The organism is Streptomyces polyasparticus (assembly GCF_014493765.1).
Taxonomy (GTDB): domain Bacteria; phylum Actinomycetota; class Actinomycetes; order Streptomycetales; family Streptomycetaceae; genus Streptomyces; species Streptomyces polyasparticus.
Genome location: NZ_JACTVJ010000007.1, coordinates 1 through 55,055 on the forward strand (window position 1 = coordinate 1; position 55,055 = coordinate 55,055).

At 71.5% G+C, this 55,055-nt stretch carries 54 protein-coding genes, 1 tRNA gene and 1 pseudogene (1 of these 56 running past the window's edge); 28 read left to right on the forward strand and 28 right to left on the reverse strand.

The window, feature by feature from the left end; all coding sequences use genetic code 11:
• Both H9Y04_RS46730 and H9Y04_RS15545 read right to left on the reverse strand, forming a co-directional pair.
• Positions 1–101 (reverse strand): annotated as a pseudogene (locus H9Y04_RS46730) (pyridoxamine 5'-phosphate oxidase family protein); the annotation flags it as partial.
• 138 nt (positions 102–239) lie between these two features.
• On the reverse strand, positions 240–3,125 hold the full coding sequence (locus H9Y04_RS15545) for a helix-turn-helix transcriptional regulator (RefSeq protein WP_187814476.1): 2,886 nt from the start codon (positions 3,123–3,125) through the stop codon (positions 240–242).
• Between the two features lie 268 nt (positions 3,126–3,393).
• On the opposite strand from H9Y04_RS15545, the gene H9Y04_RS15550 reads away from it, so the two are divergent.
• Both H9Y04_RS15550 and H9Y04_RS15555 read left to right on the forward strand, forming a co-directional pair.
• Complete coding sequence (locus H9Y04_RS15550; protein WP_187814477.1) at positions 3,394–4,134, forward strand: ABC transporter ATP-binding protein; 741 nt, start codon at positions 3,394–3,396, stop codon at positions 4,132–4,134.
• Entirely contained in the window at positions 4,128–6,641 is a 2,514-nt protein-coding gene (locus H9Y04_RS15555) for an FtsX-like permease family protein (RefSeq protein ID WP_187814478.1), read from the forward strand. The genes H9Y04_RS15550 and H9Y04_RS15555 overlap by 7 nt, the downstream gene beginning before the upstream one ends.
• 5 nt (positions 6,642–6,646) lie before the next feature.
• Here the strand turns inward: H9Y04_RS15555 and H9Y04_RS15560 are convergent, their stop codons facing one another.
• From H9Y04_RS15560 to H9Y04_RS15590, 7 genes are all read right to left on the reverse strand, one after another.
• Positions 6,647–8,059 (reverse strand): sensor histidine kinase, encoded by a 1,413-nt coding sequence (locus H9Y04_RS15560; RefSeq protein ID WP_187814479.1) that lies wholly within the window; start codon positions 8,057–8,059, stop codon positions 6,647–6,649.
• Positions 8,056–8,760: a response regulator transcription factor gene (locus tag H9Y04_RS15565; RefSeq protein ID WP_187814480.1), complete on the reverse strand. Its 705-nt coding sequence runs from the start codon at positions 8,758–8,760 to the stop codon at positions 8,056–8,058. Before H9Y04_RS15565 ends, H9Y04_RS15560 begins: the two co-directional genes overlap by 4 nt.
• Positions 8,761–8,831: 71 nt before the next feature.
• Entirely contained in the window at positions 8,832–9,665 is an 834-nt protein-coding gene (locus H9Y04_RS15570) for a PepSY domain-containing protein (protein ID WP_187814481.1), read from the reverse strand.
• A 116-nt stretch (positions 9,666–9,781) separates the two neighbouring features.
• On the reverse strand, positions 9,782–11,320 hold the full coding sequence (locus H9Y04_RS15575; RefSeq protein WP_187814482.1) for an FAD-dependent oxidoreductase: 1,539 nt from the start codon (positions 11,318–11,320) through the stop codon (positions 9,782–9,784).
• 36 nt (positions 11,321–11,356) lie between these two features.
• A complete protein-coding gene (locus tag H9Y04_RS15580; RefSeq protein WP_187814483.1) occupies positions 11,357–11,512 on the reverse strand; it encodes a DUF6131 family protein in 156 nt (51 codons plus the stop codon).
• A 155-nt stretch (positions 11,513–11,667) separates the two neighbouring features.
• Positions 11,668–12,204 carry a cysteine hydrolase family protein gene (locus H9Y04_RS15585; RefSeq protein WP_187814484.1) on the reverse strand — a complete coding sequence of 179 codons (537 nt, stop codon included), beginning with the start codon at positions 12,202–12,204 and terminating at the stop codon, positions 11,668–11,670.
• Between the two features lie 67 nt (positions 12,205–12,271).
• A complete protein-coding gene (locus H9Y04_RS15590; RefSeq protein WP_187814485.1) occupies positions 12,272–13,183 on the reverse strand; it encodes an alpha/beta fold hydrolase in 912 nt (303 codons plus the stop codon).
• 117 nt (positions 13,184–13,300) lie between these two features.
• Between H9Y04_RS15590 and H9Y04_RS15595 the strand changes: the two genes are divergently transcribed.
• Positions 13,301–13,900, forward strand: coding sequence for a CGNR zinc finger domain-containing protein (locus H9Y04_RS15595; protein WP_187814486.1), 600 nt, complete (start codon positions 13,301–13,303; stop codon positions 13,898–13,900).
• A 7-nt stretch (positions 13,901–13,907) separates the two neighbouring features.
• Here H9Y04_RS15595 and H9Y04_RS15600 read toward each other — a convergent pair whose 3' ends face one another.
• Positions 13,908–14,810, reverse strand: a complete 903-nt coding sequence (locus H9Y04_RS15600) for a LysR family transcriptional regulator (protein WP_187814487.1) — start codon at positions 14,808–14,810, stop codon at positions 13,908–13,910.
• Positions 14,811–14,909: 99 nt separating this feature from the next.
• On the opposite strand from H9Y04_RS15600, the gene H9Y04_RS15605 reads away from it, so the two are divergent.
• Positions 14,910–15,266, forward strand: coding sequence for a DoxX family protein (locus tag H9Y04_RS15605; protein ID WP_187814488.1), 357 nt, complete (start codon positions 14,910–14,912; stop codon positions 15,264–15,266).
• Between the two features lie 46 nt (positions 15,267–15,312).
• Complete coding sequence (locus H9Y04_RS15610) at positions 15,313–15,900, forward strand: hypothetical protein (RefSeq protein WP_187814489.1); 588 nt, start codon at positions 15,313–15,315, stop codon at positions 15,898–15,900.
• Positions 15,901–15,906: 6 nt separating this feature from the next.
• Here the strand turns inward: H9Y04_RS15610 and H9Y04_RS15615 are convergent, their stop codons facing one another.
• From H9Y04_RS15615 to H9Y04_RS15625, 3 genes are all read right to left on the reverse strand, one after another.
• A complete protein-coding gene (locus tag H9Y04_RS15615) occupies positions 15,907–16,734 on the reverse strand; it encodes an alpha/beta fold hydrolase (protein WP_187814490.1) in 828 nt (275 codons plus the stop codon).
• Positions 16,735–16,770: 36 nt separating this feature from the next.
• Complete coding sequence (locus tag H9Y04_RS15620; RefSeq protein WP_187814491.1) at positions 16,771–18,039, reverse strand: multidrug effflux MFS transporter; 1,269 nt, start codon at positions 18,037–18,039, stop codon at positions 16,771–16,773.
• A gap of 81 nt (positions 18,040–18,120) precedes the next feature.
• Entirely contained in the window at positions 18,121–18,603 is a 483-nt protein-coding gene (locus H9Y04_RS15625) for a MarR family winged helix-turn-helix transcriptional regulator (protein ID WP_187814492.1), read from the reverse strand.
• A 96-nt stretch (positions 18,604–18,699) separates the two neighbouring features.
• On the opposite strand from H9Y04_RS15625, the gene H9Y04_RS15630 reads away from it, so the two are divergent.
• Positions 18,700–19,164: a pyridoxamine 5'-phosphate oxidase family protein gene (locus H9Y04_RS15630; RefSeq protein ID WP_187814493.1), complete on the forward strand. Its 465-nt coding sequence runs from the start codon at positions 18,700–18,702 to the stop codon at positions 19,162–19,164.
• Between the two features lie 68 nt (positions 19,165–19,232).
• On the opposite strand, the gene H9Y04_RS15635 is transcribed toward H9Y04_RS15630, so the two are convergent.
• Together H9Y04_RS15635 and wrbA are read right to left on the reverse strand one after the other, a co-directional pair.
• Positions 19,233–19,811 carry a YdeI/OmpD-associated family protein gene (locus H9Y04_RS15635; protein WP_187814494.1) on the reverse strand — a complete coding sequence of 193 codons (579 nt, stop codon included), beginning with the start codon at positions 19,809–19,811 and terminating at the stop codon, positions 19,233–19,235.
• Between the two features lie 49 nt (positions 19,812–19,860).
• Entirely contained in the window at positions 19,861–20,514 is a 654-nt protein-coding gene (gene wrbA / locus H9Y04_RS15640; protein WP_187814495.1) for an NAD(P)H:quinone oxidoreductase, read from the reverse strand.
• 140 nt (positions 20,515–20,654) lie between these two features.
• Between wrbA and H9Y04_RS15645 the strand changes: the two genes are divergently transcribed.
• Positions 20,655–21,254 carry a TetR/AcrR family transcriptional regulator gene (locus H9Y04_RS15645; RefSeq protein WP_236070898.1) on the forward strand — a complete coding sequence of 200 codons (600 nt, stop codon included), beginning with the start codon at positions 20,655–20,657 and terminating at the stop codon, positions 21,252–21,254.
• Here the strand turns inward: H9Y04_RS15645 and H9Y04_RS15650 are convergent.
• From H9Y04_RS15650 to H9Y04_RS15665, 4 genes are all read right to left on the reverse strand, one after another.
• Entirely contained in the window at positions 21,222–22,460 is a 1,239-nt protein-coding gene (locus H9Y04_RS15650) for an MFS transporter (RefSeq protein WP_187814496.1), read from the reverse strand. The two genes, H9Y04_RS15645 and H9Y04_RS15650, sit on opposite strands and share 33 nt — an antisense overlap.
• Before the next feature lie 67 nt (positions 22,461–22,527).
• Positions 22,528–24,660: an MMPL family transporter gene (locus tag H9Y04_RS15655; protein ID WP_187814497.1), complete on the reverse strand. Its 2,133-nt coding sequence runs from the start codon at positions 24,658–24,660 to the stop codon at positions 22,528–22,530.
• A gap of 156 nt (positions 24,661–24,816) precedes the next feature.
• On the reverse strand, positions 24,817–25,482 hold the full coding sequence (locus H9Y04_RS15660; protein WP_187814498.1) for a response regulator: 666 nt from the start codon (positions 25,480–25,482) through the stop codon (positions 24,817–24,819).
• Complete coding sequence (locus tag H9Y04_RS15665) at positions 25,479–26,651, reverse strand: sensor histidine kinase (RefSeq protein ID WP_187814499.1); 1,173 nt, start codon at positions 26,649–26,651, stop codon at positions 25,479–25,481. The genes H9Y04_RS15660 and H9Y04_RS15665 overlap by 4 nt, the downstream gene beginning before the upstream one ends.
• A 218-nt stretch (positions 26,652–26,869) precedes the next feature.
• Between H9Y04_RS15665 and H9Y04_RS15670 the strand changes: the two genes are divergently transcribed.
• Positions 26,870–27,793, forward strand: coding sequence for a carbohydrate kinase family protein (locus H9Y04_RS15670; RefSeq protein WP_187814500.1), 924 nt, complete (start codon positions 26,870–26,872; stop codon positions 27,791–27,793).
• Here the strand turns inward: H9Y04_RS15670 and H9Y04_RS15675 are convergent.
• Together H9Y04_RS15675 and mgtE are read right to left on the reverse strand one after the other, a co-directional pair.
• Positions 27,783–28,388, reverse strand: coding sequence for a TetR/AcrR family transcriptional regulator (locus H9Y04_RS15675; protein ID WP_187814501.1), 606 nt, complete (start codon positions 28,386–28,388; stop codon positions 27,783–27,785). The two genes, H9Y04_RS15670 and H9Y04_RS15675, sit on opposite strands and share 11 nt — an antisense overlap.
• 107 nt (positions 28,389–28,495) lie before the next feature.
• The gene (gene mgtE / locus H9Y04_RS15680; protein ID WP_368858434.1) at positions 28,496–29,629 is read right to left on the reverse strand and encodes a magnesium transporter; all 1,134 of its coding nucleotides are present in this window, start codon (positions 29,627–29,629) and stop codon (positions 28,496–28,498) included.
• Positions 29,630–30,061: 432 nt separating this feature from the next.
• On the opposite strand from mgtE, the gene H9Y04_RS15685 reads away from it, so the two are divergent.
• The 4 genes from H9Y04_RS15685 (at position 30,062) to H9Y04_RS15700 (ending at position 33,093) form a co-directional block, all read left to right on the forward strand.
• Positions 30,062–30,643, forward strand: a complete 582-nt coding sequence (locus H9Y04_RS15685; protein WP_187814502.1) for an HhH-GPD-type base excision DNA repair protein — start codon at positions 30,062–30,064, stop codon at positions 30,641–30,643.
• 183 nt (positions 30,644–30,826) lie between these two features.
• The gene (locus tag H9Y04_RS15690; protein WP_187814503.1) at positions 30,827–31,159 is read left to right on the forward strand and encodes a hypothetical protein; all 333 of its coding nucleotides are present in this window, start codon (positions 30,827–30,829) and stop codon (positions 31,157–31,159) included.
• Positions 31,160–31,218: 59 nt separating this feature from the next.
• Positions 31,219–31,380 (forward strand): hypothetical protein, encoded by a 162-nt coding sequence (locus tag H9Y04_RS15695; protein ID WP_187814504.1) that lies wholly within the window; start codon positions 31,219–31,221, stop codon positions 31,378–31,380.
• Between the two features lie 177 nt (positions 31,381–31,557).
• Positions 31,558–33,093, forward strand: a complete 1,536-nt coding sequence (locus tag H9Y04_RS15700; RefSeq protein WP_187815064.1) for a M28 family metallopeptidase — start codon at positions 31,558–31,560, stop codon at positions 33,091–33,093.
• Between the two features lie 18 nt (positions 33,094–33,111).
• On the opposite strand, the gene H9Y04_RS15705 is transcribed toward H9Y04_RS15700, so the two are convergent.
• Together H9Y04_RS15705 and H9Y04_RS15710 are read right to left on the reverse strand one after the other, a co-directional pair.
• Positions 33,112–34,308 (reverse strand): globin domain-containing protein, encoded by a 1,197-nt coding sequence (locus H9Y04_RS15705; RefSeq protein ID WP_187814505.1) that lies wholly within the window; start codon positions 34,306–34,308, stop codon positions 33,112–33,114.
• A gap of 146 nt (positions 34,309–34,454) precedes the next feature.
• On the reverse strand, positions 34,455–36,275 hold the full coding sequence (locus H9Y04_RS15710) for a helicase HerA-like domain-containing protein (protein WP_236070903.1): 1,821 nt from the start codon (positions 36,273–36,275) through the stop codon (positions 34,455–34,457).
• A 121-nt stretch (positions 36,276–36,396) separates the two neighbouring features.
• Here H9Y04_RS15710 and H9Y04_RS15715 point away from each other — a divergent pair, with 121 nt between their 5' ends.
• Both H9Y04_RS15715 and H9Y04_RS15720 read left to right on the forward strand, forming a co-directional pair.
• Positions 36,397–36,693 (forward strand): type II toxin-antitoxin system VapB family antitoxin, encoded by a 297-nt coding sequence (locus H9Y04_RS15715; RefSeq protein ID WP_003955420.1) that lies wholly within the window; start codon positions 36,397–36,399, stop codon positions 36,691–36,693.
• 110 nt (positions 36,694–36,803) lie between these two features.
• The gene (locus H9Y04_RS15720) at positions 36,804–37,433 is read left to right on the forward strand and encodes a LytR C-terminal domain-containing protein (protein WP_187814506.1); all 630 of its coding nucleotides are present in this window, start codon (positions 36,804–36,806) and stop codon (positions 37,431–37,433) included.
• A 521-nt stretch (positions 37,434–37,954) separates the two neighbouring features.
• On the opposite strand, the gene upp is transcribed toward H9Y04_RS15720, so the two are convergent.
• The gene (upp, locus tag H9Y04_RS15725; protein WP_165335436.1) at positions 37,955–38,590 is read right to left on the reverse strand and encodes a uracil phosphoribosyltransferase; all 636 of its coding nucleotides are present in this window, start codon (positions 38,588–38,590) and stop codon (positions 37,955–37,957) included.
• Positions 38,591–38,783: 193 nt separating this feature from the next.
• Here upp and H9Y04_RS15730 point away from each other — a divergent pair, with 193 nt between their 5' ends.
• From H9Y04_RS15730 to H9Y04_RS15775, 10 genes are all read left to right on the forward strand, one after another.
• Positions 38,784–38,960: a hypothetical protein gene (locus H9Y04_RS15730; protein WP_187814507.1), complete on the forward strand. Its 177-nt coding sequence runs from the start codon at positions 38,784–38,786 to the stop codon at positions 38,958–38,960.
• A gap of 223 nt (positions 38,961–39,183) precedes the next feature.
• Positions 39,184–39,738 (forward strand): tRNA adenosine deaminase-associated protein, encoded by a 555-nt coding sequence (locus tag H9Y04_RS15735; RefSeq protein ID WP_187814508.1) that lies wholly within the window; start codon positions 39,184–39,186, stop codon positions 39,736–39,738.
• A gap of 61 nt (positions 39,739–39,799) precedes the next feature.
• Positions 39,800–40,228, forward strand: coding sequence for a tRNA adenosine(34) deaminase TadA (gene tadA / locus H9Y04_RS15740; RefSeq protein WP_187815066.1), 429 nt, complete (start codon positions 39,800–39,802; stop codon positions 40,226–40,228).
• A 101-nt stretch (positions 40,229–40,329) separates the two neighbouring features.
• A tRNA-Ser gene (locus H9Y04_RS15745) sits at positions 40,330–40,414 on the forward strand.
• A gap of 68 nt (positions 40,415–40,482) precedes the next feature.
• The gene (locus H9Y04_RS15750; RefSeq protein WP_187814509.1) at positions 40,483–41,655 is read left to right on the forward strand and encodes a hypothetical protein; all 1,173 of its coding nucleotides are present in this window, start codon (positions 40,483–40,485) and stop codon (positions 41,653–41,655) included.
• Positions 41,656–42,014: 359 nt separating this feature from the next.
• The gene (locus H9Y04_RS15755; protein WP_165335433.1) at positions 42,015–42,179 is read left to right on the forward strand and encodes a hypothetical protein; all 165 of its coding nucleotides are present in this window, start codon (positions 42,015–42,017) and stop codon (positions 42,177–42,179) included.
• 183 nt (positions 42,180–42,362) lie between these two features.
• Entirely contained in the window at positions 42,363–43,268 is a 906-nt protein-coding gene (locus H9Y04_RS15760) for an RNA polymerase sigma factor SigF (RefSeq protein ID WP_187814510.1), read from the forward strand.
• A gap of 237 nt (positions 43,269–43,505) precedes the next feature.
• Complete coding sequence (locus tag H9Y04_RS15765) at positions 43,506–44,369, forward strand: RNA polymerase sigma factor SigF (RefSeq protein ID WP_187814511.1); 864 nt, start codon at positions 43,506–43,508, stop codon at positions 44,367–44,369.
• Between the two features lie 93 nt (positions 44,370–44,462).
• A complete protein-coding gene (locus H9Y04_RS15770; RefSeq protein ID WP_187814512.1) occupies positions 44,463–45,284 on the forward strand; it encodes a hypothetical protein in 822 nt (273 codons plus the stop codon).
• Between the two features lie 122 nt (positions 45,285–45,406).
• Entirely contained in the window at positions 45,407–46,051 is a 645-nt protein-coding gene (locus H9Y04_RS15775; protein WP_187814513.1) for a dihydrofolate reductase family protein, read from the forward strand.
• A gap of 93 nt (positions 46,052–46,144) precedes the next feature.
• Here H9Y04_RS15775 and H9Y04_RS15780 read toward each other — a convergent pair whose 3' ends face one another.
• Entirely contained in the window at positions 46,145–46,351 is a 207-nt protein-coding gene (locus tag H9Y04_RS15780; RefSeq protein ID WP_187814514.1) for a hypothetical protein, read from the reverse strand.
• Between the two features lie 164 nt (positions 46,352–46,515).
• Between H9Y04_RS15780 and H9Y04_RS15785 the strand changes: the two genes are divergently transcribed.
• From H9Y04_RS15785 to H9Y04_RS15800, 4 genes are all read left to right on the forward strand, one after another.
• On the forward strand, positions 46,516–46,989 hold the full coding sequence (locus H9Y04_RS15785; protein WP_187814515.1) for a MarR family winged helix-turn-helix transcriptional regulator: 474 nt from the start codon (positions 46,516–46,518) through the stop codon (positions 46,987–46,989).
• Between the two features lie 91 nt (positions 46,990–47,080).
• Positions 47,081–49,465 carry an MFS transporter gene (locus tag H9Y04_RS15790; RefSeq protein ID WP_498067165.1) on the forward strand — a complete coding sequence of 795 codons (2,385 nt, stop codon included), beginning with the start codon at positions 47,081–47,083 and terminating at the stop codon, positions 49,463–49,465.
• A 148-nt stretch (positions 49,466–49,613) separates the two neighbouring features.
• The gene (locus H9Y04_RS15795) at positions 49,614–50,432 is read left to right on the forward strand and encodes a YceI family protein (RefSeq protein ID WP_187814517.1); all 819 of its coding nucleotides are present in this window, start codon (positions 49,614–49,616) and stop codon (positions 50,430–50,432) included.
• A gap of 63 nt (positions 50,433–50,495) precedes the next feature.
• Complete coding sequence (locus H9Y04_RS15800) at positions 50,496–50,963, forward strand: PPOX class F420-dependent oxidoreductase (RefSeq protein ID WP_187814518.1); 468 nt, start codon at positions 50,496–50,498, stop codon at positions 50,961–50,963.
• A 3-nt stretch (positions 50,964–50,966) separates the two neighbouring features.
• Here the strand turns inward: H9Y04_RS15800 and H9Y04_RS15805 are convergent, their stop codons facing one another.
• The 3 genes from H9Y04_RS15805 to H9Y04_RS15815 form a co-directional block, all read right to left on the reverse strand.
• A complete protein-coding gene (locus H9Y04_RS15805) occupies positions 50,967–51,743 on the reverse strand; it encodes a TetR/AcrR family transcriptional regulator (protein ID WP_187814519.1) in 777 nt (258 codons plus the stop codon).
• A gap of 70 nt (positions 51,744–51,813) precedes the next feature.
• Positions 51,814–53,382, reverse strand: a complete 1,569-nt coding sequence (locus tag H9Y04_RS15810; protein ID WP_187814520.1) for an MFS transporter — start codon at positions 53,380–53,382, stop codon at positions 51,814–51,816.
• 90 nt (positions 53,383–53,472) lie between these two features.
• Positions 53,473–55,055 carry the 3' portion of an ArnT family glycosyltransferase gene (locus tag H9Y04_RS15815; protein WP_187814521.1) on the reverse strand. It continues 643 nt past the right edge of the window, so 1,583 of the gene's 2,226 nt are visible here — the last part of the coding sequence; its start codon lies beyond the right edge, outside the window — the gene reads right to left on this strand; its stop codon occupies positions 53,473–53,475.

The following is a 55,055-nucleotide window of genomic DNA, read 5'->3' on the forward strand; positions in this document are numbered from 1 at the left end:
GTGCGGCCCTCGACGATCGAGCGGAGGTGTGCGGTCGAGGCGGAGAGGGAGGAGTCGAGGAGGGACTGGAGCTTGTCGAGTTCTTCCGGGGTTTCGCGCATACGCCCATCGTCGGCCGTAAACCCGACACCCTCTGTCGTCATTGATGAAGCACGCCGCCCATGTCGCCGACGTCCTGTTCCGGTCTCCGGTCGGTCACGCGTGGCCCTGTGCGGGTCCGCCGTCAGGCCGTCAGGCCGTCAAGCCGTCAGGTCCAGGCCCGCGAGTTGGGCTCGGCTCGTGACGTTGAGTTTGGGGAACGCGCGGTAGAGGTGGTAGCTGATCGTTTTCGGGCTCAGGAAGAGTTGCGCGGCGATTTCGCGGTTGGTCATGCCCGTGGCGGCGAGGCGGACGATCTGGAGTTCCTGCGGGGAGAGTTTCGCGAGGGTGTCGTCGGCGCGTGTTTGCAGGGGGCCCGTCGCGCCCGCGGCGCGGAGTTCCGCGCGGGCACGGGCCGCCCAGGGGGCCGCGCCCAGGCGTTCGAAGGTCTCCGCGGCGGCGCGGAGGTGGAGGCGGGCATCCGTCTTGTGGCGTTCGCGGCGCAGGCGTTCGCCGAAGAGCAGGCGCGTGCGGGCCGCCTCCCAGGGGCGGCCGCTGTCGGCGTGCAGGCGTACGGCGGAGGTGAACAGGTCGTGTGCGGTGGCCCAGTCGGGTTCGGCGAGGGCGCGGCACCGGTGCAGCACCGCGTCGGCCCAGGCGAGGCCGCAGGCGCCGGCCCAGTCCGCGAACTGCTCCAGGGGCGCGCGGGCCGGCAGGCCGAGCCGGGCTGCCGCCTCGATGCGGTCCGGGGCGAAGTAGACGCTCTGGATCTGGTGGCGTACGGGGCCCTCCTGCGTCGCGTCCAGTCGTTCGAGGGACTGGGCGAAACGGCCTTGGCCGAGGTCTCCGAGCGCCAGCGCCCACTCCGCCCACGCCAGGCTGTTGACGATGCCCGTGGCCTCGAAGTGGTCGTGGCAGCGGGCGGCCAGCTCGGCCGAGCGCTCCTCGTCGCCCCGTACGGCGAGGATCCACGCCAGCATCCCGTGGAGATAGCCGGCCCGGTTGGGCTGGCCGGTGTCGGCGGCGAGTTGCAGGCCCTCGGTCGCGGTCGCCTCCGCGTCGCGGAAGCGGTCGAGGTACAACTCGCTTGCGGCGAGCGTGAGATGGGCCAGCGGCAGCCAGCCGACGTCGCCGCGGGCGCGGCAGTCGTCCGCGACCGCGGCGGATATCTCCCGGCCCGCGTCGAAGTCGCCGACCAGGCCCGCGACGAACGCGGCGTTGATCCGCAGGGCCGGTGTGCCGCCGGACGCGAGCCTGCGGCCGTCGGCCACCAGGCGGCGCATCGTCGGCAGGGCGTCCGCGGGGCCGCGCTCCAGGTACTCGGCAGCCCCGGTCACGGCGGCCACGGCCGGGTCGAGGCCGTCCTCGGGACGCAGTCGCAGCGCGGCGAGGCGGTCGGCGGCCTCCCGCAGCCGGACCGGGTCGCTGAGCTGCCAGGCGTTGCGGGCGGCGTCGACGAGCAGGAGGCCCGCTTCCCCGCGCGCCTCTCCTCCTCGCGCCTCTCCTCCGGCCGCCTCTCCTCCTCGCGCCCCTCCTCCGCCCGCCCCTCCTCCGCCCGCCTCTCCCCTACGCGTCCCATCTCCACGCGCCTCGTCGGGCTCCCGAATCGCGTCGGCGTCATCCCGTATCGCATCGGCGTCATCCCGTACGAGGGCCCCCGCCGCGTCCAGGAGCAGTTCATGGGCCGTTCCCGGTGCTCCTTCGTCGAAGGCCGTGCGGGCGCGGAGGGCCTTGAGGCGGGCGCGCGTTCGGGGGTCGGTCGTGGCGCGGTCGGCCGCGTCGATCAGGGCCTTGGCGCGCGGTGCGAGGCCCGCGCCCACGGCGGCCTGGGCCGCCGCGGCGAGGCGGCGGGCGCGTACGGCGGGGTCGCGGGTCAGTTCGGCGGAGCGTTCCAGGGCGGAGGCGGCGCCCGCGTATCCGTGGCGTTCGCGGGCGCGGCCCGCGGCCTGTTCCAGGGCGAGCGCCGTCTCCTCGTCGGGGCCGGTCGCCGCGCCGGCCAGGTGCCAGGCCCGCCGGTCCGGCTGGTCGCGCAGCGCCTCGGCGAGCGCGCGGTGGGCCGCGAGCCGCGCCTCGTACGAACCGGCGCCGAACGCGGCCCCGCGCATCAGCGGATGGATGAACGACACGCGCCCGGCGGCGACTTGGAGCAGTCCGGCCCGTTCGGCCTCGCCCAGGGCGCCGGGGCCCGCGCCAAGCTCGGCGGCGGCGCGCAGGATCACGTCGGGGTCGCCGCCGTCCTCGGCCGCCGCGACGAGCAGGACCGTACAGGTCGCGGCGGGCAGTGCCGCGATGCGTGCGCTGTACGCCTCCTGGATACGGTGCGGCAGAGGCAGCGGGGACGGCAGGGGCAGCAGCCCGGGTCCGTACGCGTCCGTCGTGCGGGGCAGTTCCACCAGGGCCAGGGGGTTGCCCGCGCTCTCCGCCAGGATGCGGTGGCGCAGCGGTCCGTCCAGATCCGGTGACCGCTCGGCCAGCAATCGGGCGCTGCTCGCCGGGTCGAGGCCGGTCAGCCGGAGTTCGGGCAGCCCGCCCGGGTCGAAGCCGTCGCGGGCGCCGAAGACGAGGGCGATGCCCTCGGCCTGGAGGCGGCGCGCGGCGAACAGCAGTGCGCGGGCCGAGGCGTGGTCGAGCCAGTGCGCATCGTCGACGAGGCAGAGCAGGGGTCCTTCGGCGGCCAGTTCCGAGAGCAGGGACAGGACGGCAAGACCGACCGTCAACTGGTCGTCGCCGCTGCCCGGACCCATGCCGAACGCGGCCTTGACGGCGGCCGATTGAGGCTCCGGCAGGGTGTCGATGCGGTCGAGCGCGGGGCGCAGCAGCAGGTGCAGCGAGGCGAACGGGATCTCCGCCTCGGTTTCGACGCCGACGGTCCGTACGACGGCGATCCCGTGCGTCCGGCGGGCCTGTTCCTCCGCGTACGCGAGCAGCGCCGTCTTGCCGATGCCCGGTTCGCCCCGCACCACGAGGACACCGCTGCGGCCGGCGGCCGTGTCCCTCAACAGCCCGTCAAGGAACGCCTGTTCCGCCGTGCGCCCCTGAAGTGCCATGTGCCCAGCCACCCAGCCACCTGCCCCCCGGTCGGTCGTCCGGCCGATCCTAGTCACCTGTCCGGTACCCGCCCCGTCCTCGCTCTCATAGCGTCCTGAACAGGGCGGACGGCCCTCCTCGAAGGCCACTCGAAGGCCCCTCGAAGGCCCACTCGAAGACCCCCTGAAGGCCCCTCGAAGGCCCTTCGATCTGGACGACCAGGACGGATGTGCATCGGTGACCCCGGTAAAGAGCACGGCGAGCACGGCGAGCACGGCAGCAGCCACCATGACCGGGATCGACACGTCGGTCGTCCTGGAGTCGGTGACCAAGAGCTATCGAAGCGGAGCCGGCGAGGTCACCGCGCTCGACGGCCTGACGGCCCGCTTCGGGCACGGCACGTTCACCGCGGTGATGGGCCCGTCGGGTTCGGGCAAGTCGACGCTGCTTCAGTGCGCCGCCGGGCTGGAGCGGCCCACCTCGGGGCGGGTCGTCGTGGCCGGTCAGGACCTGGCGCGGCTGAACGAGCGGAAGCTGACCGAACTGCGGCGCAGCCGGATCGGGTTCGTCTTCCAGGCGTTCAACCTGATGCCCTCGCTGACGGCGGAGCAGAACATCGCGCTGCCGCTGCGCCTGGCCGGCCGGCGGCCCGACCGGCACACCGTACGGCAGGCATTGGAGGCCGTCGGGCTCGCCGACCGGGCGACGCACCGGCCCGCCGAGCTCTCCGGCGGCCAGCAGCAACGGGTCGCCGTAGCAAGGGCGTTGGTCACCCGACCCGCCGTGCTCTTCGCCGACGAGCCGACCGGCGCCCTGGACGCCCACACCAGCCGCGAGGTGCTGCGGCTGCTGCGGACGCTGGTCGACCGGCATGCGCAGACCCTCGTGATGGTCACCCATGATCCGGCCGCCGCCGCCTGCGCGGACCGGGTGCTCTTCCTCGCCGACGGCCGGGTCCGCGGCGAACTCACCGACCCCGACGCGGACTCCGTCGTCGCCCGGATGATGCTCCTGGAGGCGTCGTGCTGATCATCGCCCTCGCGACGCTGCGGACCCGCTGGGTCTCCTTCCTCGGCAGCTTCGCCGCGCTCTTCCTCGGTACGGCCCTGATCGCGGCGATGGGGCAGGTGCTCGCGAGCACGGTCGGGACCCCCGACCGGGGGCCGCAGCGGTACGCGGCCGCGCCGGTCGTCGTCGTGCCGGACGGTCAACTCACTGTGCAGGGACGGCAGGGCGCGACCTCCGCGCCGCTGGCGGAGCCGCGCGGCCTGTCCCCCGAACTCGCCGCCCGCTTCCCCGGCGCGGTCGTGGACCGGGTCTTCCCGGCCCGGCTCGCCGGCGGGCCGCCGGCCGTCGGCCGGCCCTGGTCGGCCGCGCGCACCGCGCCGCAGCGGCTCACCGACGGTCGCGCACCGGCAGGCGACGGCGAGATCGCGGTGAGCGCGTCGGCCCTCACGGCCGGCGCGGGCACACCGCTCGGCGACGAGGTCACCGTCGTCACGGCCGGCGCCGCGAAGGCGTACACCGTCGTGGGCGTCACCGCCGCGGGGCCCGAGGGCACGGTGTTCTTCGCCGATACGGCTGCGGCGGCGCTGTCCCCCCGTATCGACGCACTCGCCTTGTGGGAACCGGCCGCCGCCGTCCGTGAGGCCGTGGACGACAGCGGCGCACAGGCCGACGACAGCGGCGCACAGGCCGACCACAACAGCGCGCAGGCCGACCCCAACAGCGCACAGGTCCTCACCGGAGCCGACCGCGCCCTGCCCGACCCCGCCCGGGCCGAGGACGCCCGCGCCCGGAACAACGCCAACACCGTCGTCGGGATCGCGGGCGGGTTCGCCGCCTTCGTCGCGGTCTTCGTGGTCTCCTCCACCTTCGCGTTCGCCGTCTCGCAGCGCCGCCGCGAGTTCGCCCTCCTGCGCACGGTCGGCGCGACCCGGCGCCAGGTGCGCCGCATGGTGCACGCCGAGGCCTGGCTGATCGCGGTGGCCGCCTCCGCGCTCGGTGCGCTGGCCGGCCCGTCGGCCACCCGGCCCGTCCTGGACTGGCTGATCGGCCTCGGGGCGGCGCCCGCGTGGACGGTGGCGAGCGGCTCGGCCGTGCCTTCCGTCGTCGCGTTCCCCACCGGGGTGCTCGTCGCGCTCCTGGGGGCGGCGGCCGCGGCCCGGCGGGCCGGGCGCGTGACCGCGTCCCAGGCGCTGCGCGAAGCCGCCGTCGAGTCACGGGCGATGACACCTGCCCGCTGGGTGCTCGGCCTGGGCACGCTCGGCACCGCCTTGGTCTGCATGGCGGTGACCGCGGTCGGCGACCCTTCCTCGGCCGCCAACAACAAGACGGCGATGCCGGTCGTCATGCTCCTGGTCGCCGCCGCCGGACTGCTCTCCCCCGTCGCCGTCGCCCCGGTGACCCGGCTCCTGGCCGCGCCCCTGGAACGGCTGCGCGGAGCGACCGGCACCGTGGTGTCCGGCGCGGCGCTCGCCTCGTCCCGGCAGACCGCCCTGGTGGCCGCTCCGGTCCTGGTCACGATCGGGCTGACCGCCGCGCTCCTCGGCGGCGCCGCGACCGGTGACGCCGCGAAGACGGCACTGCGGACCGAGCCCGTACGGGCGGAGTACCTCGTGCTCCCCGACGGCGGATCGGGGCTCGACCGTCAACTCGTATCGGAGCTGCGGAAGTTGCCGGGCGTGGACGTCGCCACTTCCGCGCCGACCAGTCTGTACACGCTCGAGGGCGACACCGTCCTCATCCGGCGTCCCGTCGAGGCGGTCGATCCGAAGGAGCTGCCCGCCGCACTCGAAGTCCCGCTGGCGTCCGGCTCGTTCGAGGAGCTGGACGATCACGGCGTCGTGGTCTCGCCCTTCTGGGGCAAGCGGCTCGGCGACAAGGTGCCCCTCTGGCGGGCCGACGGCAGCAAGGTCTCGCTCACGGTGGTCGGGCTGCTAGGCGAAGGCACCGCCGCGGACGCCTATACGACGCGGGCGCACGCCTTCTCCGCACTGCCCTCGGTCGCGTACGTCAAGCTGCGCGAGGGAACGGCGCCCACCGCAGCCGAGGCGCTCCTGCGCAAGGCCACGGCCGGGCACAACGCGCATGCCGTCACCAAGGCCGAGTGGACCCGTGACGACGGAGCCCGCGGCCGGTCCGCCAGCCGCATCGGGCTCCTCGCGGTGCTCGCCATCATCCTCGCGTACACGGCGATCGCCCTGGTCAGCACGGTGCTCATGGCCACGGCCGACCGGGTGCCCGAACGGCGGGCACTGCGTCTGCTCGGCGCGCGCAGGTCTCAGGTGCTGCGCTTCGTCGCGGCGGAGGCCCTTCTTGTCGTCGGGATCGGCACGGTCCTCGCCGCCGGCACGGCGGCGCTCGGCCTGGCGGGGCTGTGGATCTCCCTGGCCCAGCTCACCGGCCCGATCGGCATCAGCCTTCCGTGGGGGACGATCGCCGCGGTGACGGGCGGCTGCGTGCTCCTCGCGGTGTCGGCTGCGGTCGGGTCGGCCCTGCTCACGGACCGGGCGGGACTGGGGGCGCGGGTGTGAACTCGCTAAGCCTGCAAGGCGGTTGAGACGGACGCCGTCGGCAGCCGCAGGACGATACGGGCGCCACCCGAGGGGCCTTCGCCCTCGGGGCCCCCGTACGAGCCCTCCCGGGGCTCCTCCGCCCTGAGCGTCCCGCCGTGTGCCGACGCGATGTCCCGGGCGATCGCGAGGCCGAGGCCCGTGCCGCCCGCGTCCCGGCTGCGGGACTCGTCGAGGCGGGTGAAGCGGGTGAAGACGTGCTCGCGTTCGGCGGCCGGTATGCCCGAGCCGTCGTCGGTGACCTCAAGGACTCCGGCGGTCACCGTGACCGTGATGCGGGAGCGCGCGTGGCGCTGGGCGTTGTCCAGCAAGTTGTCCAGGACCCGGGTCAGTCGGGTGCGGCTGCCGAGGACCGGGGCGTCCCCCGACACGTCCAGCGTGACGGGGACACGGTCGCCCGCGCGACGCTCCACCGTGGCCTTCGCGAGCCCGCCGAGTGCGACGAGCGTGTGGTCGGGGCGGTCTCCCGCGTCGAGGCGGGCGAGCAGGAGCAGGTCGTCGGCCAGCTGCTGCACCCGTACGACATCGCTCAACAGCTCGTCCCCGTGAAGGAGTTGGGGGTGCGCGATGGCGACCTCGACATGGGCGCGCAGGGCGGCGATCGGATTGCGCAGCTCGTGCGAGGCGTCGGCCACGAAGCGGCGCTGACGGTCCATGGACTCCTCGAGCCGGTCGAGGGTGTCGTTCATCGTGGTCGACAGGCGGGCCACCTCGTCGCGGGAGGCCGGTACGGGCACCCGGCGGCCCAGGTCGCGTTCGGTGATCTCGGCGACCTCGGCCCGTATCGCCTCGACCGGCCGCAGCGCCCGCGCCGTATTGCGCCAGGTCACGGCGGCGACCAGGGCGAGCAGGAGCGGGATGCCGGGCACCATCGCGTCGCGGATGAGGCGCGCGGTGTACTCGGCGGTCCGCAGCGAGGTGCCCGCGTACACCGTGACGGGCCGGCCGGACTCGGTGCCGCGCACGGCGACGAGACGGTACGGGGATGCCGCGGCGCCCCCGTCGGCCGCAGCGGACGTGACGCGGACCGTGCGCGCGGCGGCCCCGCTGTCCGACGACGGCACGAAGCCGGCGACCGGGCCGCGGCCGGTCAGGTTCTCGCTGGCCGCGAGGATCCGGCCGTCGTCCGTGACGACCTGGAGGAGGCTGTCCTCGCCGTCGGGCACCGCGAGGCGCTCCACCAGCTTCCCCTTCGCCGCGGCCGCCGCGACGGCCTCGGCCCGCGCCTTCGCGGTCCGCTCGGCCGAGTCGGTCAGGCCGTGCCGGGTGACGGTCAGCAGCGCCGCGCAGGCGATGCCCAGAGCCAGGGCCACGACGGCGACCGCGCCGATCGTCGCCTTGACGCGTACGGACGCACGCGGGAAGCGGGGCAGTCTCACGCTCCGGCCGCCGAGGCCGTCGCGGGCACGAGCCGGTAGCCCATCCCCCGCGAGGTGTGGAGCAGTTTGGCCGAGCGGTCCGCGAACGGCTGGTCGACCTTGCGGCGCAGCGCGCTGATGTGCACCTCGACGACATTGGGATCGCTGTCGGCGGGCAGGTCCCAGACCTCCTCAAGGAGCGTGCGCTTGGAGACCGTGACGCCCGGATCCCGGGCCAGCACGGCGAGCAGATCGAACTCCTTGGCCGTGAGCGGCAGTTCGACACCCTGGCGCGTGCAGCGCTTGCGGTCGGGTTCGAGGACGAGGTCGCCCGCCTCGACGACCTGCGGCCTGCCCCTGCTGCCGCGCCGCAGCAGGGCGCGCAGCCGGGCCTGCAGGACGAGATACGAGAACGGTTTCGTGAGGTAGTCGTCCGCGCCGGTGTCGAGCCCCTGCGCCTCGTCGTACTCGCTGTCCTTCGCGGTCAGCATCAGGATCGGCGTCCACAGCCCGGCCGCCCGGATCGTCGAGCAGACCCGGTGTCCGTCGAGGCCCGGCAGCATCACGTCGAGCACGATCGCGTCGTACTCCTGCTCCAGGGCGAGCCGCAGCCCCTCGTTGCCGTCGTGGGCGACGTCGACGCGCAGCCCTTCGGCCTCGAAGCCGCGCCGCAGGACCGAGGTGAGGGACACCTCGTCCTCGACGATCAGTACGCGGCTCATCGGGCCGTCCGTATGCAGGTCATTGTCCGGATACTACCGATTGGCACGATACGTCCATCCCTGGAGGCGCCTCAGCGGACGTGCTGCGACCAGTCGTAGTGCTCCTTGCCGAAGTCGTCGGAGCGCTCCTTGATCTCCTCGTACGAGGACGAGGAGGACGAGGAGGAGGAGCCGGAGTCGCCGTCCGAGCGGTCGCCGTCGCCGCCGCCCTCGCCGCGGCCCGAGCGCTCGTCCTCACCATCGGTGTCCTTGTCGTGCCCGACGACCTCGCCGGTCTTCGTGTCCACGTCGATCTCGTGGCGGACCGTGCCGTCCGTCACCTCGATCTGCCACAGCGGACGGCTCTCGGTGCCCTGGATCGACAGCTCGGAGACGAAGCCCGCACCGGCCTCCTTCAGCGCGGTGTTCGCGGCGTCGTCGCGGTGCACGGTGGCGGCGGCCAGCTTGGCCAGCGGGATCTTCAGGTACGAGCGGGCCTTGTCGGGCATCCGGTCGGCGCGACTGCCGAGCAGGGCGCCGGTCGTGGCGTCCACGTCGATGTTGTGCACGCGCGGGCCGCCGGACCCGGAGGTCATCACGTCGATCTCCCAGACGCCGTCCTCCAGCTCCACGTCGGTGACCTTGCCGCCGGGCACCGCCCTCTCGGCGGTCGCGACGGCGGTGGTGCGCGGGGTCCTGGGCCCGCCCTGCTCGGTGGGCGCGTCGGCCGCCTTCGCCTCGCCGTCCCCGGCGGGCTGTGCGGCATTCCCCTCCGCGTCACCACCCGCGGACGCGCTCGTACGGGGCTTGTCGACGCCACCGTCCGTACCGGACGAGCAGGCCGTGGCGGACAGCGCGAGCGCACCGGCAAGAGCGCTCACCGCGAGCAGGCGGCGGGTGGCGGCGGTCCTCGTGTGGCGGCTCATGGCGGGCTCCTCGATCGTCGTACGGCCCCGGCGTTCCTGGGCCGGTACCGATGACGATCGCGTACGCGCCTGAACCCTCCCTGAAGAAGCCTGAAGACGCCTTCAGGAACAGACCCTCAGTCCTCCTTCTCCCGCCGCTCCAGCGGCTTGGTCGCGGGACCGTGCAGGACCGAGCCGTCCGTGCCGAAGCGGGAGCCGTGGCAGGGGCATTCCCAGGCCTGCTCCGCGTCGTTGAACTGCACCAGGCAGCCGAGGTGCGTACAGCGTGCGGAGAGCGCCGTGGTGCGGCCCTCCTCGTCGCGGTACACCGCGCACCGCCTGCCGTTCAGACGGACGACCGCTCCGCTGCCGGGCGGGATGTCGTCCGCCGAGTCGACATGGCTCGTGTGCAGCCGGTCGCCGACGAAGTGCCCAGCCACGGTGGCCTGTTGGGCGGCGAGACGGCCGACGTCGCGCAGCCGCGGCAGGCGGCGCGGATCGTACAGTTCGGTCCAGGCGGGGCGTGGCCCGCCCGCGATGTGGGCGGTGAGCAGCCGCCCGGCCATCACGCCGTTGCTCATGCCCCAGCCGCCGAATCCGGTGGCCACGTACACATGCTGCGTGCCGGGGTGTGCGTGACCGACGTACGGCAGCCGGTCGTCCGAGTCGTTGTCCTGGGCCGCCCAGCGGTACGCGGTCCGCGCTCCCGGGAAGTGCTCGTGGGCCCATGCCTCCAGGCGCGCATACCGGTCGCGTACACCGCCCGCGCCGGGTTCGAAGGATTCGCCCGTGACGATGAGCAGCCGCTGCCCGTCCCCGTAGGGCGCGCTGCGCACCGACCGGGTGCCGTGCTCCGGCGTGAGGTACATGCCCGTGGGCGCGGTCCGGGCCGGCACAGGCGCCGCGACGACCAGTTCGCGCCGGGGCACGAGACGGGTGAAGAGCAGGGTGCGGTCGAACACCGGGTAGTGCGTCGCGATGACCGTGTCCCGCGCGTGCACCGTACGGCCGGTTTCGGTGGTCAGGCGGCAGGAGGCTCCGTCGTGCAGCCCGGTGACCCGGGTGCGCTCGAAGATGCGGCCTCCGCCGCGTGTGAAGTCCTCCGCGAGGGCGAGCAGGAACTTGCGCGGATGGAACTGGAGTTGGCCGTCCACGCGCACCGCACCGGCGACGGCGAAAGGCAGTTCCGTCTCCGCCCCGGTCACGAACGACGCGTCGAGCCCGGCCCGCCGCGCCGCTGCCGCCTCCTGCTCGATCTCGTCGACGCGGTCCTTGTCCTGTACGTAGGTGAAGGCGGCTGCCCGTTCGAGTTCGGCGTCGACGGGCAGCCGGCCGCAGAGCTCCGCGGTCCGTTCGACCGCCTCCTGCTGCGAGAGCGCGTACAGGCGGGCGGCTTCGGCGCCGTGCTTCTGTTCGAGTTCGGCGTAGAGGATCCCGTGGGCCGCGGTCATCTTGGCCGTGGTGTAGCCGCTCACCCCGGCCGCGATGCGGTCCGCTTCGAGCAGGACGACATCGTGGCCGGAGCGCGCCAGCTCCCAGGCCGTGCACAGCCCGGCGATCCCGCCGCCGACGACCGCGACATCCGCTCTCGTGTCCTCTTCAAGGGACGGATACGCGGTACCGGGGGCGGTCGCCATCCAGTACGAGTCGTCGACGGCCGGGTGGTGTGCAGGCATGTCGCTCACCATGAGGTGCAGTCGTCGGCAGTGGCGTCAGTAGTAGTGACGTCGGCCGCCCACCGCGTGGCCCACGGACCCCATGATCCACAGGACCGCGCCGATGACGGTCAGGATGATGCCGATCGTCCAGAGAATGTTGATGCCCAGGACGAAGCCGAGAATGAGCAGGATGAGACCGAGCGCAAGCATTGCGTCCTCCTATCTCCCTATGAGACCCATTATGCGCCTGAATAGACGCATTCCCACGGGCCGGTGGGACGTCATCCGCCCGGCCACCGGGCTCTGGCCGTGTTCCCCCGGAACGCCGGACTGAACGCGGCAGTCCACAACCCGGCCCCTGAGGCTCAGAACCGGATCTCGTCCACCGGCCGCACATCGGCCCCCATGTTCCGCTCCATCATCCGCAGCGCGGCCTGGGCCAGGTCGGCCTGGATGTGGGCGACGGCGTCCAGGGCGACGGTCACGTCCAGATGGCGGATGTGCGCGTCCAGGGCCGAGTACAGGACGCACTGTTCGGTCACCTGGCCGCACAACACCAGGTGGCGGACGCCCAGTTGGCTCAGGAGATAGCTCAGCGGTGTCTCGAAGAACACCGAGTGCCGTGCCTTCACGACGAACAGCGAGTCCTCGTCCGGACGGATCGGGTCGACCAGATCGGCGTGCGGTCCCGCCAGCGCGGTCCGCAGGATCTCTCCGTGGTGCGAACGCCACTGGCCGAAGTTGTCGTTCGCGTAGATCACCGGGACGCCCGCGGCGCGGGCCGCGTCGAGCAGGCGGATCACGGCCGGGAGCGCCTCCCGCGCGGACGGCAGCAGGAGGTCGGCGTCCTCATGGTCATACGTGTTGATCATGTCGATGACGACGAGTGCGGTCTTCCCCATGCTTCCAGCGTGCCTCGCGGGGTCGTCCGGCGCGCTTCGGACGGCCGGCCCGTCCGTCCCGCGCGCTTCAGGCGGGCAGCCCGTCCAGGAAGTCCGCGATCAGGGGGGCGATGTCGGCCAGCCGGTCCTCGAGGGCGAAGTGGCCGGTCTCGAAGAGGTGGAGCTCGGCTTCCGGTACGTCGCGCAGGTAGGCGCGGGCGCCGGGCTCGGGGAAGAAGGGGTCGTTCGCGCCCCAGGTGATCAGCGCCGGCGGCCGCTGCTCGCGCAGCCAGGCCTGCCAGGCCGGGTACGCGGCGAGGTTGCTCTTGTAGTCGTACGCGAGGGCGAGTTGGGCCTCCTTGCGGCCCGGCTCGTCGAGGAAGTGCTGGTCGAGCAGCCAGCCCTCGGGGGCGACCAGCTCGGGGTCGAGCGTGCCGCCCTCGTACTGGCCACGGGTGGCGTCGAGCGTGAACAGGCCGCGGATGGCCTGCTCGGCGCCCGGGGTCTCGGGGGTCAGCGCGGTGAACTCGCGTGCGGCGGGCGAGAGGCCCTCCTCGTACGCGTTGCCGTTCTGCACGATCAGGCCGGTGATCCGCTCCGGGTGCCGCAGCGCGTGACGGAAGCCGACGGGGGCGCCGAAGTCGAAGAGGTAGAGGGCGTAGCGGGTCAGACCGAGGGCGTCGGTGAAGCCGTCGACGGTCTCGGCGAGGCGGTCGAAGGAGTACGGGAAGTCCTCGGGGGCGCGGGTGTGGCCGAAGCCGGGGTAGTCCGGGGCGATCAGGCGGTAGTGCCGGCCCAGGGTGTCGATGAGGCGGCGGAACTGGTGCGAGGCGGACGGGAAGCCGTGCAGGAGCAGGAGCACGGGGGCGTCGGGGCGGTCCGGCAGGGACTCGCGGTAGAAGACGTCCACGCCGTCGACGAGCACGCGGCGGTGGGCGGTGCGGGCCGGCAGGGCGAGCTGCCGGGCGCCGTGGTCCTTGAGCGTGGCCGTCGTCGTCATGTCACATGCCTCCGTAGCGGAAAGATGCATTAGGTCGAGCGATGCCTCAGATCTAACGCCAGATCTCCTAATGCGTCAACCGCTCTTCTTTGCATTAGATCCAGTACCATCGGAGCCATGGACGAGCGCGCACCACTGACCGGCGAACCTCTCGCCCTCGACCTGGTCAACACCCGGCCGGCCACGCCCGACGGCGACCGTGCCGACCTGATCGGGACCCCGCCGCAGCTGGCGGACTGGCTTGCCGCGCAGGCCGACCGCCTGCCCGCCGAGGTGCACGAGCGCGTCCCGACGGCCGCCGACGTCACGGCACTTCATGCCGTACGCGCGGACGTGGACGCGGTCCTGGGGGCGCTCCTGCACGGCACCAGGCCGCCCGCCGAGGCCCTGCGCGGCCTCTCCGAAGCCCAGGCCGCGGCGCCCCGTATCAACGAACTGGCCTTTCACGACGGCCAGTTGCGTGCCATCGCCCGCCGTATCGGCACCCCGGCCGCCGCACTCGCCGCCGTCTTCGCGGAGGATGCCGTCGAGGTGCTCTCGGGGCCGGGCGCGGCGAAGATCAAGCGGTGCGAGGCCGAGGACTGCGTCCTGCTCTTCCTGCCCGCCCACCCCCGGCGCCGCTGGTGCTCCCCCACCCGCTGCGGCAACCGCACCCGCGTGGCCCGCTACTACCAGCGCCACAAGCCGGCGGCCCAGGACGGCCGGCTCTCAGGATGACGGCCGCTCAACTCGACGGCTGCTGCCGGTACTCCAGACAGCAGCCCACGAAGTCCCGTACGACCGGATCCGCGTCCGCGGCGGGCTTCCACACCACGGCGACCGAGTTGGGCGCGACACCGGTCAGGGGGCGGTAGGCGACGCCTGGGCGGGCGTAGTAGCGGGCGGCGGATGCGGGGGCGAGCGCGATCCCGTAGCCGTTGGCGACGGCGCTGAGCCAGTCGTCCGGGTTGTCGGCGACCGCGCCGATCCGGGGTTCGCGGCCCTCGCGCCCCTCGGTGGCCAGCCAGTAGTCGCGCCAGGCGCCCGCTTCGGCGGGGGCCGCCACGAACGGTTCGTCCCACAGCTCCCGGAAGGCCAACTCCTCGCGTACGGCCAGGGGGTGAGCTTCCGCCATCACCACCCAGCGCGGTTCGGTGAGCAGGACCTCCACGCGCAGCTCCTCCTGTCCCGGCAGCGGGAGCGGCAGCAGCGCCACGTCGACGTCGCCCGCCACCAGATCCGCCGTCGGCGCGGACCAGGACGCGTGCCGCATCTCGACCCGCCAGCCGGGCCTGCGCCGCCCGAACGCGGCGATGATCGCCTGCGTGGCCTCACCCGCGGCACCGGCCAGGAACCCGGCCCGCACCACCTGTTCGGCACGCCGGGCCGCCTGCCGGGTCCGCCGCAACGCCTCGGCAAGGCCGTCCAGAACGGCCGGCACCCTGTCGGCCAACGCCCGACCCGCCTCGGTCAGCCGCATCCCGCCCGGCGTCCTGACGAAGAGCTGGACCCCGAGCTGCTTCTCCAGCTGCCTGATCTGCTTGGTCAGCGCCGGCTGCGAGACGTACAGCCGCTCGGCGGCCCGGGTGAGATGCCCCTCCTCGGCGACGGCCGCGAAGTAGCGGAGCAGCCTGGTGTCCACGTCCATGCCGCCAGGTTATGAGGACAGGTATTGGATCGAGGGCAGGGCCCGGAACCAGAGTCGAAGGCGGGAGCAACCCCGTCCCCTGTCTCACGGAGCCGCCCCATGTTCGCCGCATACGTCGCCGTCACCTCGCTCACCGCAGCCCTCAACACCGCCGGCGCCTACGCCGACTTCATCGGGCACGAGTCGGTCGGGCAGATCGCCGACCGGCTGGGCGTGCCGCGCTCGTGGATGGCGCGGCTCGGCGCGCTGATGGGCGCGGGCGCACTCGGACTCCTCGCGGGCTTCGCCGTGCCGGTGCTCGGCACAGCCGCGGCGGCCGGCCTCATCCTTTACTTCCTCGGCGCGATCGCCGCCCACCTGCGCGTCGGCGACCACGACCTGGCCGGCGCCCTGACCATGCTGGCCCTGGCCAGCGCGTCCCTGGCGCTGGGCCTGGCGCACCGCGGGGCGTGGTGAGCAATTCGGTGGCGTGGGGCGGGCGGTCCGTGTGAGCGTTCGGCCCATGGGCAACTCCCGGGCGTATCCCGTTCTTCGGACCACCGACGCGGCCTTCGCGTATGCGCAGGCCAGGCGTCTGCGCGCGCTGCTCGCCGAGCGGGAGGAGAAGGTCTGGCTGTACGCGGAACTGCGGACCGTCGCCGATCTTCGGCGGATGCACGAGATCCTGCCGGGCGCGTACCTGGACTACGAGCACGTCCGCACGGGACCCACGGGCGACTACCTCACCTTCGAGATCGACGTGGCAGCGGCGGACGATGTCTCCCTGGCCGCGCATCTCCCCCTGGAGGTCAACGAGGCATTCCCGGATACCGACGGAGTCCTGGACCGTTTCGCCGAGGCACTCGGCGAGGGCACGGCTGTCATCGCCTGGCGGGGCGTCTGGCCCGATGAGCCCGAACTGGGCCTGTACGGCAGGCCCGACTACGACGCGGTCCACGTGGTGTTCCACGGCGACAACGCCCAGTGGGACGGATGGGCCGCGCACCACACGGTCTTCGTCCATGTCCGAGGTGCGGGCCAGCTCCCGCGGGTGCAGAAGCTGGCCGCGCACATCGGCAGCGAGGTACTGGGAGAGGCGCAGACCGGATAGCGCGGCTCAGCCCGCAGTCTTCTCCAGGAACGCCAGCAGCTGCGAGGCCACCGCGTCCGGGACCTCCGCCTGCGGGTAGTGGCCCGCGCCGTCCAGGAGGACGATCTCCGTGGGGCCGCCGAGCGTCGACGCGAAGGTCTCCGCCTCCGCGCGCGGATCCTTGAAGTCGGGGTCCTTCGCGCCCATCAGGATCAGGGCCGGCTGCTGGACCTTGGGCCGGTCGGCGGCCGACTCCGCCTTGGAGCCGGGGGCGTTGACCGCGACGAAGGCGTCGATACGGCCCGGCTCGCGCAGCCGGGACTTCATGGTGGCCAGATGCGCCTTGAAGTCCGCGGGCTTACCCGCCTTGTAGAGCGAGGAGTAGAACAGGCCCCACAGGAACGGCGAGCGGATGACGCGGCCGCTGAGCCAGGCCATCAGCGCACCCGGCTGCGGCTCCGCCGCCCAAGGCGCGATGGCCACGACTCCCGTGATCTCCGAGGGGAGTTGAGCCGCCGCCGTGACCGCCGAGTCCGGCGTGAGGGACTGGCCCACCACGGTCGCGGGACCGCCGAGGTGGCGGATCAGGGCCACGTAGTCCGAGCCGATGGCCGACGTGGAGTGCGAGGACCAGCCGACGCTGGACTCGCCGTGCCCGCGCACATCCATCGTGGCCACCCGGTAGCCGGCCGCGACCAGCTGCGGGACGACGAAGCGGTAGACCGCGCGCACGTCGCCCATGCCCGGGGCCATGACGACCAGATGTCCGTCCTCGGGACCCGTGACGCTGTACGCGATGCGGCCTTCCGGCACGTCCAGGTACTGGGTGTCCGACTGCGCCTGCGTCCCGTTCATGTGGTCCCCCTCGACGACGGCCGAGACTACGGCCGATCAACCCGTTGACGAGAGGCTAACGCTGTTAGCCGACCGGGTCAACACCTTTTCCCCGGCCCCCACGGCCACCGCGAGCGCCGCGAACCCCGCGATCGTCACCGTCATCGCCCACGGCGATCCCGTCCCGCCGAGCCCGACCAGCGGCGCCGCCACCCCGCCCATCCCGTACTGCAGCACGCCGAGCACCGCGGAGGCCGTGCCGCCGGCCTCCGGACGTACGGACATCGCGAGGGCCGTGCTGTTCGGCAGCGTGAGACCGATGCTGGCCACGACCAGGAGCAGCGAGGGCAGCACGCCCGCAAGACCGAGACCGGCGGCCACGGACACCAACAGCAGGACCGCGCCCAGGAGTTGGAACAGCAGCCCGGCCCGCATGAGGGCGACCGGCGAACAGCGGTCCAGCAGGCGGGCGCCGAGCTGGCTGACGGCGACGAGGGCGACCGCGTTCGCGGCGAAGGCCAGGCTGAAGGCCTGCGGACTCATCCCGTACACCTGTTGCAGCACGAAGGTCGAGCCCGAGATGTACGCGAACAGCGCGGCCATCGCGAACCCGCCGCCCAGCGCGTACGCCAGGAACGCGCCGCTGCCGAGCAGCCCCCGCGCCGTCCGCAGGGTCCGGCCGAGGCCGCCCGTCTGACGGCGCTCCACCGGGAGGGTCTCGCGCAGCCCCCAGGCGCCCGCCGCGAGCAGCCCCGCCCCGATCACGGCGAGCACGGCGAAGATGCCCCGCCAGTCGGTGACGGCGAGCAACTGGCCGCCGAGCAGCGGCGCGAGGATCGGCGCAAGCCCGTTGACCAGCATGAGCAGCGCGAAGAAGCGCGCCGCCGCCCTGCCCTCGTACAGATCGCCCACGATCGCGCGGGCGATCACCAGGCCCGCCGCGCCCGCGAGCCCCTGCACCAGTCGCAGCCCGGTCAGCACCTCGGCACTCGGCGCGAACGCACAGAGCACGGAGGCGAGCGCATACCCGGCGAGCCCGATGAGCAGCGGCTTCCTGCGGCCGTACGTATCGCTCAGCGGCCCCGCGATCAGCTGGCCGGCGGCGAGGCCGACCAGGCAGCTGGTGAGGGTGAGCTGAACGGTGGCGTCCGGCACCCGGAACTCGCCGGCGAGCTCCGGCAGCGCGGGCAGATACATGTCGAGCGAGAGCGGCCCGAAGGCCGAGAGTCCGCCGAGGACGAGGATCAGCCGCAGCCGGCCCTGCGGACGGACCGGCGCGGACTCCACGGTGGTCGTGCGGTCGCGCCGCGCGGTGGATAGCTGCATAGGCAATATCTTCCTACGCAGATAAATGGATGGGAAGGCCGAGTCCGGCCCATGGGACCCAGATCACGCCGAGCAGGAATTTCAGCCCGAGTGCAGCGCGTCCAGGCGGTCGAGGGCCTTCGCCAGGACCTTGCGCTCCTGCGCCGAGAGCGGCTCGAGGAAGTAGCTGTGCAGCCGCGGCGCGTGCACCGCGAGCGAGCGGTCGAGGAGCTCGCCGCCCCGCTCCGTCATCGTCGCGCGGACGGCGCGGCGGTCGTCGGGGTCCGGGGTGCGCGCGACCAGGCCGTCCTTCTCCATCCGGTCGACCAGGCGCGTGAACCCGCCCGAGCTGAACGACATCTGCTCCGCGAGCACCGTCATCCGCGCCGAGGCCCCGGGATGCCGCGCGAGCCGGAGCAGCACCTCGAAGTACTCACCGGACAGCCCGGCCGCCCCGTCGATGTCGGCGCGCACCTTGCCGCGGATGAGGTTCGTGACGCGCAGCATCCGGCCCCAGAGCACGACGGCTTCGTCATCGACCAGGTCCCGTTGCGGCTGCGGCTCGCCCGCGTGCTGTTCGGCCATGGCCCCATCGTCCCAGCACCGGTTCACGATCATGGTTTACGGGGTGGCTGCGTGCCGACTAGCGTCATGCGCACGTCGAACAAAGGGGGGCACCTCATGGCCAATCCGCCTGCCAGAAGCGCCGAGGAGCGGAAGCGGGACACCCTGCACCGCCTCGAGCACGATGTGGATCTGTGGGTCGCCAGCGCGGACCCGGAGACGGCGGCCCCGTTCCTGGTGCCGCTCTCCTTCGCCTGGGACGGCACGGATCTGTTGTTCGCCACGACAGTGGTCAGCCCGACCGGCCGCAACCTCGGCGCCTCGGGCCAGGCCAGGATCGGGCTCGGCCCGACCCGGGACGTGGTGATGATCGACGGTCCCGTACGGGCGCACACGGCGGAGGAGTTGAGCGAGGAGACCCACGCGTGGTTCGCGGAGTCGAGCGGCTGGGACCCCCGGCAGCAGACGAACTCCGCGGACTACCGCTGGTTCCGGCTCACGCCCCGGCGTATCCAGGCCTGGCGGGAGTCCAACGAGCTCAAGGGCCGCGACCTGATGCGGGACGGCAAGTGGCTGGTCTGAACCGGCGGCCCCGTTGACCGTCCGAACCGGCCGCCCTGATGACCGTCCGAACCGGCCGCCCCCGAAGGTCAGTTGATCTTCCGGCCTTCCGCCATCGACGTCACGAACCGCTCCAGGCGCGCGAGCCGCGTCTTCTCGGTGCGCGCGGTCACCAGGCGGAAGTAGACGGCGTACTGGTCGGACTTGCCGAGCGTCTCGTAGAACGCCCGCGCCGCCGGGTTCGCGTCGAGTGCGGCGACGAGATCCGGCGGTGCGGCGGCGTTCTTCGGTGAGGCGTACGCCGCGTCCCAGCGGCCGTCCGTCCGCGCGGCCTCGACCTCCGCGAGGCCTCGCGGGCGCATCCGGCCGGCGTCGATCAGGGCCTGCGCCTTGCCCACGTTCACCTCGGACCAGAGGGAGCGGGCGCGGCGCGGGGTCACCTTCTGGACGAAGTACGTGTCGTCGAAGCCGCGGCGCTGACCGTCGATCCAGCCGAAGCAGAGGACCTGCTCGACCAGCTCCTCCCAGGTGATGGAGGGGATCCCCGTGTGCTTCTTGGCCATCTTCACCCACAGGACGGTCCGGGCCTCGTGATGCTCGTCGAGCCAGGCTTCCAGGACCGATGCGGCGGCGGGGGTGAGGAGCTCGGCTCCGTCGTAGGTCTCCATGACTGGAGAGTAGAACCCAACTAGGCCAGATACTGACCTACTTGCTGACCTACTTCGCGAGCTTGTGCGCGAGCCTCGCCAGCCGCTCGCCCTGGTAGCGCGCCGCCTCGAGGGTCGCGTCCGAGATCTCGCCGCTGCTGCCCACGTGCACCGTGCCGTAAGGGTTGCCGCCGGCCGCGTACACCGCGCCGTCGGTGAAGCCGGGCGTGACGATCAGCGAGCCCCAGTGGTGGGCCGTGTTGTAGAGCGCGAGCAGCGTGGACTCGTTGCCGCCGTGCGCATTGTGCGCGGAGGTGAAGCCGGTGAAGGGCTTGTCGTGGAACACGCCCTGCTGCCACAGCCCACCGGTCGAGTCGATGAACTGCTTGAGCTGGCTCGCGATGTTGCCGTACCGGGTCGGCGATCCGAACGCGTACGCGTCGGCCCAGGACAGGTCGTCGAGCGTGGCGACCGGCACCTCGTCCGCGATGGCGTCGACATGAGCGCGCCAGGCCGGGTTGGAGTCGATCGCGGCATCAGGGGCGAGCTCGGCGACCCTGCGCAGCCGGACCTCGGCGCCGGCCTTCTCGGCGCCCTCGGCGAGGGCCTTGGCGAGCTCGTGCACATTGCCGGTCGCGGAGTAGTAGACGACCGCGATCTTCGGTGCGGCGGTCTCGTCGGCGCCGGCGGTGACGGTGGTCTCGGTGATGTCGGTGCTGGTCATGGCGAACCCCTCCGAAGAAGATCAGAAGCGGATTCGTATCCGCTTCGAGCGATGACCACAGTCAAGCGGATGAGAATCCGCTTGGCAAGAGGGATCCGGATAACTTTCCGCTTCGGCGGGATTCCCGTAATGTGCTGGGCATGAACCAGCCCCCGCTCCTTCCCATGGCCGGCCAGGCGCCCCCTGAGCGCGCCGACGCCGCCCGTAACCGGCAGCGGATCCTGGACGCGGCGCTGCGCATCGTCGACGAAGAGGGCGCGAAGGCGCTCACGATGAACGGCGTCGCGCACGCCAGCGGCATCGGGGTCGGCACGGTCTACCGGCGCTTCGGCGATATCTCGGCCCTGCTGCTCGCCCTGCTCGACCACAGCGAGCGGCGCCTGCAGGCCGCGTTCCTCAGCGGACCTCCCCCGCTCGGCCCCGGCGCCCCGGCCGCCGAACGGCTGCGGGCCTTCGTGCAGACCTACGCCCGGCACACCCTCGACGCGGAGGAGCTGCTGCTCGCCGCCGAGAAGGCCTCGGCGACGGCCCGCTACAAGAGCGACCCGTACCGGGTCGTCCACACCCACGTACAGATGCTGATCCGCGAGGCACGGCCCGAGCTGGACGCCCCCGTCCTGGCGCATCTGCTGCTCGGCGCGTTCCAGCCGAGCCTGCTCGTCCATCTGCGCAGGGAGCTCGACGTCTCCGTGGAGCGCCTCGAGGCGTCACTGGACCAACTGCTCGGAGCCCTGGTGTAGTTCAGCCCCCTGTGCGGCCATCCGCCGCGCCGCCCACCGCGAGGCCGGGCCGAGCGCGTACGAGGCGAGCATCAGCAGCACGCCGGTGAGCAGCCAGCCCAGCGTGCCCAGGTCGAGCAGGAGCAGGGTCAGGAGCAGCGGGCCCGTGGTGCGGGCGATGGTCACTCCCGTACCGAAGAAGCCCTGGTACTCGCCGGTGCGGCCGGCCGGTGCGAGATCGAAGCTCAGCTGCCAGGCGCCCGCCGACTGCCACATCTCGGCGATCACCAGGAGCACGGCGCCGACGACCAGGACCGCGGCCGCGACCCACGGCGAACCCCAGGCCGAGAGCGCGAAGACCGCGCAGGTCGGGACCATCAGCAGGCCCGAGCGGCGCAGGGCGTGCGTGGCGGTCGCGAGTCCCTTGATGCCGGCGGCCATCCGGACCTGGAAGAGCATCACGGCACCGCAGTTGAGGATGAACAGCGCCGAGACCAGCCACTCGGGGGCGGCGGTCCGCTCGGTGATCCACAGCGGCAGGGCGATGCTGAGCAGCGGGAGGCGCAGCAGGAGTACCGCGTTGAGCAGAGTGATCACGACGTACGGGCGGTCGCGGAGCACTTCGAGCCGGGCGCCCTGGACGGGCGGCGAGCCGGGGACGGCGGGCAGCCTGAGCAGCACGAGCGCGCAGAGCAGGAAGCTGGCCGCGTCGAGCGCGAACACGGTGAGATACGCGCTGCTGGTGCCGAGCGAGAGGGCCACGCCGCCAAGTCCGGCCCCGACGGTCAGTCCCGCGTTGCTCGTCGACTGCAGATGCGCGAGCGCGTTCGTACGGTCGGCGTGCGCGACCAGACCCGCGAGCAGAGCCTGCCGGGCGGCGGCGAGCCCGGACTGTGCGGTGGCGTAGACGCAGGCCGCGACGAGGAACGCGGCGAAGTCCCGTACGACCAGGAAGGACGCGACCGAAACGGCGGTCGCGAGCGCGAGAAGCACCGCCGTGCCGCGCGGGCCCCTGCGGTCGGCGAAGGAGCCGAGCGGGGCGCCGACGAGCGAGCCGATCGCCCAGGCGACGGTGAGGCCGAGGCCGATACGGGCCGGGGAGAGGCCGACGACATGGGTGAAGTAGAGCGCGGAGGTGACGTAGTACGCGCCGTCGCCGGTGGAGTTGCTCAACTGGGCCAGCGCGAGGGTGCGTTGGGGGCCGCGGGGCGGGAGCAGGTTCGTCATGGACACCACGGTAGGGAGCCAATGGCTCCCCACCGTAGGACAATCCCTGGCCCTGCCCGTGGGCCACTTACTCCTTCAGGCCGATACGGTCGTACACCCTGCGCATCCTTCGCGGAGCCCACCAGGCGCGGCCCCCGAGCAGCGTCATCGTGGCCGGGACCAGCAGCATCCGGACGACCGTCGCGTCGATCAGGACCGCGAGGGTCAGGCCGAGGCCGATCTGCAGGATGGGCGAGAAGCTGCCGGTCATGAAGGCCCCGAAGACGATCGCGAGCAGCACCGCGGCGCAGGTGACCACGCGCCCCGACTGCCGCAGGCCCGTCACCACGGCGGCCCGGTGGTCGCCGCTGCGCAGCCACTCCTCGCGCATCCTGGCGAGGATGAACAGCTCGTAGTCCATGGCCAGTCCGAAGGCGATCGCGATGATCAGCGGCGGCGCGGTCAGGCTCAGCGCGCCGAGCCCTTCGGCGCCCAGCCATCCGGCGAGGTGGCCGTCCTGGAACACCCAGGTCACGACGCCGAGTGCGGCGCCCAGGCTGAGCAGCGTGGTCAGGATCGTGCGGAGCGGGATCAGGAGCGAGCCCGTGAAGGCGAAGAGCAGGGCGAAGATGCCGGCCAGGACGATCAGGACCGCCCAGGGCGCACGCTCGGCGAGCATGGCGCGGAAGTCGACCATGTGGGCGGCGTTGCCGGTGACATGGACCGGTTCGGCGCCCCGCAGATCGCGGATCCGCTCGACCAGGCCGGTGGCCTGCGCTCCGTCGACCGTGCCCTTGGGGGTGAGGTCGAGCAGGACCGTGCCGTTGGAGGTCCTCGTCGACTCGGCGTGCGCGATCCCGGGCAGCGCGCGGATCCTGCGCTCGCACTCGGGCCCGGCGTTCGGCATGATCACCACGCTGACGGGGTCGACGCCGGTGCCCTCCGGGTAATGGGCGCGCACGGAGTCGTACAACTCCCTTGCCTCCGTACCTTGTTTGAGCTGCCGCGCGTCACCCAGATTCATGGTCATCTGCGTGGCGGGCAGCGCCACGAGGACGAGACCGGCGACCACCGTAGCCGTCACCGCGACCGGGCGGCGGGCCGAGAAGCGGGCGAGGCGGGCGAAGACATGGCCGGGCTCGCGCTCGGAGGTCCGCCCGAAGAGCCGCTTGCGGGGCGAGGCCGGCGCGATCTTCCCGCCGAACTTGGTGAGCAGCGCGGGCAGCAGCGTGACCGCGGCCAGCATGTCCACCACGACCACGGCGGCCGCGGCGAGGCCCATGCTGCGCAGGAACAGGTTCGGGAAGACCATCAGGCCCGTCAGACAGACGGCCACGGTGAGACCGGAGAACATGACGGTCCGGCCGGCCTTCGCGACCGTACGCTCCACGGCGTCGGCGAGGGACCCCTCCCGCCCGGGGGCCGAGCCCCTTTCCAGGCTATCGGCCCCCACTGACACCGCCCGCTCCTCCCTGAACCGCACCACCATCAACAGGGCGTAGTCCACGGCGAGTCCGAGCCCGAGCATCGTGGTGACCTGCACCGCGTACACCGATACGTCGGTGACCAGCGAGAAGCCGTACAGCGCGAGGAAGGCGCCGGCGACCCCGCAGACGGTGACGACCAGCGGCAGTGCGGCCGCGCGCAGTCCGCCGAAGATCAGCAGCAGCACGATCAGGACCACGGGCAGCGAGATGATCTCGGCGCTCGCCACGTCCTCCTGCGCCTGCCCGCCGAGCTGCACACCGAGCAGCGGTCCGCCGCTGACGTGCACCGTCGCGTCGGTCGTGTCCTCGATGGCGTGCAGCCGGCCGGCCACCTCCTCGGCGAGCTCCTCCTCGTCGTCGTCCTCCAGGCCGTGCGTGAACTCCACCGGGATGAGCAGCGCCTTCCCGTCCTGGGACGGCATGCCGTACGGGTCGGGGACGGCGGCGACGCCCGCCATCTTCCGTACGTCCGCGGCGGCTTGTTCGATCGCCGGCCGCAGCGCGCCGGGATCGCGGGCCTCCACGATCGCCTCGATGGAGGCGCCTTCGGTGGAGAGCCGGTCGAGCAGGTCCTCGGTGCGCTGCGCTTCGCTGCCCTCGACGACCTCGACGGCGCCTTCGAGGTCCCCGAACACGCGGGTGCCGAGGCCGAAGCCCGCCACGAGCAGCAGCAGCCAGATCAGGATGACGGTCAGCGGGCGACGGGTGGCCACCCTGGCGAGTGCGGAAAGCACGGTCCCTCCCAGTGCCGTTCCCCGCGCCCTCGGCGGGGGTTGACGTCACTCAGGCTGCTCCGCACGGGAGTCGGTCACATCGCCGGTCGGAGCGGTGTTGGCGCCTCACCCGAGCGAGGGAGCTGTCCGCCGCGCGAGGGAGCAGCGCCAGGGCCGTCACGCCCCCGGGACCACCAGACCCGTCTCGTACGCGCAGATCACCGCCTGCACCCGGTCCCGCAGCCCCAGCTTGCTCAGCACATTGCTGACATGGGTCTTCACCGTGTGCTCGCTCACCACGAAGGCCTCCGCGATCTCCGCGTTCGTCAGCCCGCGCGCCAGCAGCCGCAGCGTCTCCTCCTCGCGGGCGGTGAGCACGGACAGGCGGGCGGGCGAGGGTTCCGCGGCGGACTCCGTACGCCTTCTCCGTACGACATCGGCGACCAGGCGCCGGGTCACCGAGGGCGCGAGCAGGGAATCACCGGAGGCCACCACCCGCACCGCGTGCACGAGGTCGTCGCGCCGCACGTCCTTGAGCAGAAAGCCGCTCGCGCCCGCGTAGAGCGCGTCGTAGACGTACTCGTCGAGGTCGAACGTGGTGAGCATGACGACCTTGCAGGCCGACTCCGCACACACCGCACGCGCCGCTTCGAGACCGTCCATGACCGGCATACGGATATCGAGGAGCAGCACGTCGGGGGCGTGCCGGCGGACCGCATCCAGGGCCTGTGCACCGTCGCCCGCCTCGGCGACCACCTCGATGTCGGGCTGCGCGTCGAGGATCATCGAGAACCCGCTGCGCACCAGCTCCTGGTCGTCGGCGACGACCACCCGCACACTCATCCGGCCTGCCGCACCGAGGTGGGCAGCGTGACGATCACCCAGAAGCCGCCGTCGGGCCCCGGGCCCGTCGCGGCCGTGCCGCCGCAGGCCGCGGCCCGCTCCCTGATCCCGATCAGGCCCTGGCCCGCACCCTGCACCCGCGCCTTGCCCGGCCGTCCGTCGTCCCGCACCGTGACCCTCAACTCATCGACCCCCCAGTCGAGTTGCACGGTCGCCTTGGTGGCCCCCGCATGCTTCACCGTATTGGTCAGAGCCTCCTGCACAACCCGGTACGCCGCCACCTCCACGTCCGCGTCGAGGTCGCCCGGCTCCCCCGTCTGCAACTGCTCGACAGGGAGACCGACCGCCTCCACCTGCGCGGCGAGCTGCGCGAGGGCGGCGAGGGAGGGCTGCGGGCTGCGGTCGGGCGGCCGTGAACTCTGTGGCTCCTTCAACACGCCGAGCAGCCGCCTCAGTTGGGACATGGCATCGCGCCCGGCGCCCGCGATCGCGTCGAAGGCCGCCTCGGCGCGCGACGGATCGCTGCGCACGACCACGGGTCCGGCCTCCGCCTGCACCACCATCAGGCTCACCGCGTGGGCCAGGATGTCGTGCATGTCCCGGGCGATCCGGGCCCGTTCCCGGGCGACGGCCCGCGCCGCCTCCATCTCGCTCTCGTACGCGAGTCTGCGCGCCCGCTCCTCCACGGCCTCGGTGTACGCGTGCTGGATACGGGCGAGCCGGCCGAGCCCGTACGCGCCGAGCAGGCTCATCAGATGGAAGGCGTACTCGAAGGGCTCGGCGCGCTCCTTGAACGTCATCGACACCGCGGCACCGGTCAGCCAGACGAGCAGCATCAGGCGGCGGGGCCAGGGCGCGCCGATCGCGGCGACCGTGTAGAGCACGACGAAGCCGCCGAACACGAGGTCGGGCGGCGGTGTGTGGTGCAGGGTCATCGCCGTGGTCGCCGCACCGACCGCACAGCCGGTGACATACGGGTGCCGGCGCCGCCACACCAGCGGCAGCGCGGTCGCGGCGCCGAAGACGAAGCCGAGCCAGGACAGGGCGTCGTCGTTGTCCCGCTCCGGCAGCAGGAACTGCAGCGAGACGGCGACCAGCACGAGCGCGGCCAGCGCGATGTCCACCACCTGCGGACGGCGGGCGGCACGCAGCCAGGACGTATCGGGCATACGGCAACTCCTGTATGGGGAGGGCCGGTTCGGGTGCCTTCAGTATCGGGACGGGGTGGCGGTGGCGAATCGCCGGAGCGAGGGATATCCACTCAGCCCCTGCGGCGCTTGAGCAGATCCGAGCGAAGCTCGGATGCGGGGCCTGGGGCGCAGCCCCCACGCGGCGGAGCCGCAGAATGTCACAGCCGGGAAGGGGCAGGGTGGGGGAGGATGAGCTCGTGATCATCGCAGCGGGAGAAGCCCTCATCGACCTGGTCCCCCAGCGGGACAGCAAGGCCACGCTCCCGGCGCTCGAACCAAAACTCGGCGGCGGCCCGTTCAACACCGCCCGCGCCCTGGCCCGCCTGGGCGCGGACACCACCTTCTGCTCCCGCATCTCCCAGGACCACTTCGGCGAGGCCCTCCTCCACGCCCTGCACACCGACGGCGTGGACACCTCCCTCGTCCAGCGCGGCGAGGAGCCCACCACCCTCGCGGTGGCCCACATCGACTCCGGCGGATCGGCCTCGTACTCCTTCTATACGGAGGGCACGGCGGACCGCCTGTTCCAGCTCCCACCCGCACTCCCCGACACCACCCGGGCCATCTGCTTCGGCACCTGCTCCCTCGTCCTCGAACCGGGCGCGACCGCCTACGAGCGCCTGCTCCGAGCGGCCCACGCCCAGGGGGTGTTCACCGCCCTCGACCCCAACATCAGGACCGGCCTGATCGCCGACCCGGCCGCCTACCGCGCCCGCTTCCTGACCTGGCTCCCGTACGTACGCCTCCTGAAGCTCTCCGCGGAGGACGCCGCCTGGCTCGCGGACGGGGCGCCGGTCCACTCGGCGCTCAAGGAGTGGCTGGCCGCGGGCCCGCAGGCGGTGGTGCTGACCCGGGGCGCGGACGGCCTCACCGTGCTCACGGCACAAGGCGAGGAGCACTCGGTGCCCGCGGTCGGGGTGGACGTGGTGGACACGATCGGCGCGGGCGACACGGTGAACGCGGCGCTGCTGCACCGCCTCGGCGAGCTCAGGGCTCTCACCCGCCCGGCCACCGGAGCCGAGTGGCAGGACGTCCTCACGTACGCAGCACGAGCAGCAGCCGTGACCTGTGGCCGGGCAGGCGCCCAGCCGCCGTACGCCCACGAGCTGGTCAGCCCTTGACGAAGACCCCGGCCTTCGCCGCCGCCACCGCCGCCCCGGCCGCCCGCTCGGCGACCGCCTCGTCGAGCGGGTCGCCGCTGGCGAGGAAGCGGTAGTAGAGGGGGGCTGAGACGGCCCGTACGACCTCGTGGGCATCCGTGCCTGCGGGCAACTCGCCCCGCTGGACGGCCTGTTCCACGCAGGGCGCCCACTCCTCGATCCGTACCGCGTAGAAGCGGTGCAGCGCGTCGGCCGCCGACGCGTCGCAGCTCGCCGCCGCGATCACCGCACGGAAGAGCCGGCTCTGGCGTGGGTCGGTGAGGGTGCGGCGTACCAACTGCGCGTTGGCGCGCAGGTCTTCGAGCAGCGTGCCGTGGTCGCTGCGCGGCTCGGACTGCTCGGCCATGTCGGCGAGCAGATCGGCGACGAGCGCGGTGGTGCTGCCCCAGCGCCGGTACACGGTGGTCTTGCCGACGCCCGCGCGCTGCGCGACCTCCGCGAGGTCGAGCCCCGCGAAGCCCTGCTCGGCGAGGGCGTCACCGGCCGCGTCGAGCACGGCGGCCCGCACGCGGGCGGTGCGGCCACCGGGACGTACGGTGCCTGGGGCGTTCTCCATGCCGCCCACCTTAACGGGATCCAGTTCCCTTTACGTACGGGAGGCGTCCATCCCGTACGGGAGGAGCCGCAGCCCCCGCCGAAGCCTGCCCTCAGCAGCACCCGGCCCTACAGCCCGGGCAGCACAGCCCTCGCGATCATGAAGTAGATGATCAAACCCGTCGCGTCCACGAACGTCGTCACCAGCGGAGCCGAGATCACCGCCGGGTCGATCCCCAGCTTCCGGGCGAGCAGCGGCATACCGCCCCCGATCACCGCCGCCCACGCACATACCGCGACCAGGGTGAGCCCCACGACCAGCGCGATGTCCCCGTCCTTGGCGATCACCCAGGCGAAGCCCAGACCGACCGCGCCGAGCATCACCCCGAGCAGGAAGCCGACCCGGCACTCACGCCAGGCCACCTTCAGGACGTCCCCCGGCCGCACCTCGCCGACCGCGATGGCGCGCACCGCACCGGTCGCGGCCTGCGCGCCGACGTTGCCGCCCGTGCCGACGAGCAGCGGGATGAACAGGGCCAGGGCCGTGACCTGCTCGATCTCCCCCTCGAAGGCCTCCAGGACCTTGGCCGTCAGGGTCGCCGCGACGATCAGGAGCAGCAGCCACACGACCCTGGAGCGTGCGAGCCGTACGACACTCGCGCTCAGATAGTGCCCGTCGAGCGGGCTCGCCGCCGCCTGCCGGGCGATGTCCTCGGTGTCGGCGGCCTCGATGACCTCCAGGGCGTCGTCGATGGTGAGCAGCCCGACGAGCCGCTCCTCGCTGTCGACCACAGGCAGGTCGAGCAGATTGCCCTCCTGCATCAGACGGGCCGCGGACTCGGCCGTGTCGGTGGCGTGCGCCCGCAGATGGGCGGTGTCGACGAGAGCGTTCAGGGGGTCCGCCGGATCCGCGAGGACCAGGTCCTTCAGGCCGACGACACCGATGAGCCGCCGCCCCGCGTCGGTCACCGGCAGCGTGTAGACCGTCTCGGCCTCGGCCCCTTCCCGCCGTACGCGGTCGAGCGCCTCGCCCACGGTGATGTGCTCCTTGAGCCGTACGACCTCCGGGGTCATGAACCGGCCCACCGACCCGGGCGCGTACCCGAGCAGCGTCGCCGTCAGCTCCCGTTCATGCGGGCTGAGCCCCGCGAGCACCCGCTGCGTGAAGTTGGCGGGCGCCTCGCCCAGGAGCCGGGCGCGATCGTCCGGGTCCATGCCCTCGACGAGCTCGCAGAAGGGCTGGTCCCGTACGGCGCTGAGGATCTTCTGCTGCTCGGCCCGTCGAGCTCACCGAACACCTCGGAGGCCCGGTCCTTGTCGAGCAGCCGGAACAGGACACCGGCCGTGGCCGGGTCGGAGCGGGCGATCTCGTCGGCGATCTCATGATCGGGCCGCTCGTCGAGCCACTGCTGCAGATGCCGGACGTCGTGGGCGGCGACGAGGTCGGCCAGCTTGGCTTCCGCGGTGCGCTCGGTCATGGGTCCACTATTCAGCCCCTACGGCGTTTGAGCAGATCTTCCAGCCTCACTCAGCCCCTGCGGCGCTTGAGCAGATCCGAACGAAGTTCGGATGCACGGGGTCCGGGGCGGAGCCCCCCACGCGGCGGAGCCGCACATGTCACAGCCGGGAAGGGGCGGCGTGGGGGAGAAAGCCCGCCGCAGGCGCCACCCCCCACCCCAGGGCCAGAATGACCACATGACCGAGATCCACCTCGCCCAGAACCCCGAGGCCGACGAACTCCTCGGCCGCAGCCCCCTCGCCGCCCTCATCGGCATGCTCCTCGACCAGCAGGTCCCGATGGAGTGGGCCTTCACGGGCCCGTACACGATCGCCGAACGCCTCGGCCGGACCGACCTCGACGCGCACGAGATCGCGTCCTACGACCCCGAAGCCTTCACGGAACTGTTCAAGACCAAGCCCGCCGTACACCGCTACCCCGGCTCCATGGCCCAGCGCGTACAGCAGCTGTGCCAGTACCTCGTCGACGAGTACGACGGCGACGCGACCGCCCTGTGGTCCGAGGTCAAGGACGGCAAGGAGCTCCTCGCCCGCCTGAAGGCACTGCCCGGCTACGGCGAGCAGAAGGCCAAGATCTTCGTGGCCGTGCTCGGCAAGCGCTACGGCGTGACACCGAAGGGCTGGCGCGAGGCGGCGGGCTCGTACGGGGACAAGGACTCCTACCGCTCGGCGGCCGACATCACCGGCCCCGAGTCGCTGGCCAAGGTGCGGGCGTTCAAGCAGGAGATGAAGGCAGCGGCAAAGGCAGCCAAGGGCTGAGCCCTCAGGAATCGAAGCCGAAACCGAACAGAAGCCGGAGCCGGAGCCGGAGCCGAACAGAACCCGAACCCGAAGCCGAAAGCGGCCAAAGCCTGAACCCCCGCTGAAGCCCCACACCCCCATACGGGCGGATCTTCCCGGTCCGCCGTCGCGACCCCGGCCTGGGCGGGGACATGACGTGCTGTGAGCGTTCCGCCGCCGGTCCCCGGACCCCTGCGCCGCGCCGCCCTGCTGCGGGCGGTGCTTCTCGCCCTGCTCACGCTCGCCCTCGCCGTCGCCGCACCCGCGGCCGGTGCCACCGCCTCCGTCCCGCAGCCCGCGCTCACCGCCGAGGCCGAGTCCACCGAGTGCGGAGGCGACGGCGAGATCCGGGCAGGCTCCCGGCGCGAGCTCCCCGTACCCGTCACCCCGCACGCCCGCAGGACCCCGCTCCCGCGCGCGCTGCCGCCGGCCCCGGCCATGGTCCACCGCCACGCCCCGGCCGCCCCCTCCCGTACGACCGTCCTGCGCTGCTGACCGGGCCGAGCACCAGATGCACAGCACCGAACCCAGCGACCAAGCGCAAGGACACCCCCATGCCCAAGGACCCCTACGCGGTGCTGCACGCGCTGCTCCGCGCCGAATCCGTACGCGAACGCCGCAGCCCGCGTACGGACGCGGCACCTGCCGAAACCCGCACCGCCGACCGGCCGCAGGACCAGCGGCCCGACCGGCAGGGCGGCGACCGCCGGGACTGAGACCCGCAGGTGGCCCCGTATGTCAGGAACATGCGGGGCCAACCCGGCGAAACCGAACACGAGTTGCAGGGAACCTCTTTCCGACGCTCCAGCGGATCGCTACCGTCCCTCCCACCTCGTTCGCACTGCCTTTGGGGAAGGACCTCTGTGAACGCATCACCTCGTTCGCGCCGCACGATCGCCGCACTCGCCGCCGTCGCGCTCGCCACACCCCTCGTGCTCGCCTCCGCGGGAACGGCCACCGCCGGCCGCGGACACGGCAACCCGTCCAATGACGCACGCAAACTCGCCCGTGAACTGGTCGAGGAGTCGTCCGCGAAGGACGCGTACCGCCATCTGCAGAAGTTCCAGGCGATAGCGGACGCCAACGACGGCCACAGAGCCGCCGGTTCGCCGGGCCACGACGCCTCGGCGAAGTACGTCTACGAGTACCTGAAGAAAGCCGGGTACAAGGTCGGCTATGACGAGTTCGAGTTCGTCTACACCGAGATGCTCGCCGAGCGCCTCGCGGTCGTGACGCCCACGCCGCGTGCGATCGACATCCAGGGCATGACGTACACGAAGTCGACCCCGGTCGGCGGCATCAAGGCCGCCCTCGCCGCCGTGCCCGTCGACGCCACCACCGGCTGCGAGGCGACCGACTATGCGGCCGGCGCCTTCACCGGCAAGATCGCGCTGATCAAGCGCGGCGGCTGCTCCTTCGCGCAGAAGCAGGCCACCGCCGCGGACGCCGGCGCGTCCGGCGCCATCGTCTACAACAACACCGAGGGCGTGCTCTCCGGCACCATAGGAGACCCGGCCGCGGGCCGTATCCCGACCGGCGGCATCACCCAGGCCGAGGGCGAGGCGCTCGCCGCCGAGGTCGCCAAGGGCGAGGTCACGGTCGACTTCGAGATCCGCGAGTTCCAGGAGACCCGCAAGACGAAGAACGTCATCGCGGAAACCCCGGGCGGCAACCCCGACAACACCGTGATGCTCGGCGCCCACCTCGACTCGGTCACCGCGGGCCCCGGCATCAACGACAACGGCTCCGGTTCGGCCGGTCTGCTCGAGGTCGCCAAGGAGCTGGCCGAGGAGACCCGCCACGGCAAGCAGCCGCGCAACAAGATCAAGTTCGCGCTGTGGTCGGCCGAGGAGAACGGTCTGATCGGCTCCGAGAAGTGGGTCGAGAAGCTCACCGAGGAACAGATCAAGGACATCCGTCTGTACCTCAACTTCGACATGATCGCCTCGCCCAACTACGGCCAGTTCGTCTACGACGGCGACAACTCCGACAACGAGGGCGAGGGCCCGGGCCCCGAGGGCAGCGCCCAACTGGAGCGGGACATCAACCAGTTCCTCGACCGGCAGGGCAAGCCGCACGAGGGCACCGACTTCACCGGGCGCTCCGACTACGGCCCGTTCATCGGGGTCGGCATCCCGTCGGGCGGCACCTTCACGGGCGCCGAGGGCATCAAGACCGCCGAGCAGGCCGCGAAGTACGGCGGCGAGGCGGGCGTGGCGTACGACCCGTGCTATCACGCGGCCTGCGACGACATCGACAACATCGACATGTCGGCCTTCAGCACCAATATCGACATCATCGCCAACGCGGTCGGCACCTACGCCCACGACCTGAGCTCGCTGACCCGCCCGGTCACCCCCGAGTCCACCGAGGGCGACGCGGGCAGCGGCGGCGGTCTGCACGAGGACCACGACCGCGTCAGCGAGTGAATTGACGTCTACGTACGGCTAGTTCGCGAGGAGGAGGTCCGGCCCGAACATCTCGTAGCGGATGCGCGCGGCCGGAACTCCCTTCTCCAGAAGCTGCGTCCGTACGGCCTTCAGGAAGGGCAGCGGCCCGCACAAATAGGCCGTGACCCCCTCCGGCAGCTCGATCCCGCTCAGGTCCATCCGGCCGGTACGCCCGGCCGGATGGTCCGGGCCGGCGGGCTGCTCGTACCAGACATGCGTGGTGGCGTTCGGCAGCTTCTCGCTCCACAGCGCCAGGTCGGAGCGGAAGGCATCGGTCCGCTCGCTGCGGTCGGCGTGCGCGACGATCACCTGCCGCTCGCTGCCGGTCCCCGCGAGCGCAGCGAGCATGCCGCTCATCGGGGTGCAGCCGATGCCCGCCGACGCGAGAAGCACCGGGCCCCGCGCCTCCTCGTCCAGCACGACATCGCCGAACGGCGCGCTGATCCGCAGCTTGGTGCCGACCACGGCCCGCTCGTGCAGATGGTTCGACACCTCACCGGGAAAGCCCTCGCGGCCGTCGATCCGCTTGACCGCGAACTGCAGACCGCGCTCGTGCAGGTTCGTCAGGCTGTACTGCCGTATCTGCCGCGCCCCGTCCGGGAGTTCGACCTGCACGGACACGAACTGTCCCGGCTTGGCGGACGGCACCTGCCCCTCGCCGTCGAGCTCCACGAAGAACGTCGTGACCTCGGGCGTCTCCTCGACCCGGCCCGTCACCGTGTACCTGCGCCACGAGTCGCCGTCCGGGGCACCGGCCTCCGCGTACAGCCGGGCCTCGATCGCGATCAGCGCGTTCGCCATCAGCCAGTACACCTCGTCCCAGGCCGCGGCCACCTCGGGCGTCACGGCCTCGCCGAGCACCTCGGCGATCGCCTCGAAGAGGTGCCGGTGCACGATCTCGTACTGGCCGGCGGTGATGCCGAGCGAGGCGTGCTTGTGAGCGATGCGGTGCAACATCACGTCCGGGCGGGTGTCCGGGTGCTCCACGAGATACGTCGCGAACGTGGCGATCGAACCGGCGAGCGCCTGGCGCTGGCTGCCGTTGGCCTGGTTGCCGCGGTTGAACAGATCGCGCAGCAGCTCCGGGTGGGCCGCGAACATCTTCTCGTAGAAGAGCGGAGTGATGTCACCGATCGCGGCACCGACCGCGGGCAGGGTGGCGCGCACGACCTCGGTCGACTTCTCGGACAGCATGAACCGGGCTCCTTCGCCTGGGACAAGGGGAACGCCCTCAGTCTCGGTCCGCCGCCGCTGTGGACAGCCCGCCGAAGGTCCCTGCCGATGAGGCCGAAGGTCACGGATACCGACGCGCTGTCAGGGCCGTCCGGTACCCCCGCCCGCTACCGCCGCCGCGTCCCGAAGATCGACCGCGAGATCTCCCGCCCGATCTGCGTACCGAGCGACCGCGCAAGGGACTTGAAGATCCCGCTGCCCACCACCTGGTCCACCATCGAGGCGTCCTGCGCGGGCGCCGAACGGGCCGCCGCCTTCGCGGCCTTCTCGGCCTCCTTCGCCTCCAGCTCGGCCTGCTTGGCGGCCTCGGTCTCGGCCTGCTGCGCGGTGATCTTCTCGAACGCGGACTCCGGGTCCATCGCCTCCGCGTAACGCGAGTACAGAAGCGAGGACTTGACCGCCGCGTCCAGGGCGGAGGCGTCGATCGGCCCCATCAGGGACTCGGGCGCACGCAGCCGGGTCGCGGACACCGGCGTCGGCGCACCCTTCTCGCTCAGCACGGTGATCACCGCTTCACCGGTGCCGAGCTGGGTGAGCAACTCCTCCAGGTCGTACGCGGAGTTGGGGAAGGTCTTGACCGTCGCCTTGAGCGCCTTCTGGTCGTCGGGCGTGAAGGCGCGCAGCGCGTGCTGCACCCGGTTGCCGAGCTGGGCGAGCACATCGGCCGGCACGTCCTTCGGCGTCTGCGTCACGAAGAAGACACCGACGCCCTTGGACCGGATCAGCCGCACGGTCTGCGTGATGGCCTCCAGGAACGCCTTGCTCGCCCCGTTGAACAGCAGATGCGCCTCGTCGAAGAAGAAGACCAGCTTGGGCTTCTCCAGATCGCCGACCTCGGGCAGGTTGTTGAAGAGATCGGCCAGCATCCACATCAGGAACGTCGAGAACAGATGCGGTTTGTCCTGTACGGCGGGCAGTTCGAGCACCGAGACCTGCCCGCGCCCGTCGGGCGCCGTCCGCAGGAACTCGCTCACGTCGAACTCGGGAAGCCCGAAGAACGGGGCCATCCCCTGCGCCTCGAACGCGGTCAGCGCCCGCAGGATCACCCCGGCCGTGACACTCGACAGACCGCCGATGGCCTTGAGTTCGGGCTTGCCCTCGTCCGAGGTAAGGAAGGTGACGACCGCCCGCAGATCCTTCAGGTCGTGCAGCTCCAGGCCCTTTTGATCCGCGTAGTGGAAGATCAGGCCGAGCGACTGCTCCTGCGTCTGGTTGAGCTGAAGCACCTTCGACAGGAGCACGGGTCCGAAGCTCGTGACCGTCGCGCGTACGGGGATGCCGGGGCCGATCCCGCCGAGCGCGTAGAACTCGCTGGGGAACCCCTTGCCCTCCCACTGCTGCCCCACGTCACGGGCCCGCTCCTGCACCTTGTCGTTGGCCTCGCCGGGCGCGGAGATACCGGAGACGTCGCCCTTGATGTCCGCGAGGAACACGGGCACGCCCTGCGCGGCCAGCTGCTCCGCGATCAGCTGCAGCGTCTTGGTCTTGCCGGTACCGGTGGCACCGGCGACGAGGCCGTGCCGGTTGAGCATGGACAAGGGGATACGGATCTGCGCCCCGGGCAGGCACTGGCCGTCCCACAGCAGGGCACCGAGATCGAGCGCCTCGCCGGTGAACGCGTATCCGGCGGCGATGGCGGCGGCCTCGTCGGGCAGCGCCGTACCGGGGGTGGGAGCGGGACCGGGCGGCGCGGGCGCGGGGGCGGGCTCCGTCGCCGGCTCGGGCGGCGCGGGCGTCGGCTCGGCGCCTACGTCCGGGGTCGGCGCGGGGCCGGGGGGCGCGGGGGCGGGGGCCGGGGCGGAGCCGGGAGCGGGGCCGACCGCAGGTTCCGCGCCTGTCGCCGGGGCCTCTTCCGCACCGGTCGCCGGGGCCTCCGTCGCACCGGGCAGGTCCGCGCCCTCGGGCGCCGTCGGCTCGCTCTCGTTCATTTCAGGCCCCTGTTCCCGGTTTGACTGTTCCCGGTCTGCCACGTTTTGTGACGGTATTTCCCAGCCTTGCACTCCGTCGCCATGGCTGCGCCCGGAGCCCCCTGCCCGGTAGGCTTTCCGTGTGATCTTCAAGCGCATCGGAAACGGCCGGCCGTACCCCGACCACGGCCGGGAAAGCACCCGGCAGTGGGCGGATGTCGCGCCGCGCCCGGTCCGCCTCGATCAGCTGGTCACCACCAAGGGCCAGCTGGACCTGGAGACCCTCCTCGCCGAGGACTCCACCTTCTACGGCGACCTCTTCGCGCATGTCGTGAAGTGGCAGGGCGACCTCTACCTCGAGGACGGCCTGCACCGCGCCGTCCGCGCGGCCCTGCAGCAGCGCCAGGTGCTGCACGCGCGCGTACTCGAACTGGGCTGAACCCACGGCCCGCCGGAGCCAAGTCGGCATTGACCCTTTCGGGTTGGGTTCGCCCGCCACCCATTGATCATTTAGTAGGCAGACCCCACCCCCGGCATTACGCTGCGCCCATGAGCATGCTCACACCCCCCGGCATGGGCGGCGAATACCGCATCACGGGGGACAAGTACCCGCGGATGCGCCGCAATCGGCGGCGCCGCCGGATCGTGCTCGCGGTCTTCGCCTGCGCCGCCGTTCTCGGGCTGCTCGCCTACGGGACCATCGAGTTGATCGGTGTCTTCTCCGGCGACAAGGGCGGCAGAACCGTCGCTGCCAAGCCCGACTGCAAGCAGACCCCCACCTCGGCCCCGCCGAAGGCGGCGCTGCCGAAGCCGGCCGACATCAAGGTCAACGTCCTCAACGCCACACCCCGCGGCGGTCTCGCCAAGGAGACGGCGGACGAGCTCAAGAAGCGCGGCTTCGCCATCGGCAAGGTGGGCAACGCACCCGCGGAGTTCGACAAGAAGGTCAAGGGCGAAGCGATACTGCTCGGCCCCAAGCCCGCCCTGACCTCGTCGTTCGTCGTCCTCGGCACGCAGGTCGCGGGCGCCGAGTCGCAGACCGACGCCCGTAAGTCCACGGACATCGACCTGATCCTGGGCGCGGGCTTCAAGTCCCTGGCCAACAAGGACGCCGCGGCCAAGGCCCTGGACGCCCTGACCAAGCCGGCCCCCGCACCACCGAAGCCGAAGGGCTGCTGACACCGGCGGCATCGCATGGGGCGTCGGTCCTGAGATCTAGGACCGGCGCCTCATCTGCGTCACGGTCGTGCTGCCTGGGCGCCATGGCCGACTGCGGGGGTGCAGGGGCAGAGCCCCCGCATGGCCCGGGTACGGGTCCGCTGTCGACTGCGGGCCGTTGCGCCTGCGGCGGGTCTCTTCCCCCACCCCTTCCCGAAACCGGAGCTGCGCCCCGGACCCCGGCATCCGAACTTCGTTCGGATCTGCTCAAGCGCCGCAGGGGCTGGATACCGTCCGGCGTTTGAGGACGAGCGCGTTCAGCGCGAAAGGGGGTCTGGGGGCGAAGCCCCCAGTTTCGGGAAGGGGCGGGGTGGGGGAGAAGAGCCCGCCGCAGGCGCGCCTGGCGCGGCGTACCGGAGCTGCGAGGCCGCGTCGTGATGCGCGACGGCGCGTGGCGGACGTGATGGCCACACGCCCCGCATGACGGAGGGGCCGCCGGATCTCCGGCGGCCCCTCGGCCCTGCGCTTGTGCCGTACGGGAGCTACTCGGCCGACCCGTACATGCGGTCACCCGCGTCGCCGAGGCCCGGCACGATGTAGCCGACCTCGTTGAGGCGCTCGTCGACCGCGGCGGTCAGGACGGTGACCGGGGTGCCGGCGAGCTCGCGCTCCATGACCTCGACGCCCTCGGGCGCCGCGAGCAGCACCACGGCGGTCACGTCGTCGGCGCCGCGCTTGATGAGCTCCTTGATCGCGGCGACGAGCGTCCCGCCGGTCGCGAGCATCGGGTCCACCACGTACACCTGCCGCCCCGACAGGTCCTCGGGCATGCGCGTCGCATACGTGGACGCCTCGAGCGTCTCCTCGTTGCGCACCATCCCGAGGAAGCCCACCTCGGCGGTCGGAAGGAGCCGGACCATGCCGTCGAGCATGCCGAGCCCGGCGCGCAGGATCGGCACCACGAGCGGACGCGGGTAGGAGAGCTTGACCCCGGTCGTGGGGCCCACGGGGGTCTCGATGTCGACCTGCTCGGTCCGCACATCCCGCGTCGCCTCGTACGCGAGCAGCGTCACGAGCTCGTCGGCCAGGCGCCGGAAGGTCGGGGAATCGGTGCGCTTGTCACGCAACGTGGTGAGTTTGTGCGCGACCAGGGGGTGGTCGACGACGTGCAGGCGCACAAGAGCCTCCAAGCTCCGGGTCACGGGTCCGAACTGCGGGCTCGACCCGCCGTCCCCCAGGTTACCGGGGCAAACAGGGCCCGGCTCGCGCACGCGTTCCAGGCCACACCCCTGAGACCGCACCCTGAGCGTTCGCATCAAACCCGCCGTACGAGGGAAACTGCATGGGCAAGACCGGAGGGTGGTGTGGCCCATGCGAGACGAAGAGCCGCAGGAGCAGCCCGAGACCGACGCCGAGCGCCGCAGGCGCCGGGCCCAGTTCCTGCGCGAGCGCCACGAGGCGCAGCAGCTGCGCGACCGTGTGAAACCCCGCCGCGCCCGTGCGGCACGCATGCGCCAAGCGATGCGGATGCGTACGTTCCGCTGGTGATCCGGCCTGCTGCGGGCGCTGTGGACCCGTGCCAGGAGCCCCACCGGACCCGGCGCGGACCGAACCCGCGGCGGCTCGCCCGGACACAGCGCACCGAAGACCTCTCGCCGAGCCGCACTTTCTGCCACGATTCCGAGTGGGCGGGGCGGAAGTGCACTTCCTCGTCCAGACTCCGCCGGGGGGACCCCCAACCGGCACGCCTCAGACCAGTGGGAGAGTCACGGTGTACTTCGCCGCACTGCTCGCGCGCACCGAAGACGGGTGGGAAGCGAGCGACACGGAGCTCGACGATGTGGAGACCCTGTCGGATCTGACAGAACTGGCCCGGGAACATGCGGCCGGGGACACCGACGACGACACGGTGCTCGTCTTCATCGAGCAGGAAGATGTGTGGTTCGGCGTCGTCCGCGTGGACGGCGAGGAGGACCCCCGGATCTATGTCTCGGACGCCGCCGCTGCCTCCCGCAGCAGCTACGGCGAGATCCTCCTCACCGACGAGCTCCTGGGCCGCGAGCCCGGCTCGGGTGACGAGGCCGACCTGGAGGACCTCACCGATCTCGACGGAACCGAGGACGGTGAGCCCGAAGCCGAAGCGGAGGACGACTCCGACGAGGGCGTCGCGGCGTCCGATGCCGTGCCCTCGGGCCCGCTCGGCGACACCCGGATCCTCGACGACCTGGGCCTGTCCGAGAAGGAGCTCCTGTCCCTGCACACCGACGCCCTGAACGAGATCGCCGACGCCCTCGGTGCCTCGGAAGTCCTGGAGACGGTGCGCTGACCCGCATACGTACGACACCTTGAACATCTCCGATCCCGTACGCGACCGCTGGCAGCCGCCGATGGAGCGCGCCCTGGAGGTGGCCGAACTGGCCCTCCAGGGCGGCGACGTCCCCGTCGGCGCGCTCGTGCTCGGCCCCGACGGCGAGCTTCTCGCGGCCGGGCACAACGAACGCGAGGCCACCGGCGACCCCACCGCCCACGCCGAGGTCCTGGCCCTGCGCCGGGCCGCGGCCAAGCGCGGGGAGTGGCGGCTGACCGGCTGCACCCTCGTCGTCACGCTCGAACCGTGCGTGATGTGCGCGGGTGCGCTCGTGCAGTCCCGTATCGCCCGGGTCGTCTACGGCGCCCGGGACGAGAAGGCCGGCGCGGCGGGCTCCCTGTGGGACCTGGTCCGCGACCGGCGCCTCAACCACCGCCCCGAGGTGATCGCGGGCGTCCTGGAGGCGGAGTGCTCGGCCCGCCTCACCCAGTTCTTCCGCGACCGCTGAACGGCCGTCCGCGCCCCCTGGACCCCGTGTGCGCCACGTCACGGAGGGCTTCCCGGATACGGATTTCTGACCAGGGGCTCCTTTGGGCTAAGCTCTCTCTCGGTAGCGTGTCCGAGCGGCCGAAGGAGCTCGCCTCGAAAGCGAGTGTGGCGCAAGTCACCGAGGGTTCAAATCCCTCCGCTACCGCTCTTCACGAAGGGCCCGGCTCAATGAGCCGGGCCCTTCGCGTTGTTCAGGGTCCCTAGGATCGCCGCATGGCGATACGGAAGCAGTCGACACCGCCGAGAGCCCTCGCCGTCGGCGATGTGGTGGCCGCCCCTTCGCGGGAGCTCGGGGCCTGGACCGCCGCGCAGATCATTCGGCTCGACGCCGAGTCGGAGACCGCCGCCGTACTCGAGTTGGACTGGTCCGGGCCGGAGCCCTTCTGCGTCGTCGACCTCGGCGAGGTCGCCCCGCTCGTGCTGACCCATCACTCATGGAACGGCACGCTGTCGTACGGCAACATCGAATGGGTGCTGCCGCGCAGCCACAAGGTCATCGGGGCGCTCCCCCTGCTTCATGGCATGCCGTCGAACAGCTGGTCCTCCGGATGGCGACTGGGCGATCAGCTCGCCCGGCAGCGGCGCTGGGACAGCGGTGTCGAAGAGGATCCGCCGGTGGAGTGGAGGGCCGAGTACACCGGTGCGGCGGTGGACGAACTCCTCGATCAGCCGACCGCGCCCCAAGAGCACGTCACCGAACTGACGATCCGGGAGATCGACTCTCTGGACTGCTCACGGCTCGTCCGGCTCTTCCCCTCCCTGACCCGGCTCCATCTGCACGGGCGCCTCGGCCTGCTCAGCGGTGCGGGTGAACTGAACCGCCTCGGCGGGCTGCAGAGAATCGGCATCAGCGACCTGTACGGGATGAGTGCGGACGATTGCCTGCACCCTCGGACCGTGCCGGAGCTCGAGTCCTTGGACCTCTACGGCATCCCGGCCGCCTACGCCTCCGCCATGCGACGCGCCTGGCGGCCCGAGATCCCTGCGGGCACCTACGTGTCGGTCCTGCGCGCCCGCAAGCCCGAGTGGGTCGAGGAGAACCGGAACAACCCGCTGCGCGGCTGGGACGGCTGCGAGCACATCGGCGCCGCTCTCTACAAGCGGGCCGTCGCCCAGTACAAGGCGACGCGGCAGGCGGTTCTCGAGGAGTACGCCCACGGAAGCCCGGAGGGCCGGCAGGAGCGTCTGGAGGCGATCGGACGCGGCTACGGAGAGGCGTTCAACAAGCTGGACCGCCGCGCACAGTTCATCGAAACCGTCGAGCGCGAGGATCTCTTCGAGGCGCTCGATCACCTCGCGGGCGAGGCCGAGGCGCTGCACGGACCCTGCGCCGAAGGGGCCCGCGACCACCTCTGCTCGGGAGCCGACTCCGTCCGCGACTGGTAGGGCCCCGCCTCACGCGGCCTTTAAGGACCTAAGGCCCGCCAAGCCAGGCCCTTTGCCGTGCCGGCGTGGTCCCGTACAGGAGCAGGATGGGTGGTGAGCCCGGCGGATCTGGCAGGAATCCGCAGGCTCTCGGGACCCGGCTCTACTGCGGGGTCCACGCCGCGAGCTTCCCCCCTGACTGCGGCGTGGACTGAAGAGCCAGGTCCTCGTCGGGGGAAGCGGCTTGTCCCCCCGATGCCGCTTCCCCCGCCCAGCGGAGCGAGAGCCCCGGCACCTTCACGGAGCCGGGGCTCTCGCCGTACCGGCCCGTCGATAGACTCACCCGACTGCACGCAGGAGACAGGGCGGGGAGGCCGAACGTGGTGCAAGCGAAGAAGGTCGCGCTGTACATGGTCGTGGTCTTCGTGCTGTACACGATCATCACGTCTCCCGAACGCGCCGCCGACCTCGTCCAGGTGGGCTTCGAGGGCATTTCCGACGCCGCCCAGGGCGTCGGCGACTTCATGTCGGAGCTCGTCAACTAGCGCGTCCCGCAGCACCCGCCGACACGCGCGCACGTCAGCCCGGATGTCAGCCCGGGCGCACCGCCCTCCACTCGAACGTGGGGGGCATTTTTAGGTTTACGCCCCAACTTGCCTTCAACACGGCCTTATACGGTGCTTGCACACAGTGCACATGTCTTGTGATGCTATGACCGCTTTTGCGAAATGTTGATCGGTTGCATCGATAAAGGGGTGGCGTTGACCGTGCCGGCCAGTACTGCTCCCCAAGTGCCGTCCCAGGAACCCGCGGCAGCCGCCGCGGACGGCGGCGACCGTGTGCTCCCCCCGGCGCTCTCCCCCGCCAAGCAGCGCACCGCGGACACCCGGGCCCTGACCCAGGTGCTGTTCGGACAGCTCAAGCAGCTGACCGTCGGCACCCCCGAGCACACCCGTGTACGGGCCGCTCTGATCGAGGCGAACCTGCCGCTCGTGCGGTACGCCGCGGCCCGCTTCCGCAGCCGCAACGAGCCCATGGAAGACGTGGTCCAGGTCGGCACCATCGGCCTGATCAACGCGATCGACCGCTTCGACCCGGACCGCGGGGTGCAGTTCCCGACCTTCGCGATGCCCACGGTGGTCGGCGAGATCAAGCGCTACTTCCGCGACAACGTGCGCACCGTCCACGTACCGCGCAGGCTGCACGAGCTGTGGGTGCAGGTGACGAGCGCGACCGAGGATCTGACGACCGCGTTCGGGCGCTCGCCGACTACCGCGGAGATCGCCGAACGTCTGCGGATCACCGAGGACGAGGTGCTCGCCTGCATCGAGGCCGGGCGTTCGTATCACGCCACCTCGCTGGAGGCGGCGCAGGAGGGCGACGGCCTTCCGGGCCTACTCGACCGGCTCGGCTACGAGGACCCCGCGCTCGACGGTGTCGAACACCGCGATCTCGTACGGCATCTGCTCGTCCAGCTGCCCGAGCGCGAGCAGCGGATCCTGCTGCTCCGCTACTACAGCAACCTGACGCAGTCGCAGATCAGCGCCGAGTTGGGCGTCTCCCAGATGCACGTGTCAAGGCTCCTCGCCCGGAGCTTCGCACGCCTTCGATCCGCAAACAGGATCGAAGCGTAGCTGGATCGGGTAGCGCTCTTTTGGGCCTACCTGAGCACACCAAAAGCCTCAGAACCCCCTTTACCTGCGCAGATCCAGCCTCTTCTTGTCGACATGTCACTACAGCGTGTTGCCGACATGTGACATTCTGCTGGAACCGCGTTTGCCGCAGCCCCACGACCGGTATTCAGGTGGTGGCTGCGTTCCGTGAAGACGGGAGCGTCGGCCGCGACCGTCCGCGACCCAAGAGGGGGTGGCATGTCCGCAGACCAGGGCAGCTCCAAGGTGCTCACACGCAGTGGGGCGAACGCAGCCGATGTGCTCGACCGCGCAGAAGTCCCGCTCGACTCCCGCCCGGCAGTCATCGACACCCGCACCCTGTCCCGCTCGCTCTTCCTGCGGCTTGCGACGCTCGACGAGGACAGCCCGGAGCGTACGTATGTACGCGACACACTCATCGAGTTGAACCTCCCGCTCGTGCGCTACGCGGCGGCCCGCTTCCGCAGCCGCAACGAGCCGATGGAGGACATCGTCCAGGTCGGCACGATCGGCCTGATCAAGGCGATCGACCGCTTCGACTGCGAACGCGGCGTGGAGTTCCCGACGTTCGCGATGCCGACGGTCGTCGGTGAGATCAAGCGCTTCTTCCGTGACACGTCCTGGTCGGTGCGCGTTCCGCGCAGACTCCAGGAGCTGCGCCTGGCCCTCACCAAGGCCAGCGACGAGCTCGCGCAGAAGCTCGACCGTTCGCCCACTGTGCCCGAACTCGCCGCGGTGCTCGGCGTATCGGAGGAGGACGTCGTCGACGGCCTCGCGGTCGGCAACGCGTACACCGCCTCCTCGCTCGACTCCCCGGCCATCGAGGACGACGGCGGCGAGGGCTCGCTCGCGGACCGGCTCGGCTACGAGGACACGGCGCTCGAAGGCGTCGAGTACCGCGAGTCCCTGAAGCCGCTGCTCGCCAAACTGCCGCCGCGCGAGCGCCAGATCATCATGCTGCGGTTCTTCGCGAACATGACGCAGTCGCAGATCGGCGAAGAGGTCGGCATCTCGCAGATGCATGTCTCGCGCCTGCTCACGCGGACCCTCGCGCAGCTCAGGGAAGGGCTGATCGCGGACTGAAGTCCGGTCCCACGTAAGGGAGTTGTTGACGGGGTTTCTGATTGCGGGAGACCCAGGGTTCCTAATTGACGCCCCGTCAGCCACACTGGCGCGATGAGCGCCAAGGGTCTCTTTCTTCGCGGCCGCCGCGGCACGGCCACCGCGGCCTGCGCCGCCGCGGTCTGCCTCGGCACCCTGCTCGCCGCCTGTGGCAGCGGCACGCCCGATGACGGGTACGTCGCGGTGGGCGCGGCGGGCGACGGCCCCAGCGAACGCGTCGAGCCGGCAGAGCCCACGCAGGACGTGGAGTTCGTACCGCTGGACGAGGACGGGAACGAGAAGCCGTCGTCAGGTTCTTCCCCGTCGTCCGAGTCGCCTTCAGGAAAGGGCGGTTCGGCTTCCGGCGGGGACGGGTCCGGTGCGGGCGGTTCCGGTGATGGTGATGGTGATGGTGACGGCACGGGCTCCGGCTCGGGTTCGGGCGGCTCGGAGGGGGAGTCGCCCGGCGGGAGCGGGAGCCCGGGCTCGTCCGGCTCATCCGGCAGCACGGGTGGATCCGGCGGCGGTGACTCCGGTGGTACGTCGGGGAGTTCGGGCTCCGCGCCGGGCAGCGAGGCGCCGGCCGGGCCCGCGGTGCTCAAGGTGGTGGGCGCGCCCGTGCGCACGGCTACGGACCAGCGCTGGTGCGAGAAGGTCACCCTGACGCTGCAGAACACCGGTGGTACGGCGGCGCGTTCGGCCGAGGTGACCTTCGGGACGCACATCATCGGAGCGCTCGGCGTCGACTGGGCGACCATCAAGTCCACGCATCAGGTGGCCGCCCCGATCGCCGCGGGGGCGAAGAAGCAGCAGACGTGGACGGTGTGCGTCGAGGCGTGGCGCGTACCGCTGGGGATGCATATCGAGACGCGGGATGTCTCGGTGAAGTGGCAGTAGGGGTGTGAGCGTCCCGCTGGAAAAGATACTTGCGGGCGGCTGTCGATCCGGCCCGGTCCCGTTCGACGTCAGGGTGTGCGGCATCTCGCCGCACCACGACGGGACAGGACTGGTGAGAACCCATGGATCAGCTGCTGAGAGTCATGAACTTCAACGTCTCGAGCGACGGCGTCGCCGCCGGTGAGCACCAGAGCTTCGAGCGGCCGTTCGGCCTCGACCATGCCGAGCGGCTGTTCTCCTGGGCTGGTGCCACGGCGAGCTGGCCGAACCGGACGGATCCCGGCGGGAGCCGGGGGCTCGACGACTACTTCACCCGTGATTTCGCGCGCAACATCGGTGCCGAGATCATGGGCCGCAACAAGTTCGGTCCGCAGCGCGGGCCCTGGCAGGACCACGAGTGGCGCGGGTGGTGGGGCGAGGAGCCGCCGTTCCGTACTCCGGTGTTCGTGATGACCCACCACACGCGGCCGTCGTTCACGCTCTCGGACACCACGTTTCACTTCGTCGACGACGAGCCGACCGCCGTTCTCGAACGGGCGCGGGAAGCGGCGCAGGGCAGGGATGTCCGGCTGGGCGGCGGGGTCACCACCATCCGCGCATTCCTCGATGCCGATCTGGTCGACACCCTGCACGTGGCGGTCTCGCCGGTGAAGCTCGGGTCCGGGCTGCGGCTGTGGGAGTCCCCCGAGGAACTGCTCGACCGCTTCCACCTGGAGGTCGTGCCCAGCCCGAGCGGGGTGACGCATCACCTGTTCTGGCGGAGGTGACGCGGAAGCTGTTCCGCAAAAGGTCAGGCGAGAGCCCGGCGCCGCGTACCGGCGCCGGGCTTCGCCGTCAGATCACCGGGAAAGCGCGCGTCACTACGCGAGCGCGAGCCAGGCCACCGCCGCGACGATGACGACGGCCGCGATGACACCGACGATCAGGCCGATCCGCGGGCCCGCGGGAGCGGGGGCGGCCTGCGCGCGGCGCGGGGCGCCCTCGTCGACGAAGGCGCGGAACATCTGGGTGCTGCCCGCGGGGTCGTGGCTCTCGGGACCCTGGGGCGCCTGGGGGTTGTGTGCCATGGAGCAGGACCCTAGCGAAGTCGGGGGCCTCGCCCAACCCCGGATCCCTTTGCCCGGGCATTGCCAGGACTTTAAGGGCTTTGGTCCCTTTTCGTTTGCCTGCAGCAACCATCTGGTTCTATGGTTGCCCTAAGCAACAAACACAGGACCGGGGGGACCCACCCATGGCCGCGCAGGAGCAATACGCGGAACTCGCCCGGCAGTTGAGCGGGGTCAGTGCGGTCAAACGGGATCTCGCCCGGGTGCTGCCCGCCGACTGCCCGCCCGGCTCCGCCGCCGTGCTCACCGTGCTCGACAAGCACGGCGAGATGCGGATGAGCAGGCTCGCCGAGCTGCTGGCCATCGACATGTCGGTGACCAGCAGGCATGTGGCCCATGTCGCCGACCGCGGCTGGATCGACCGCGATCCCGACCCCGGCGACCGCCGCTCGCGCATCCTCAGGCTCACGCCTGCCGGAGAGCAGCGGCTCGCCGAGCTCGCCGAGCGCTACACCGAGGCTCTCGCGCACTGCCTGAGCGGCTGGTCCGACGACGAGGTCGGCCGGCTCAACACGCTGCTCGCCAAGCTGCACGCCAGCTTCGGCGAGTGCCGGGGACCCCGCACCCCCGCTTTTCCCCCCACTCGTACACCCGCGTAAGAAGAGGAAGTCCATGGCAACGACCACACCCACCGGTGTGCGGGGCAGCCATGCCAAGCACGGAGGCCAGCCGTCGGCCGACGGCTCCCCGATGACGCACCGGCAGATCATGGAGGCTCTCTCCGGTCTGCTGCTCGGCATGTTCGTGGCGATCCTGTCGTCCACGATCGTCTCCAACGCCCTGCCGGAGATCATCTCCGACCTCGGCGGCGGCCAGTCCGCGTACACCTGGGTCGTCACCGCCGCTCTGCTCTCCATGACGGCCGCGACGCCGCTGTGGGGCAAGCTCGCCGACCTGTTCAGCAAGAAGCTGCTCGTCCAGATATCGCTCGTCATCTATGTGGCGGGTTCGGTGGTCGCGGGCCTTTCGACCAGCGCCGGAATGCTGATCGCCTGCCGTGTCGTGCAGGGCATCGGCGTCGGCGGTCTCTCGGCCCTCGCCCAGATCGTGATGGCCGCGATGATCGCGCCGCGTGAACGCGGCCGCTACAGCGGCTACCTCGGCGCCACCTTCGCCGTCGCGACCGTCGGCGGTCCGCTGCTCGGCGGTGTGATCACCGATCACTGGGGCTGGCGCTGGTGCTTCTACGTCGGTGTGCCGTTCGCGATCATCGCGCTCGTCGTGCTGCAGAAGACGCTCAAGCTCCCGGTCACCAAGCGCAAGGTGAAGGTCGACTGGACCGGCGCCTTCCTGATCTCGGCCGCCGTCTCGCTGCTCCTGATCTGGGTGACCTTCGCGGGCGACAAGTACGACTGGGCGTCCTGGCAGACCGGGGCGATGGTGGGCGGTTCCGCCGTGCTCATCGCGCTGTTCCTGTTCACCGAGAGCAAGGCCAGCGAGCCGATCATCCCGCTGCGCCTGTTCCGCAACCGCACCATCACGCTCGCCTCGCTCGCGTCCCTCTTCGTGGGTGTCGCGATGTTCAGCGGCACGGTGTTCTTCAGCCAGTACTTCCAGCTCGCGCGGGACAAGTCCCCGACGATGTCCGGGGTCATGACGATCCCTATGATCGGCGGCCTGTTCGTCTCCTCGACGCTCTCGGGCCTGATCATCACCAAGACGGGCAAGTGGAAGGGCTGGCTGGTCAGCGGGGGTGTCCTGGTGACGGCCGGACTCGGTCTGCTGGGCACGATGCGCTACGACACCCCGTATTGGCATCTCGCGATCTACATGGCCCTGATGGGGCTCGGCATCGGCATGATGATGCAGAACCTCGTGCTCTGCACCCAGAACCAGGTCGACCCGAGCGACCTCGGCGCGGCCTCCTCCGTCGTCACCTTCTTCCGCTCCCTCGGCGGTGCGATCGGTGTCTCGGCGCTCGGCGCCGTGATGGCCACGCGCGTCACCGACTACGTCAAGGACGGGCTCACCGAGCTCGGTCCCAAGGGTGCCGAGCTCGGGCACGCCGGCACCGGTGGCGGCGGCATTCCCGACCTCGACCAGCTGCCCGCGCCGATACGGACCGTCATGGAGGTCGCGTACGGGCACGGTGTCGCCGATGTCTTCCTGTACGCGGCTCCGGCGGCGGCGCTCGCCTTCCTGATCACGCTGTTCATCAAGGAGGTGCCGCTGCGGACCGCCAACGCGGCGGCCGTGCCCGCGGTCTCGCAGGAGACGGCGGCGGCTGCCCAGGAGGTCGTGGCGGTCGACGACGCCACCGCGGCCGCCACCGCATCCGCTCCTGCCGCCACGGCCACCGAGGCCAAGGCACCGGACGGCACTCCCGTACGCGGCACCGTCCGCACCGCCGACCAGGCCCCCGTGCCCCGCGCCGCCGTCACGCTGATCTCGCTCGCCGGACGGCAGCTCGGCCGGACGATCGCACAGGGCGACGGCGCGTACAGCGTCGACGCCCCGGGCCCGGGCTCGTATGTCCTGATCGCCTCCGCCGACGGCTTCCAGCCGCAGGCCGCCACGGTCGTGGTGGGCGAGGGGCCCCTCGCGTACGACCTTCTCCTCAGCGGTACGAGCGGACTCACGGGTGTCGTTCTCGCGGCCGAGGGCGGTGAGCCGGTGGCCGGTGCCATGGTCGTCGTGACCGATGTGCGCGGCGATGTGCTCGCCACCGGACTCAGCGGTGAGCAGGGCGAGTTCGCCTTCGCCGAGCTGGTGCCGGGTGCGGTGACCGTCGCGGTGAACGCTCCCGGGCACCGTCCCGTCGCGCTGCCCGTCGAGGTCGCCGGGCAGGGCGTCACCCAGATCGAGGTGGCGCTGCACTCCGGCGCCAGGGTCGGCGGCCGGGTGCTCGCCGGCGGCGGTCCGCTGAAGGACGCGCGGGTCACGCTGGTGGACGGCGCGGGGAACGTGGTCGCGACCGCGACGACCGGCGAGGACGGCGCGTACGCCTTCGCCGATCTGGACGGCGGCGACTACACGCTGATGGCCACCGGCTATCCGCCGGCCGCGATGGCCCTGACCGTCTCGGGCCGCGGGGTCGACGGTCAGGACATCGAACTCGCCCATCCGGACGAGTAGTTCAGGACCCACGTTCCCCTGCCCCTGCTCCTGGCGGAGGCGGGGCAGGGGGACGGACCGGGAAAGGGGCCCGGCGGGCAGGGGACGGCCCGCCGGGCCCCGATTGCTTTCGATGCCGCAACAGGCATGTACGCAAGGGGAGTTGGCTGTGGGAGTGACGGCACGGATCCGGACCGGCGACGGCTGGGCGGTGGAGCACGCGGTGGTGACGCTGACGGACATGCGCGGCGAGCAGGTGCTCAGAGCCGAGGCGGACACCGACGGCGCCGTACGGACGGGTCAGGCGCTGCCGCCCGGCCCGTACACCGCGATCGTCACGGCCGTGGGCTACGCACCGCACGCCGCGACCGCCCTGGTGACCGCGAGCGGGCGGGCGGAACTCGGGACGGTGACCCTGACGAGGCAGGGCGGGTCCGAACTCCCGCCGCCCGGTCGGTGGGTGATCGATCCGGCGCACTCCACGGTGGCCGCGGTCGCCCAGCATCTGGGGATCTCCAGCGTGCACGGCCGGTTCACCGAGTTCGGCGGCAGCGTGGAGATCGCGTCCGACGTCCGCTCGTCGACGGTCGAGGCCACGCTGGCGGCGGACTCCATCGACACGGGCAACGCGCTGCGCGACAAGCATCTGCGCTCCCCCGACTTCCTCGACGTGGAGCAGCACCCGTCGCTCGTCTACCGCGGTACGTCCGTACGGGAGAGCGCGCCCGGCACGTGGATGGTGGACGGCACCCTGGAACTGCGCGGCATCGTCCGCGAAGTCCCCCTGGAACTCACGTACTCGGGCACGAGCACCGACCCCTGGGGCGGGCTGCGGGCCGCCTTCCGGGCGAGCGCGACCCTGCACCGCGAGGACTTCGCGATGCACTACAACCAGATCGTGCAGGCCGGGGTCGCCGCGATCGGGGCCACGCTGCGGGTGGAGCTCGACATCCAGCTCGTACGGGAGGACGCGGCCGACGCCTCGTAAGGTGGCGGACGCCCCGCGGTGGCGGACGCCCCGCGGTGGCGGATGCCTCGTAAGGTGGTCGGTATGGCCAGAAGCATCGCGACCAACACCCGTGTCGAGCTCGACGAGTTGCTGGAATTCGTACGGCCCCGTCACCGGGCGATCCTGCTGACGCGCCGCCAGGACGGTGGGCCGCAGGCGTCTCCGCTGACCTGCGGGGTCGACGACTCCGGCCGGATCGTGATGTCCACGTATCCCGAGCGTGCCAAGACCCGCAACGCCAAGCGGGACGAGCGCGTGAGCGTGCTCGTGCTCAGCGACGACTGGAACGGGCCGTGGGTGCAGATCGACGGGACGGCCGAGGTGATCGACTCCCCCGACTCCGTGGAGCCGCTCGTGGAGTACTTCCGGAACATCTCCGGTGAGCACCCTGACTGGGACGAGTACCGCGAGGCGATGGTCGCGCAAGGCAAGTCGATCATCCGGGTCACGCCCGAGCGCTGGGGCCCGGTGGCCACCGGCGGGTTCCCGGCGCGGCTCGCGGAGGGCTGAGGGTCAGGCCCCGGCCGCCCGGTCCACCATCGTCTCGATCCCCGCGATCAGCACATCGAGACCGAACCGGAAGTCCCGCTCCCACATCTCGTCGACGGTCGCGCCGCCGCGCGCCTCCATGACGGGCTTCGCGCGCTCGAGGGTGTCCTCGAGTTCGGGTTCGGTGCGGAAGACGGCCAGGGCCTGCTCGAAGTACTCGTCCTGGGTGATCCCCGACTCCTCGCACTTGCGCCGGAAGTTGCCCATCGTGGTGCCGAAGCCGTACACGAACTGGAAGACCGCGGTGATCGCACCCGCCTGGCCCGCGGGCGGAAGGCCCGTCGCCATCGTGATGTCCTGGACGGCCCGCGCGACGAGCAGCGCATGCGGGCCGATGTTCAGATACGTGTTGTAGATCGCACCCACCCACGGGTGCCGTACGAGCATCGCGCGGTACGACTCGGCGAGAGCGCGCAGATCGTCGCGCCAGACGATCGCACGGTCCGGGTCGGGGAGGTCGATCTCGGCGAAGGCGGCGTCCAGGGCGAGTTCGAGGATGTCGTCCTTGGTGTCCACGTACCAGTAGACGGACATCGCGGTGACGTTCAGCTCCGCGGCCAGCTTGCGCATGGAGAACTTGGCGAGGCCCTCCGCGTCCAGCATCCGGATCGAGGTCTCCACGATCTTGTCGCGGTCGAGTCCGTCCGGCTGTCCGTCCCTGCGCGTGCGACCCCGCCGCTCGCTGTCCAGCCAGATGCTGGAGGTCGCGGGGTGCTTGGCCCGCTCGGCTGCCCTGACCATGGCGCACCTTCTTGTTCGTGACGAGGGTGGGTGCGGCGGACCGGAATGACCCGGTCCGCCGCACTCGATGCTACTTAGCCTGCTCAGGGTGGCCGACTGGCTCGGCTGCGTCCACCGACTGCCCCTGAGCCGGTACGGCCGCCGGGGCGGCGAGCTCGGCCCGCCGCAGCAGCGCCGCCGCGAGCAGACCGCCGAGGAACACCGCGATCGCGCCGACCAGCTGGCTGGTCTGCAGCCCAGAGGCGAAGGCGTCGGCGATCTCGGCCCGCTCTCCCGCGGTCTTCGCCGCCGCCAGTGCGGCGGGCAGGGAGCTCGCGGTCACGGCGACGAGCGCCGCGAAGCGGGCGTTGAGCACCGCACCGAGCACGGCCACGCCGAGACCGTTGCCGAACTCGGCGAGCGTGCCGTTGATGCCCGCGCCCACGCCGGCCTTCTCGGCCGGGATGGCGCTCATGATCGCGTTGGCCATGGCGGGCTGGGCCACCGCGAGACCGAGACCGAAGAGGAACAGTCCGAGCAGCATGCCCCAGTAGCTGCCGTCGGTGCCGCCGCCGAGGAGCGCGATGGAGGCGAGGCCGAGGGCGACCACGGTCATGCCGAGCAGCACGGTCCTCGGCACACCCAGCTTCATCAGGAACTTCGGCCCGATACCGGTGACGTTCAGGGCCACCACCGTCAGCGCGAGGGGCGCCATCCGCAGACCGGCCTCCAACGGCTCGTATCCGAGGACGAATTGGAGGTGCTGCGTGAGCAGGAAGAGCGAGCCGCCCATGCCGAAGACCACGAGCAGCGAACCGGAGACCGCGCCGATGAACTTCGGGTTCTGGAAGAAGTGCATGTCCAGCATCGGATACGGGATGCGCAGCTCGTACAGCGCGAAGGCGCCGAGGAACACAACGCCGACGAGGGCGGAGACGCCGACCTGGGCGGAGAACCAGCCGTGCTCGGGGCCGGAGATGATCGCGAAGACCACCGAGGACATACCGATGGTGGACAGCAGGGCGCCCATGAGGTCGGGCTTGTCGCCCTGCGGGTTCTTGGACTCGGGCACCAGCTTGATCACGGCGGCGAGGCCGATGAGCGCGACGGGGATGTTGATGAGGAAGATCGCGCCCCACCAGTAGTGCTCCAGGATGAAGCCGCCGACGAGCGGGCCGCAGACGAAGCCGAGCGAGCCGACGGTGGCCCACAGGGCGATGGCCTTGACGCGCTCGCTCTCGTCGAAGATCTGCATCACGACGGCGAGCGTGGTGGTCATGAGCAGCGCGCCGCCGATGCCCATGCCGGCGCGTGCGGCGATCAACTGGCCGCTGGACTGGGCGAGTCCGGCACACAGCGAGCCGATGCCGAAGAGCGCGAGGCCGAGGGCGAGCAGCTTCTTGCGGCCGTAGCGGTCGGCCATGTTGCCGGCTGTGAGGAGGAGGCCGGACTGGACGAGCGAGTACGCGTTGATCATCCACTGGATGTCCGCGGTGGACGCGTCCAGCTCGGTGGTGAGCGAGGGGATCGCCACGCTCAGGACGGTGTTGTCGAGCAGCACGGTGAGCTGGGCGAGGCAGATGACGCCGAGGATCAGCCAGCGCTGTGGGTGGCCTCCGGTGGTGGCCCCGGAGGGTTGTGCGGCGGTCGGCGCCGTCATGGTACGGACTCCTTGTACGGTGTACGGGAAGTGGTCCCGTACACCGTACAAGGAGTTCTTGTACGGTGTACAGCTCTTTATCGGGAGCGGTCAGTCGGCGGCCTTCTGCGTCAGGTCGTAGAGCATCGCGTCACCCACGGTTACCTTCTGGAAGTTCTCCTGGACCCACGCGCTGATCCGGGACGCGGTGCCGTTTCCGCCGCCGGGGCCGGCGCCCGTTCCGCCGCCCACGAAGTAGTGGATCCTTCCTTCGGCCACGTACTTCTTGAACTGGGCGAGCGTCGGGGACGGGTCGCTGCCGTTGAAGCCGCCGATGGACATGACCGGCTGCTCGGTGGCGAGCTGGTAACTGGCCTGGTTCTGGGAGCCGATGGCGGCGGCGACCCAGGTGTAGTCCTCGGCGTTCTCGAGGAGGGCGGCCTTGGTCTCGGCGTCGACGTTCGTGCCGTTGAGGAGGCCGCCCATGCCGCCCGCTCCCCCGCGTATGCCTTCGGCGGTGCCGGGCATACCGCCGGGCTGGGTCTGACTGTTGCCCTGGCCCTGGCCCTGGGCCTGGCCTTGCGGCGGGGTCTGGCCCTGCGGTGGGGTCTGGCCCTGCGGTGGGGTGCCGTCTGCGGCCTGGCCGCCGGTCGGGGGCTGACCGGCCCGTTGACCGTTGCCCTGCTGACCGTTGCCCTGCTGGTTGCCGCCGGGCGGCTGGATCCCGCCCTGGCCGCCGCCACCGGGACCGCCCTCACCACCACCCGGCATGCCGCCGCCGGGACCGCCCCGGCCGCCGGCCACCGCGGGACCCGCCGTCACGATCGACCCGCTGTGCCCCTCGCCGAGCGTCGTCCAGGTGTACGCGGCCGGTCCGGCAAGGCCGGCGAACAGCCCCAACCCCGCGGCGGCAAGCGCCACTTGGCGTCCGAGCCGCGCCGCGACGAGCACGGCCACCGCGGCGAGCGCGCCCGCGAACAGTACGGCCCACCGCAGCCACGGCACATAGTCCGCGGCACGCCCGAGCAGCACATACGACCACCAGGCCGTCCCCGCCACGGTCACGGCCAGCGTCGCGGAGGCCGGCAGACGGCCGCGCTCCTCCCACAGCATGCTCACGCCCATCCCCACCAGGGCGGCGATGTACGGGGCGAGGGCCACGGTGTAGTACTCGTGGAAGATCCCCCGCATGAAGCTGAAGACCACCGCCGTGATCAGCAGCGCACCGCCCCACGCCACGAACGAGGCGCGGCCGGTGTCCGTCCGCGCGGCCTTCCGCGTCAGGACCAGTCCGGCCACGAGCAGCAGCAGGGCGGCCGGCAGGAGCCAGGCGATCTGACCGCCGATGTTGGACGAGAACAGCCGGTCGATGCCGGTGGCCCCCCAGCCGCCGCCCTGCCCGCCGCCTCCGCCTCCGCCTCCGCCGACGCTGCCGGTCTCCTCGCCGTTGATCCGGCCGAGACCGTTGTAGCCGAAGGTCAGTTCAAGGAAGGAGTTGTTCTGCGAGCCGCCGATGTACGGGCGGGACGCGGCCGGCCACAGTTCCACGATCGCGACCCACCAGCCGCCGGACACCACCAACGCGAGGGTCGAAAGGGCGAGTTGGCCGAGCCTCCTGCGTACGGAGACCGGCGCGCACACCGCGTACAGGACGGCAAGAGGCGGCAGGATGACGAAGGCCTGCAGCGTCTTGG

Excerpts from the sequence above, each read along its gene's own strand:
- H9Y04_RS15780 (WP_187814514.1), bottom strand. The coding sequence starts at position 46,351 with ATGGCACACAACCCCCAGGCGCCCCAGGGTCCCGAGAGCCACGACCCC.
- H9Y04_RS15675 (WP_187814501.1), bottom strand. The coding sequence starts at position 28,388 with ATGGAGAACGCCCCAGGCACCGTACGTCCCGGTGGCCGCACCGCCCGC.
- H9Y04_RS15720 (WP_187814506.1), top strand. The coding sequence starts at position 36,804 with ATGAGCATGCTCACACCCCCCGGCATGGGCGGCGAATACCGCATCACG.
- H9Y04_RS15650 (WP_187814496.1), bottom strand. The coding sequence starts at position 22,460 with ATGACGAACCTGCTCCCGCCCCGCGGCCCCCAACGCACCCTCGCGCTG.
- wrbA (WP_187814495.1), bottom strand. The coding sequence starts at position 20,514 with ATGACCAGCACCGACATCACCGAGACCACCGTCACCGCCGGCGCCGAC.
- H9Y04_RS15605 (WP_187814488.1), top strand. The coding sequence starts at position 14,910 with ATGTTCGCCGCATACGTCGCCGTCACCTCGCTCACCGCAGCCCTCAAC.
- H9Y04_RS15705 (WP_187814505.1), bottom strand. The coding sequence starts at position 34,308 with ATGCTGTCCGAGAAGTCGACCGAGGTCGTGCGCGCCACCCTGCCCGCG.
- H9Y04_RS15545 (WP_187814476.1), bottom strand. The coding sequence starts at position 3,125 with ATGGCACTTCAGGGGCGCACGGCGGAACAGGCGTTCCTTGACGGGCTG.
- H9Y04_RS15575 (WP_187814482.1), bottom strand. The coding sequence starts at position 11,320 with ATGCCTGCACACCACCCGGCCGTCGACGACTCGTACTGGATGGCGACC.
- H9Y04_RS15800 (WP_187814518.1), top strand. The coding sequence starts at position 50,496 with ATGGCCAGAAGCATCGCGACCAACACCCGTGTCGAGCTCGACGAGTTG.
- H9Y04_RS15750 (WP_187814509.1), top strand. The coding sequence starts at position 40,483 with ATGGCGATACGGAAGCAGTCGACACCGCCGAGAGCCCTCGCCGTCGGC.
- H9Y04_RS15695 (WP_187814504.1), top strand. The coding sequence starts at position 31,219 with ATGCCCAAGGACCCCTACGCGGTGCTGCACGCGCTGCTCCGCGCCGAA.
- H9Y04_RS15610 (WP_187814489.1), top strand. The coding sequence starts at position 15,313 with ATGGGCAACTCCCGGGCGTATCCCGTTCTTCGGACCACCGACGCGGCC.
- H9Y04_RS15585 (WP_187814484.1), bottom strand. The coding sequence starts at position 12,204 with ATGGGGAAGACCGCACTCGTCGTCATCGACATGATCAACACGTATGAC.
- H9Y04_RS15645 (WP_236070898.1), top strand. The coding sequence starts at position 20,655 with ATGAACCAGCCCCCGCTCCTTCCCATGGCCGGCCAGGCGCCCCCTGAG.
- H9Y04_RS15600 (WP_187814487.1), bottom strand. The coding sequence starts at position 14,810 with ATGGACGTGGACACCAGGCTGCTCCGCTACTTCGCGGCCGTCGCCGAG.
- H9Y04_RS15785 (WP_187814515.1), top strand. The coding sequence starts at position 46,516 with ATGGCCGCGCAGGAGCAATACGCGGAACTCGCCCGGCAGTTGAGCGGG.
- H9Y04_RS15730 (WP_187814507.1), top strand. The coding sequence starts at position 38,784 with ATGCGAGACGAAGAGCCGCAGGAGCAGCCCGAGACCGACGCCGAGCGC.
- H9Y04_RS15790 (WP_498067165.1), top strand. The coding sequence starts at position 47,081 with ATGACGCACCGGCAGATCATGGAGGCTCTCTCCGGTCTGCTGCTCGGC.
- H9Y04_RS15685 (WP_187814502.1), top strand. The coding sequence starts at position 30,062 with ATGACCGAGATCCACCTCGCCCAGAACCCCGAGGCCGACGAACTCCTC.
- H9Y04_RS15765 (WP_187814511.1), top strand. The coding sequence starts at position 43,506 with ATGTCCGCAGACCAGGGCAGCTCCAAGGTGCTCACACGCAGTGGGGCG.
- H9Y04_RS15550 (WP_187814477.1), top strand. The coding sequence starts at position 3,394 with ATGACCGGGATCGACACGTCGGTCGTCCTGGAGTCGGTGACCAAGAGC.
- H9Y04_RS15570 (WP_187814481.1), bottom strand. The coding sequence starts at position 9,665 with ATGAGCCGCCACACGAGGACCGCCGCCACCCGCCGCCTGCTCGCGGTG.
- H9Y04_RS15630 (WP_187814493.1), top strand. The coding sequence starts at position 18,700 with ATGGCCAATCCGCCTGCCAGAAGCGCCGAGGAGCGGAAGCGGGACACC.
- H9Y04_RS15805 (WP_187814519.1), bottom strand. The coding sequence starts at position 51,743 with ATGGTCAGGGCAGCCGAGCGGGCCAAGCACCCCGCGACCTCCAGCATC.
- H9Y04_RS15760 (WP_187814510.1), top strand. The coding sequence starts at position 42,363 with ATGTTGATCGGTTGCATCGATAAAGGGGTGGCGTTGACCGTGCCGGCC.
- H9Y04_RS15635 (WP_187814494.1), bottom strand. The coding sequence starts at position 19,811 with ATGGAGACCTACGACGGAGCCGAGCTCCTCACCCCCGCCGCCGCATCG.
- tadA (WP_187815066.1), top strand. The coding sequence starts at position 39,800 with ATGGAGCGCGCCCTGGAGGTGGCCGAACTGGCCCTCCAGGGCGGCGAC.
- H9Y04_RS15665 (WP_187814499.1), bottom strand. The coding sequence starts at position 26,651 with ATGCCCGATACGTCCTGGCTGCGTGCCGCCCGCCGTCCGCAGGTGGTG.
- H9Y04_RS15810 (WP_187814520.1), bottom strand. The coding sequence starts at position 53,382 with ATGACGGCGCCGACCGCCGCACAACCCTCCGGGGCCACCACCGGAGGC.
- H9Y04_RS15595 (WP_187814486.1), top strand. The coding sequence starts at position 13,301 with ATGGACGAGCGCGCACCACTGACCGGCGAACCTCTCGCCCTCGACCTG.
- H9Y04_RS15775 (WP_187814513.1), top strand. The coding sequence starts at position 45,407 with ATGGATCAGCTGCTGAGAGTCATGAACTTCAACGTCTCGAGCGACGGC.
- H9Y04_RS15615 (WP_187814490.1), bottom strand. The coding sequence starts at position 16,734 with ATGAACGGGACGCAGGCGCAGTCGGACACCCAGTACCTGGACGTGCCG.
- H9Y04_RS15590 (WP_187814485.1), bottom strand. The coding sequence starts at position 13,183 with ATGACGACGACGGCCACGCTCAAGGACCACGGCGCCCGGCAGCTCGCC.
- H9Y04_RS15625 (WP_187814492.1), bottom strand. The coding sequence starts at position 18,603 with ATGGCCGAACAGCACGCGGGCGAGCCGCAGCCGCAACGGGACCTGGTC.
- H9Y04_RS15660 (WP_187814498.1), bottom strand. The coding sequence starts at position 25,482 with ATGAGTGTGCGGGTGGTCGTCGCCGACGACCAGGAGCTGGTGCGCAGC.
- H9Y04_RS15620 (WP_187814491.1), bottom strand. The coding sequence starts at position 18,039 with ATGCAGCTATCCACCGCGCGGCGCGACCGCACGACCACCGTGGAGTCC.
- H9Y04_RS15770 (WP_187814512.1), top strand. The coding sequence starts at position 44,463 with ATGAGCGCCAAGGGTCTCTTTCTTCGCGGCCGCCGCGGCACGGCCACC.
- H9Y04_RS15710 (WP_236070903.1), bottom strand. The coding sequence starts at position 36,275 with ATGAACGAGAGCGAGCCGACGGCGCCCGAGGGCGCGGACCTGCCCGGT.
- H9Y04_RS15565 (WP_187814480.1), bottom strand. The coding sequence starts at position 8,760 with ATGAGCCGCGTACTGATCGTCGAGGACGAGGTGTCCCTCACCTCGGTC.
- H9Y04_RS15580 (WP_187814483.1), bottom strand. The coding sequence starts at position 11,512 with ATGCTTGCGCTCGGTCTCATCCTGCTCATTCTCGGCTTCGTCCTGGGC.